The organism is Cognatishimia maritima (genome assembly GCF_900129685.1).
Lineage (GTDB): Bacteria > Pseudomonadota > Alphaproteobacteria > Rhodobacterales > Rhodobacteraceae > Cognatishimia > Cognatishimia maritima.
Genome location: NZ_FQWM01000003.1, coordinates 141,567 through 199,237, shown reverse-complemented (window position 1 = coordinate 199,237; position 57,671 = coordinate 141,567). Strand labels below are relative to the sequence as shown.

Sequence of the window (57,671 nt, the reverse complement as noted above, 5' to 3'; positions counted from 1 at the left end):
GCGGCCACTCCCCGCGCCTTCTCCCCCCTTTCCCAGCAATCTGGCCCGACAAGGCCAAATCCCCGAGGTGACTATGGAGCGTTCCGTAAAACTGGAGTGCCGAGGTGTTTGGAAGATCTACGGCCCACACCCCGAAGACTTCCTTAAGAAACACAATGACGCACCAACCTCAGAAGATTTTGAAGCCGCCCAAATGGTCGGTGCCGTGCGCGATGCCAATGTCCAAATATTTGAGGGCGAGATTTTCGTCATCATGGGGCTTTCCGGATCAGGAAAGTCCACGTTGGTGCGCTGCCTTTCGCGCCTCGTTGAGTCAACCGCGGGCGAAATCAACTTCGAAGGCCGCAATCTGCTGACCATGGGCGACTCTGAATTGATCGATGTGCGTCGCAAGAAAATGGGCATGGTCTTTCAGCATTTCGCACTGCTGCCGCATCTGACCGTTTTGCAAAACGCCGCTTTCCCGCTGGAAATTCAGGGCTTCCCCCTGAAAGACCGCGAAAACCGTGCCCGTCAGATGATCGAAACCGTCGGCTTGCAAGGGCGTGAAGACCATTATCCCCGGCAATTGTCCGGTGGCCAGCAACAGCGCGTTGGGATCGCGCGTTCGTTGGTGGCCGACCCTGATCTGTGGTTCCTTGATGAGCCGTTCTCGGCGCTTGATCCGCTGATCCGTCGGGAAATGCAGGACGAATTCCTGCGTCTGCAATCTATGCTGCACAAGACGATCGTGTTCATCACCCACGACTTTGACGAGGCTATCCGTCTGGCCGACCGCATCGCAGTGATGAAAGACGGTTGTATCGAACAGATCGACACGCCCGAAAACCTGGTGATGAAACCGGCTACGCCCTATGTCGAGGAGTTCACCCGCCACATTCCCCGTGCTAAAGTCATGCGGTTGAAATCCATCATGTCCGCCGGAGTCCCAGAAAACGACTATGCCGGAGACCTGCCCGGCCACCTTACAGTGGCCGACACCATCCTTCAGTTGGATGATTCTACTCTGCCATTCAGGGTTCTGGACGAAGACGGTCAGCCGGTTGGCACCATCGACTCGCGCGCAGCAATCGATATCATGGTTGGACGGAGCGCGGGATGACGAGGTTTCTCAAATCCCTGACCAATGGCTCGAGGCCGTTTTGGCTGGGCCTATTCTTGGTGACTTGGGCTCTGTCGAAGTGGTCGTTCAGCCTGTACCAGGCATTGGACGCGCGCTGGATCATCCGCTTTCCCAAGCAATACGAACTGCCGTTGGATGGCTGGATTTCGGACGCTATGTCCTGGCTTGTGGAAGATGCGCATTTTGGCCTGTTCTCATTCCGTGACCTCACCCGATTCATCGCGGGTGTGATCGAACTTCCCTATCAATTGGTTCGATCAATGCTGGTAGATGGTTTCTCGGTCGGCCAGGGGCAGCAGGCTATTGAATTAGCACCCTCGATCAGCTGGATCGCCATCATTGGCACCATGGCTGCGGTGGCAATCTACGCGAAAAACAAGTCTCTGGCCTTGCTGGCGGGTCTGTGTTTTGCCTATCTGGCTATCTTTGGCCAATGGGAAAGCGCCATGGTCACGCTGGCCTCGGTTTTGATCGCAGTGCCGATCGGTGTGGCGGGCGGTCTCATGCTTGGCATTCTGTCTTATCGCCACCCATGGGTCGAACGTGCACTGCGCCCGGTCCTCGACCTGATGCAGACCGTCCCGGTCTTTGCCTACCTCGTGCCGATCTTGTTCCTGTTCGGTTTTGGTCCGATCTCTGCCCTAGTCGCCACGGTGATCTACGCCATGCCGCCGATGGTACGGATCTCAACAGTGGCGTTGCAGTCTGTGCCGGAAGAGATAATCGAAGCCGGTCGAATGGTGGGCTGCAAACCCCGTCAGTTGATGTGGAAAGTGATGCTGCCTACCGCGCTTCCGTCACTGATGGTCGGGGTCAATCAGGTGATCATGCTGACCCTCAACATGGTAATTATCGCATCGATGATTGGTGCTGGCGGTCTCGGCTATGATGTTCTGACCTCACTGCGCCGGCTGGATATTGGAGGTGGCATCGAGGCCGGATTGGCCATCGTGGTGATGGCCATCGCTCTGGACCGTGTCAGTCAGGCCTTCGCCATCCGTCGCGTGCGTCCCCGCCCAGATCCGACACTCCCAGTATATCAGCGCCATCCGCTGATAAGCACGGTCCTTGCGCTGATTTTCGTGACCACTTTGACGAGCTTCTACCTGCCTGCATTCCGCGTGCTGCCTGAGGCCTTCACCATCACCACCGGTGCGTTCTGGACCGCGATGATGGAGTGGATCAACATCACCTTCTTTGACACGTTCGAAGCCATCAAGACGTTCTTCCTGACCACCCTTTTGCTGCCGGTAAAACGGTTTTTCGGTGGCATCCCTTGGGCTTGGGGCATCATCGCTGTTGGCATCGCAGCAGGGCGTCTGGGAGGTTGGAAACTTGGCCTTATTTCTGCTCTGATGACACTATTCATCGCGGCAAACGGGCTTTGGGCCAAGGCGATGGTCACCGTCTATCTGGTATCGGTCTCGGTTCTGATCGCCAGCGCCATCGGTATTCCTTTGGGCATTTGGGCTGGTCAAAGCGCCCGCGCCAACAGCGTGATCGGCTCATTAATCGATACGCTGCAAACCATGCCCAGCTTCGTGTACCTGATCCCGGTCGTGATGCTGTTCCGGGTGGGTGACTTCTCGGCCATGATCGCGGTGGTGCTTTATGCCCTGGCCCCAGCCGTGCGCTACGCCGCCCATGGCATCCGGTCGATCGACTCCGAATTGATCGAAGCTGGTAAGGTCTCAGGCTGTACCGAACGCCAACTTCTGTGGCGGATCAAACTACCGCTGGCCGCGCCCTCGCTACTGCTGGGTCTAAACCAGACCATCATGCTGGCCCTTTCTATGCTGGTCATTACCGCGCTCGTTGGCACCCGTGATCTTGGTCAGGAAGTCTATATCGCTCTGACTAAGGCCAATACCGGACAAGGTATCATCGCCGGGCTTGCGGTTGCCTTTATTGCCATCATTGCCGACCGGATTGTCACGGCCCTTTCAAAGAGCTCGCAGGAAAGGCTGGGTGTGAAATGACGATGGCTCTCGAACACGCATTCGCAACTGCCCGCGCTTTGCCCTGCTGGCAGGGCACGCCCGAAATCGAACAGCTGGGCGGCGGTATCACGAATGTTAACCTGCTTGTCACCGACAACACTGGAAAATATGTGGTGCGCTTCGGCGAGGATATTCCCGAGCATGGGGTGATGCGGTTCAATGAACAGGCGATCTCCTACGCTGCACAAGAAGCGGGAATTTCGCCTGCGATCAATCATACCGAACCGGGCGTTTTGGTTCTGGACTTCGTCGAGTCAACGCCGCTGAAGGCCGCTGACCTGCATGATGCAGAAACGCTGGTGAATACCGTACACCTGATCCGGTCTGTGCATGAAACCGTAACTAGCAAAGTGCGCGGGCCCATTCTGACCTTCTGGGTGTTTCACGTCCTTCGCAACTATGCCGCTTTCCTTTCTCGCAACGCTTCTACTCAAATGGACCGCCTTCCAGAGTTGATGCAAGAGGCTGCGGCGCTGGAGCAAGCGGTTGGCAAGGTTGATCTTGTTCTTAGTCACAACGACCTGCTTCCCGCCAATATCCTCCGCGGCCCAGACCGGCTTTGGCTGATCGACTGGGAATATGGCGGCTTCAATTCACCCTTGTTCGATCTCGGAGGTCTCGCCACCAATTGCGACCTGCCGCCGGAGGCCGAGATGGTGATACTGGAAACCTATTTCGGCACTCCGCCGGACGAGACCCTAATGAACAGCTATGGCGCGATGAAATGCGCCTCGCTGCTGCGCGAAACCATGTGGAGCATGGTCTCGGAAATCACCTCCGAGATCGACTTCGACTATGCCGCCTATACGGCTGACAACCTGGCCCGCTACCGGCTGGCCCTTTCCGAATATCAATCCCAAAGAGGATAAAAATGAGCGATTTTCCTAACACCGCACAGGCCGTCATCGTTGGCGGCGGGATCGTCGGATGCTCGACGGCGTATCATCTTGCCAAGATGGGCTGGGACGTGGTTCTGGTCGAGCGCAAGAAACTCACATCAGGGACAACCTTCCACGCTGCGGGTCTCGTCGGCCAATTGCGTTCAAACGCGAATATCACCCAGCTGCTGGGCTATTCGGTCGATCTTTATAATTCACTGGAACAGGAAACCGGGCTGGGCACGGGCTGGAAGATGAATGGCGGGTTACGGCTTGCCTGTAATCCGGAGCGATGGACCGAAGTGAAACGCCAGGCCACCACGGCACATTCCTTTGGGTTGGACATGCAGTTGCTGACTCCGAAAGAGGCGCAGGAATTGTGGCCGTTGATGACCATCGACGATGTCATTGGTGCGGCCTATCTGCCGACCGACGGTCAGGCCAACCCCTCTGACATCACCCAAGCGCTGGCCAAGGGCGCGCGCATGGCCGGGGCGCGGATATTCGAAGACACCAAAGTCACGTCAGTCGATATTGAAAAGGGTGTGATCAAGGCTGTCGAAACCGAAAAAGGCCGGATCGAGACCCCGATCGTGATTGCTTGCTGCGGCCAGTGGACCCGGACTTTCGCGAAATCCGTAGGTGTAAATGTGCCGCTGGTGCCGATGGAGCATCAATACATGGTGACCGAACGGATCGAAGGTGTGCCTGCCAACTTGCCCACGCTGCGCGACCCGGACCGTCTGACCTACTACAAGGAAGAGGTTGGCGGGCTGGTGATGGGCGGCTACGAGCCCAACCCGATCCCCTGGGCCACCAACGGTATTCCGCAAGGCTTTCACTACACGCTTCTGGACAGCAATTTCGACCATTTCGAACAGCTGATGGAACTGTCGCTGGGCCGGGTTCCGGCACTGGAAACCGCCGGGATCAAAGAGTTGGTGAACGGGCCAGAAAGCTTTACGCCGGATGGCAACTTCATCCTTGGGGAAGCGCCGGAACTGAAGAACTTTTTTGTTGGAGCCGGCTTCAACGCCTATGGCATTGCCGCTGGCGGTGGCGCGGGCATGGCGTTGGCGGAATGGGTTGCTAAGGGTGAGCCTCCGTTTGACTTGTGGCCTGTAGATATCCGCCGCTTTGGTCGCCCCCATTTCGACGACGACTGGATTCGCACCCGCACGATCGAGGCCTATGGCAAGCACTACACCATGGCCTGGCCCTCTGAAGAACATGACTCGGGCCGACCTTGCCGCAAGTCGCCGCTTTATGACACGCTGCGCGCCCAAGGCGCCGTGTTCGGCGAAAAACTCGGCTGGGAACGTCCCAACTGGTACGCTGACACGGCGGCAGGTGAAGATCAGCGCGACATTTACACGTTCGAGCGCCCGAACTGGCACACGCCAGTGGGACGAGAGCATAGCGCTTGCCGTGAATCGGCTGTCCTTTTCGACCAGACCTCATTTGCCAAATTCGCCCTGAAGGGCCCGGATGCAGAAGCGGCCCTCAGCTGGATCGCTGCCAATGACGTGGCCAAGCCGGTCGGCTCTCTGATCTATACCCAGATGCTGAATGATCGGGCTGGCATCGAATGTGACCTGACCTGTGTGCGTGTCGCCGAAGACGAATACTACATCGTCACAGGCACCGGCTATGCCACTCATGACTTCGACTGGATTTGCAAGAACATCCCCGACGGCATGAATGCGCAGCTGTTCGATGTCACGTCTTCATATGCGGTCTTGTCGTTGATGGGACCCAAGGCACGTACAATCCTTCAGTCGGTGACACGTGACGATGTTTCCAATGAAGGCTTCCCATTCGGCAAGGCAAAGACCATCGGCATCGCGGGATGCCCGGTCAACGCCTTGCGCGTCACTTATGTGGGCGAACTCGGCTGGGAACTTCATTTGCCAGTGGAATATGCCACCGCGGTCTATGACGCGCTGCACAAAGCCGGTGCCGAACACGGGCTGGTCGACGCAGGCTACCGGGCAATCGAAACACTGCGGCTTGAGAAGGGCTATCGTGCCTGGCCATCCGACATTGGCCCCGATCACACGCCTGACGAGGCTGGGCTGGGCTGGGCCGTGAAGATGAAGAAGGATATTCCGTTCAAGGGACGCGAGGCCGTTGCCGAACAACGAGGCGGCAAACTTAAGAAGATGCTGGCCACCTTCACCACTGATGGCGACGTCATTCTGTCCGGCCGGGAAACCATTTACCGCAACGGCGAGCGTGTCGGCTACATCAGTTCGGCCGGTTATGGCCACACGATCGGCAAATCCATAGCAATGGGCTACGTGCGTCATGACGGCGGGGTGGACCGCGACTTTATCAACAGCGGGACTTACGAGCTGGAAGTCGCCACCGTGCGGGTCCCTTGCGAGGTCACGCTGGCGCCGCTGTTTGATCCCAAAATGGAGCGGGTGAAAGTGTGATGGACGATACTTCCGTCATCGTCTTAAACGGTTCGGGCGCGTCGAACATTGTTCTGGTCTGTGAACATGCCTCGCAGCATATCCCGGCCCGCTACGGTGGGCTGGGGCTCAGCGAGGAGGCCGCGAACAGCCATGCTGCCTGGGACCCGGGCGCCTATGGCGTGGCCAGAGATTTGTCCGATATCCTAGATGCGCCGCTGGTCGCCTCGACTGTCTCAAGGCTCGTCTACGACTGTAACCGTCCGCCTGAATCCGACAGTGCCATCCGCGAAGTGTCGGAAATCCATGACATTCCCGGCAATCACAATCTGACACCGGAACAGCGGGCCGAACGGGTGGATAGCGTCTACCGGCCTTTTGAAACTGCCCTGTCCGACCTGATGGATCAGAGACAGACTGGCGTTCTGGTCACGGTGCACAGCTTTACCCCGGTATTTCACGGAAAGCCCCGCGAGGTTCAACTGGGCATCCTTCATGACGATGACACCAGCCTCGCTGACAAAATGCTGGTAAAGGCAGCGACACACACCGCACTGAAAACCGCACGCAATGAACCCTATGGCCCCGAGGATGGGGTCACGCACACCTTGAAACAACACGCGCTGCCGCGAGGATGGGCTAACGTTATGCTGGAATTTCGCAACGATATGATCGCAACGCCGCAGCAACAGCATTTGGTTGCAAATGACACCGCGGCACTAATTCTCGATGCGCTGGATGCGCTTGCTTTGACAAACAGAATGGAGACTGGCCAATGTCGGGTTTGATTTCCCTTGAAACCCTGAAATCGGAGGCAGAGGCCGGGATACTGGATACAGTGCTGGTCTGTCTCGTCGACATGCAGGGGCGGCTGATGGGTAAACGCTTTCACGTCTCGAATTTCCTGGAGAGCGGCTACAAGGAAACCCATTGCTGCAATTACTTGCTGGCCACGGATCTGGAAATGGCTACGCCGGAAGGCTACGCCGCCACAAGCTGGGAAGCGGGCTATGGCGACTATGTGATGAAGCCCGACCTTGGTACCTTGCGCCGCATTCCCTGGTTGGACGGCACAGTATTGGTCCTGTGCGACGTCATCGACCATCATACCCACGAACCGGTACCGCATTCGCCTCGTCAGATCCTGAAACGACAGGTCGCCCGGGCCGAGGCCATGGGCCTAACGCCCTATATGGCGACCGAACTGGAGTTTTTTCTGTTCGAGAAAAGCTATGACGAGATCCGCCGCGGCGGTTTTCGCGATATGGCGACGCTGGGCGGCTATAACGAGGACTACCACATTCTGCAGACCACCCGGGAAGAGCATGTCATGCGCCCGATTCGCAACCTGCTGGTCGAAGCCGGTGTGCCTGTGGAAAACACCAAAGGCGAAGCCGAGGCGGGTCAGGCCGAACTGAACATCCGCTATGCCGATGCCCTGTTGGCCGCCGATCAGCACACGGTCTCGAAACAGGCCATCAAAGAAATCGCCGATCAGAAAGGCCACGCTGCCAGCTTCCTGCCCAAGGTTCACCATGACAAGGTCGGCAGCGCTGCGCATATTCACCAATCGCTGTTCCGCGACGGAGACAACGTGTTCTTCGATCCCGAAAATCCGCGCAGCATGTCAAAACTGATGGGCAGCTATGTGGCGGGGCTGATCAAATACGCCGCCGACGGCATGGTCTTTCTCGCGCCTTATGTGAACAGCTACAAACGTTTCGTACCGGGAACTTTTGCCCCGACCAAAAGCGCGTGGTCGGTCGACAACCGCACCGCTGGCTTCCGTTTGGTCGGAGAAAATACGAAAGCCGTGCGGATCGAATGCCGTATCCCTGGATCCGACATCAATCCCTATCTTGCCTGTGCGGCTCAGCTGGCCGCAGGACTGGCGGGGATCGAGGAAGGGCTCGCCCTGCCGGAACCGGTGACAGGCGACCTATACGCGATGAAAGACATCGCCGAAGTGCCACATACGTTGCGCGCCGCGACCGAAGCCCTGCGGAATTCGGACATGTTGCGCAGCGCGATGGGCGATTGGGTTGTCGACCACTACACCCGCGCCGCCGAAGTAGAACTAGAAGAATTTGACCGCGTCGTGACCGATTGGGAAATCGCACGCGGATTTGAGAAAGCCTGACACTCATGACTCTGAAATGTATCTCTCCGATCGATGGATCTGTCTTTGCCGAACGCGAAACCCTGTCGCGTGAGTCAGCGTTTGAAGCCGCTGGTCGCGCCCGTAAGGCGCAAGCCGCATGGGCAACGCGCCCGTTGGCCGAACGCTCGGCCTTGGTGATGAAAGGTGTTGAAGCCGTGGGGGCGATGAATGACGACATCGTGCCCGAACTGGCGTGGCAAATGGGGCGCCCAATTCGCTATGGTGGCGAATTCGGGGGCTTCAATGAGCGTGCCAGCCATATGGCGGCCATTGCCGAAGACGCTCTGGCAGACATTAGCGTAGGCGAAGACGAAACCTTCAAACGCTATATCAAGCGTGTCCCGCACGGGGTCGTGTTCGTTGTGGCGCCATGGAATTACCCCTACATGACCGCGATCAACACGGTTGCTCCGGCCCTGATCGCGGGCAACACCGTGATCCTGAAACATGCTACTCAGACCCTTTTGGTGGGCGAGCGCATGGCGCAGGCTTTCCACGCGGCCGGTGTGCCAGAAGACGTGTTCCAGAACGTTTTCCTAAGTCACGATGTCACTAATGACCTAATCGCGGGCAATGCCTTTGATTTTGTAAACTTCACTGGCTCAGTCGGAGGTGGGCGCGCGATGGAGCGCGCGGCGGCGGGTACATTTACCGGTGTTGGAACCGAATTGGGCGGCAAAGACCCGGCCTATGTCATGGAAGATGCCGATCTTGGTGCAGCAGTTGACACGCTGGTCGACGGAGCGATGTTCAATTCTGGCCAGTGTTGCTGCGGAATTGAACGGATTTATGTGCACGAAAGCCTCTATGACTCTTTTGTTGAATTGGCGGTAGCCATCGTCAAAGGCTACAAGCTGGGCAATCCTCTGGACGCAGAAACCACCATCGGCCCTATGGCCAATGTGCGCTTTGCCGATGAGGTGCGTGCCCAAATCGCCGAAGCAGTTGAGGCCGGCGCCATCGCCCATATTGCCCCCTTTGCCGAAGACGATGGCGGCGCCTACCTGACCCCGCAAATCCTGACAAATGTCAACCATGACATGCGTGTGATGCGGGACGAAAGCTTTGGCCCTGTTGTCGGCATCATGAAAGTCGCCTCGGATGACGAGGCTATTCGCTTGATGAATGACAGTGAATTCGGCCTGACCGCATCGCTCTGGACACGGAATCTGGAACGGGCGGAACATGTGGGCGACCGGATCGAAACAGGCACTGTGTTCATGAACCGAGCCGACTATCTGGACCCGGGCCTATGCTGGACCGGTTGCAAGAACACCGGGCGCGGCGGGGGGTTGTCGCAAATCGGCTATCACAACTTGACCCGTCCCAAGAGCTACCATCTTAAGAAAATCACTGCCTGACACATCCCCTTTGTCGGAACAGCCGGAAAATTGAAGGAAATACCACATGTCTCTCGTTGGAAACTGGTCTTACCCCACCAACATCAAATTCGGCGCAGGCCGGATCAAGGAGCTGCCTGAAGCTTGTGCAGCCCTTGGCATGAAGAAGCCGTTGCTTGTCACGGATCGCGGATTGGCCGACCTTCCGATCACCAAGGAAACACTGAATATACTCGACGCTGCCGGCCTTGGTCGCGGATTGTTCTCCAATGTTGATCCGAACCCAAATGAAACCAATCTCGACGCCGGAGTCGCCGCCTATAAGGCTGGTGGTCATGACGGCGTGATCGCCTTTGGTGGCGGCTCGGGTTTGGATCTGGGCAAGATGGTGGCCTTTATGGCCGGTCAAACCCGCCCGGTCTGGGATTTCGAAGATATCGGCGACTGGTGGACACGCGCCGAAGCGGATGCAATCGCCCCCATCGTTGCCGTACCGACAACGGCCGGCACGGGTTCTGAAGTAGGCCGCGCCAGCGTCATCACCAACTCAGAAACCCACGCCAAGAAGATCATCTTTCATCCCAAGGTTCTGCCCGGCGTCGTCATCTGCGATCCCGAGCTGACCGTGGGCATGCCGCAGTTTATTACCGCAGGCACCGGTCTTGACGCCTTTGCCCATTGCGTCGAGGCCTTTTCGAGCCCGCATTACCATCCGATGTCTCAGGGCATTGCCCTGGAGGGCATGCGACTGGTCAAGGAGTACCTGCCCCGCGCCTATGCCGACGGGTCCGACATTGAAGCACGCGCCCAGATGATGAGCGCGGCCGCCATGGGTGCCACAGCCTTTATGAAGGGCCTCGGAGCGATCCATGCCATGAGCCATCCGATCGGCGCGGTATTCAACACCCATCATGGCACGACAAACGCTGTCTGCATGCCCGCCGTGCTCGAATTCAATGCGCCCGCAATCGCGGATCGGTTCAACAGCGCTGCAGCATATCTGGGCATTTCAGGCGGATTTGACGGTTTCCGCGCTTTTGTGCAGGACTTCAACGACTCGCTGGGCATCCCACGAAAGCTGGGCGATCTGGGTGTAACCCAAAACGCGATCCCCGAACTGGTCAAAGGCGCGATTATTGATCCATCCTGTGGTGGCAACCCGGTAAAGCTGACCGAAGATAATTTGAGCACCCTATTCCAAGCTGCTCTCTGAAACGGCTTAACGCCTCTACAGACAGGCAGGAAACACTGGCGCGGTGATCATTTGAAGGTGAATGGCCGCGCCTCTAATCCTCGCCTCAACGGATACGGATATGCTTCTTTTCGACTTTGACGGTGTACTGGCGGACTCGCTGCACATCTACACGGAAATCTGCACCCAAGCGGCCCAAAACCAAGGGTATCAAGCGGAACTGCCGCCCAATCCGTTTGCTGAGCTTGACAAAATCACCTTCGAAGCTTTGGCTTTGCAGCTTGGACTTTGTCCATCAACTTTCACAGCTGATGCCACACTTTTGCTCAAACAGCGCCGGGACATAGCCCCAACCTTTGTGGGCATGATCGAAACTCTGCGCCGCCTTTCGTCCGAAACGCCACTGGGTATCCTGTCGGCCTCCCCCAAGGCGTTCATCCAGCGCTTTATTGGGTACCATGAAATTTCCGAATTCTTCTCGGTTCTGCTTACGCGAGATGACCCCGGAACCAAGGCAGAAAAAATCATCGCAATACGTCAACAGGGCACCTATTCACCTTTGGCACTGGTCGGTGATGGTGTAAGCGACATCTCTGCCGCAGCATCCGCAGGCATTTCCTCGATTGGCGTTTCCTGGGGATGGCAAATGCCCGAAAAATTACAGAACGCCGGCGCCGATTTTATTGCCGAAACACCGGCGCAAATCCAAACTTTTCTGTCCTATCTTCAAACGTAAGTTGGCTTAGAAAACAGCGCGCTGCCCCCTAGCGGAACGCAGGTCTTTTTCGATGCGGAAGAGAACGTGGATCTGAACTAGGCATTCCTCTGCAATTTGCGCCACGTCAGATTGGGTGACATCATGCTATTTCGGGCCACGCCGCCCGGCCAAACGGAAACACAAGATCACGAAACACTATTTCAAATTGATTTACGAATATTCCGTATGTGGTGCGATTATTTTGAAGACCTTGGTGATAACAGGACGGACGTAAGAATCTTTACTAATTGGTCACTCCAAACAGGGATTCGGAAATCGGATCAAAAGCCCCTGGTTGAGTGGCATTTCGAGAGCCACAAACAGCGATATGGAGTTTGGTCACCCCTTAATAAGCCTACCGCCACCATCGCTTTCGAAAGAAACTAGGTTATTAAAATGCGGGTGAAATGGGACCCAACCCTGATCGTGAATTACGTGTTTTTGAATTAACGAAACACATCCCAACTTGATTATCGCGCCAAGCGACTGTTTCAATTGGAACTCTTCGGTGTCTATTTCGGAAAAAATCTCTTAGATATAAAATCTTAGTTCATCTCGTCGATCGCAGGTATCCCCCCAACTCTTGCAGGCACGGCATCAGATAAGAATGCCTTTGCTTGCACAGGTGGCGCAAATAAATGCGGTGCGATGCAGTTCACATTCCATCAACGAAGACTGCAATCATCCTTGGCATTTCTCGCCTCCTTTCTTGTTTCATTTGACAACGCATCATTAATATATCACAATATATCTATCGACAGTAGGAGGAGACTTGTTGATGAAACGCACTATTTTTGCGGCAGTTATTGCCGCGTTGCTTCCAAGCTTTGCATTCGCCGCTGACTGGCCTGAGCGCCCAGTCACAATCGTTGTTCCTGCAGGTGCAGGCGGCGGCACAGATGCCACCGCTCGTATGCTGGCTGATCGCCTGCGCGATAAGTTCGGTGTGCCCTTTAATGTTGTGAACCAAGGCCAGGGTGGCGGTGTTGTTGGCATCAACAACATCAAAACGGCCGATCCTGACGGCTACACGATCGGCGTGATCTATAACTTTGCGCATTACGCCCCGATGGGTCAGGCGGATTTCAACGCTTCGGATTTCACAGCTATTGCGCAGTACAACTTTGACCCTGCAGGTTTCAATGTGCGTGCAGAGAGCGAATGGAACACAATCGGGGACGCGCTTGACGCAATCAAAGCGGCTCCGGCTGACTATTCTATTGCCTGCGGCGGTGGGTGCGGTGGCTCTTGGCCAATTGCAGCTGCGACGCTGTTTAACGAATGGGGCGTCGATCTTTCACAGGTTCGAATGATTGCCGGCCAAGGTGCCGCGGGCGCGTTGCAGGACATGGTTGCCGGCGGCTTTGACGTTGTACCAACATCTGTTCCTGAAGCGGGTGCTTTGATCCAAGCGGGTCGCGTGAAATCTTTGGCCGTATTTGGGTCCGAACGTTTGGCGGCTTTCCCAGACATCCCTACCCTGTCTGAGCAGACTGATCTTGATCTGTCCCTCGGTGCATGGCGCGGTGTGGTGGCCCCAGTTGGGCTGGACGCCGAGATCGCTGCAGAGCTGGAACAAGCCATGAGCGAGATCGTCAACGACGAAGGCTGGCAGGCGCAGATGACAGAGCGCGGTTTTGGTATCCAATGGCGGGATTCTTCTACCTTTGCCGACTTCATGGCCTCTGAAGAAGGCACAGTGCGCGAGATCGTCGCGACGCTAGGCCTGTAAGAACGAGTGAACTATGCCGGAGCGGCCACGCTGCTCCGGCGTCTCTGCGTCACCCGAAAGGACTTTTGATGAAACTGGACGACCTCATCAATGGCGTTGTGTTTCTTGTTTTGGGGATCGGCATTGTCGCCTATGCCCAGTCGCTGCCCACAATGGCACAGATCGAATACGGTCCCGGATTTCTGCCCAGTATCGTGGGAACCGGTATGGCCTTGGCCGGTGCAGCATTGATTATTGCTCGGATCTGGAAAAACGTCGGGATTGTTGACGGATGGTTCGCCTTCAATGGCAATGGTTTGCGTGGGTTACTTGGCGTTGGCATATTTCTCGCCGCCATTGTCTTTTACATTCTGACGGCAGACACGTTTGGGTTCCTGATTGTCGCGCCGATACTGTTGTTTGTCATCGTTTATTGGTTTGAGCGCCGATGGAAGCTCGCCATCACAGTTAGCATCGTCGGCACCTTTTTACTGCATACATTCTTCTATCAGATCATGAAGGCACCGCTGCCTTGGGGCATTCTCATTGAATATTCCGGAGCCCTGACATGGTAGCCTATGACTCCCTGATGCTCTTGCTGGAGCCAACCACGCTGGCAGTCATACTTGGCTGCGCAGTATATGGCCTCGTTGTTGGTGCGATCCCTGGATTTACCGCTACGATGGCGGTCGCCCTTTTGGTTCCGATGACCTATTTTCTCGACCCGGTTCCAGCACTTGCAGGAATTGTCACCCTTGCCGCCATGGCGATTTTTGCAGGCGACATCCCCGGGGCTTTACTGCGCATGCCCGGCACACCTGCCTCAGCAGCTTACGCAAATGAATCCTATCTTATGGCGAAACGCGGTGAGGCTGAAACCGCCTTGGGCGTCGGGCTGGTCGCATCGGCACTGGGCGGGGTTTTTGGGGCACTCATGCTGATCTTCGCCGCGCCCATGCTTGCTGAAATTTCCCTGAACTTCTCAAGCTTTGAATACTTCTGGCTGGCTTGCTTGGGGCTGGTCGCAGCGATTGCTGCCTCCAATTCGACCCCGGCGAAAGGGGCAATATCGCTGTTTATTGGCCTGACAATTGGGATGGTTGGACTTGATCCGGTTATGGGCCAACAGCGGTTTACATTTGGCAACATCAACCTCATTGGCGGTCTTGCCTTTATTCCGGTGTTGATCGGGCTTTTTGCTGTATCAGAGGCGTTCCGCTTTGGTGCAAAACCTGTCGAACGCCCTGACATTTTACCTATGTCACCCAAATCCTTGTTTGTTGGGGTCTTCAGCCATGTGCGCCGCCTGAAATGGCCAGTCTTACGAGGCTCGGGCATTGGGGCGGTGGTTGGCGCCATCCCCGGCGCAGGAGCTGACATCGCAGCATATATTTCATATGCCGTTGCGCGCCGGTCGTCGCCTCGTAAGGCGGAATTCGGGACGGGCACTGTTGATGGCATTGCACCAGCCACAGCCGCAAATAATGCGGCCGTTGGAGGTGCATTAATACCAGCAACGGTTTTCGGCATCCCTGGCGACAGCTTGACGGCGGTGATCATCGGCGTGCTCTACATGAAGGGCCTTAACCCGGGACCAACCGTCTTTATCATGCAACCAACCCTGCTGTATGCCATTTTCATCGCGTTTTTGATTGCCAATATCGTGATGGTTCCCCTCGGCTTTGGCGCCATTGTTCTATTCCGCCGTATCCTGTCTGCCCCCCCCGGTGTTGTCATGGCTCTTGTCACACTGGCCTGTATTGTCGGGGCGTTCGCGGTGGAAAATACAACTTTTGCTATTCTGGTCATGCTGGCCGCAGGTCTTTTGGGATTTTACCTTGAAGAGAATGACTTCCCGCTGGCACCCGTGATTTTGGGCATTGTTCTTGGGCCAATACTTGAGTCGACCTTCCTTGCCTCCCTCGCAAAGTCGCAGGGATCCTTCATCGAATTCTTCTCGCGGCCCATCGCGGGCAGCCTCGGAGCAATTACCATTGCAATCATCGTCGTTCCCTTATTGTATTCAACGCTCAAACGAAGAAGGCGCAAAATATGAGTAGTGACCGTCCTGAAAGCCGATCAAAAGCGGTCTATAAGGATATCGAAGAGAAAATTGTGACGCTCGTCATTTCACCCGGACGGCTGGTGACAGAGCAAGATCTTTGTACCCTCAGCGGTTTTGGGCGCACACCCGTGCGCGAGGCGGTTCAAAAGCTTGAACGGGACATGTTGGTATCTGTTCTGCCTCGACGCGGCATTCTTATCGAACCAATTGATGCCCAGAAAGCGATCAAAACGCTCGACGTGCGGCGGCGGTTGGAGCCTTTCCTGACAGCCCGCGCGGCCAATTTTGCGGAAAGCACAGAACGGTGGCGTTTTGGACAACTGGCGGAGCGGATCGAGGAAACAGGACAGACCGGAGATACTCTGGCGTTTATGGCGTTGGACCGCGAGTTGAATGATCGCGTCGCCGAAGCCGCACGTCATGACATCGCCTGTAAGGTTGTTTTCCCGCTTCACGCAATTTCTCGACGTATTGGTTACCTGCTCGCGCGCGAAACGAATACAGGTCCGGGAAGCGCTGTGGATAACCACAGCCGCATGGCGCGCGCTCTTGCTGAAGGCAATGAAGCGGCTGCCCGCGACGCGCTGGAAGAAACGTTTGAAACATCAGAGGCAACGGCACTCAAGGTCGAAGCCATGATCGACCGAGGACAAATTAAGTTCCCCGCGGCCTAACCGGCCAAATCACATCTCACCCTTCCCAACGTTTGAAGCGATTTCAAACGGCGGAGACTCTTTGACTATCGAAAGGAAATCGAAATGTTGATGCCACGCAAAAAGACCCCTGACCTGTCGGTTCAGTTGGTCACCGGAGACCAGTTCACCCTATCGGAGGAAACAAATGAACGCGGAACCGTTGTGTGTTTCTATCGCGGTTTGCATTGCCCAATCTGCGCAAATTACCTGAAAGAACTCGAACGTCTTACACCAGAGTTCAACGAACGCGGTATCGGCACCGTTGCGGTGTCGACCGATGTTAAAGACCGCGCGCAGGCGATGGCGGAAAAGGTTGGTATGTCCAGCCTGCGTCTGGGCTATGGCGTGACGATCGAAGAAGCCATGGATTGGGGGCTTTATATCTCCACATCGCGCGGCAAGTCGTCCTTGGATATCATGGAACCGGATCTGTTTTCAGAACCAGGCATATTCCTCGTACAGCCTGATCGCGCGCTCTATTACGGCTCTGTTCAAACCATGCCATTTGTGCGTCCGCACTTTAAAGAGCTTCTGGCCGCCGTCGACGGCGCAATGGCTGCAAACTATCCAGCCCGTGGCGAATATCGCCCAGACTAGTGTTCTCCCAGACCCGTTTGGTATCCTTCCCAATCAAACGGTCATGTGAACCCGGGTGATGCCGGGTTCACACTTTTTAACTCATAGAATGAGGCTCCTGTGATCCACCTATATGCATGGCCCACACCAAACTGCCGGAAAGTGTCAATCCTTTTAGAGGAACTAAGCGTTCCCTATCAGGTGCATTCCATCGACATTGGCCAAGACCAACAGTTCGCCCCGCAGTTTTTGGACATCAGTCCAAACAATAAAGTGCCCGCGATTCACGACACAGAAACAGGTGTCAAACAGTTCGAATCCGGTGCAATCATGGTTTATCTGTCTGAAAAATATGGTAAATTTCTACCAACTGACGTGACGAACCGTGCTTCGGTCATGCAATGGCTGATGTGGCAGATGGGTGGACTTGGTCCAATGGCCGGTCAGGGGCACCACTTTATGAAGTTCAACCCGGGAGCGTCGGCCTATACTGAGGATCGATTGAAAACAGAAATCGCGCGCCTCTATCGGGTGCTCAATGATCAACTCGCTGACAAGGCCTATATCGCGGGCGACTACAGCATTGCCGACATGGCCATCTGGCCCTGGGTCTCGCGCTATGAATGGCATCAGGTCGATCTCGGTGCCTATCCAAATGTGCAGACCTGGTATCGAAATATCCTCAAAAGAGACGCAGTGCAGCGCGGATACCACATTCCGCATGATGCTGGTCCAATTCCACAGGGGTGATCTTATGATTCAGGTTCTAGGCCGCAACAATTCGATCAACGTCCAAAAGGTGATGTGGTGCGCCGCTGAATTGGGGCTCGATGTTGAACGCGTCGACATGGGCGGAGAATTTGGTGGCATCGAAACGCCAGAGTTCTTGTCGCTCAATCCAAACCGCCAAATCCCGGTGTTGATTGACGGCGATTTCACAATCTGGGAATCCAATGCCATCGTAAGGTATCTTTGCCTGCAATATGACACGGCTACTTGGGTGCCAAGCTGCGCGAAACAACAGGGCCTCGCCCATCAGTGGATGGACTGGTCCCTGACCAGTTTGCATGCTGCAGTGTCGACCGTCTTCCTGCAGCTGATCCGGACGCCCGTCGCAGAACGTGATCCGCAGCTATTGGCGGACGCACATGACCGATCAGTGAAGCTATTGTCGATGATAGATGCCCAACTTGAGGGAAAGAAATTCCTTCTGGGAGACCACATTTGCATGGCCGATATCCCTATTGGATGCGCGGCCTACCGTTGGCATGCGCTTGAGATTGATCGACCAGAACTTAAAAACCTTGAACGGTGGTACAAAAGGCTAAGCGAGAGGCCGGCCTTTCGCTCTCAAGTCATGCGTCCTCTGACATAAATCCATCCGGGCAAAATCTCTCGGAGGTCTAAGCCGGTAGCGCATTATGGCAAGTGTTCAAGGTCCACTTGCCGTTTTGCCTTGCCCAGACTTGGGTCGTGACCGCTTTGATGTCAAAGTCGGTATTCGTCTCCAGCGTTCTCGTTTGCTGGATTAAATCCCCAATCATCACGGCCGTGTCCCCAATCACACGGATTTGCAGATTGTCCCGCCGCACGGATAAAAACCGAAAGCGATCCCGGACACCGGCCAGATAGGCATCTTTGCCATCAACATTCCCGTTCAGGTGAACATGGGCCAGATCGTCAGCCAGCATCGCCGCTAGCCCGTCGACATCATTGTTCATCAGCGCATTGCAACGCGCATTTTCAGCAGCTTCAAGCTCTGCGATATCAGACATGACAGCTTCCTTCTTATGCAATTTGACCCAAGAAACTGCGCGTACGCTCGTGACGCGGCGCTTCAAAAAATTGTTCCGGGTCGTTTTCTTCAATGATTTCACCGTGATCCATAAAGATCACCCGATCCGCGACCTTCCTTGCAAACCCCATCTCATGGGTTACGCAAATCATTGTCATCCCGTCAGAGGCCAGATCGATCATCGTATCCAACACCTCGTTGACCATTTCAGGGTCCAAGGCCGAGGTGGGTTCGTCAAAAAGCATCACCTTAGGGCGCATGCAAAGTGCCCGCGCGATGGCAACGCGCTGTTGCTGACCGCCAGAAAGCTGTGCCGGATATTTGTTGGCCTGCTCGGGAATACGGACGCGCTTTAGATATTCGTGTGCGATCTCTTCGGCCTCAGCCCGTGGGACACCTGCCACTTTGATCGGGCCAAGAATACAGTTTTCAAGGATAGTCATATGTGGAAACAGATTAAACTGTTGAAACACCATGCCAATTTCGCGCCGGACCGCTCGAACGCTTTTGGGATCATTTGTCAGGGCCTTGCCATCAACACGAATGGTACCGCCTTGAATCTCCTCAAGCTGATTGATGCACCGGATCAGCGTCGATTTGCCTGATCCAGAGGGTCCGCAAATAACAATCTTTTCGCCAGATTGTACGGTCAAATCCACGTTCTTGAGTGCTTGAAAAGCGCCGTACCATTTCTCAAGACCTTGCAGTTCGATAGCAGGCAGTGTCTGAGCCTGCAAAGCAGGCTCAGGTTTTGTTGGGACCATGTTCATGGATGTGTCCTTTGCGCTCACTTGGTGACCACACCAGAGAAGTCAGGCAGGGATTCCTCAAACCACTTTTGGTAGGTGGCTTCCAACTGACCGCTGGCTTTGATCTCGCCCAGGAAAGTGTTCACATAGTCCATCATTGCATCATCATCCGGGTGCACACCAAGCGCCAGAATGAAGCGGTTCATCTCAAACTTCTCGTTGAATTTGCCTGGCGCAATCTGATGAATTTGCTTCATGCCGATGTTTGACACGCCAATCGCCTCAACTTGGCCACTCAGCAGCGCCTGCACTGCGCTGACATCATCGTCAAAGCGGCGAATGTTCGTGCCCTCTGGCGCGATCTTTGTCAGCGTCGCATCCTGACCACTTGCCCGAGTTACACCAATCACATGACCCGGCAGATCATCTGCATCTGAGATATCCAAATCAGTGGGGCCAAAGATGCCAATGCGCACGGCTGCATAGGGCTCGCTGAAATCGACTTTTTCTGCACGCTCGGGTGTGATTGCAAGCGACGAAATCAGCAAGTCAACCTGACCGCTCAACAGATAAGGGATGCGGTTCGGGCCTGTGACCGGCACGATTTCCACATCCACACCCAGTTTCTCACCCAGCATCGCCGAGATATCGGCATCATACCCATCTGGTTCATTGTCGGAATTCATGAACCCGACTGGCGGAAAGTCCACAAGCATGCCGACCTTCATCGAACCTGCGTTTTGAATGTCGGAAATGCTGTCGGCGGCGGCGTGCTGCGCACCGAGAACGCTCAACGCGAGCGCGGCTGATGCTGCGATCAGGCCCTTTGTTTTAGCTAGTACCATGTTTCTCCTCCTAAATGGTGTAGCGGTTGCATTTGGGCCGCGCGGTTAACGTGCGACGGCCCGGTCAAATCTGGATTCAAGGCGCTTTGCCGCCAAAGACAGCGGCCAGCACAGAATGAAGTAGAGAACAGCAACGAGGCTGATCACCACGAAAGGTTTGAAGGTCGCGTTGCTGATGACCTGCCCCGCCCGGGTTAGTTCTGTGAACCCAATAATGGATGCTAGGGAGGTGCTCTTAATGAGTTGCACCAGAAATCCCGTGGTCGGGGCAGCAGCAATCCGTGCCGCCTGAGGCAGGATCACGTCCTTCAAGCGTGTGACATAACCATAGGCCAAAGCATCAGCTGCCTCGGTCTGGCCACGCGGCACAGCTTGGATACATCCGCGCCAAATCTCGCCAAGAAAGGCGCTGGCATGCAAAGTCAGTGCTACAGCCGCAGCCAGCCATGCGCTGGTCGGAAGGCCAACGATATTAAGACCAAAATAAACGATGAAGAGCTGCATCAACAGCGGCGTGCCCTGAAACAAACGGATAAAGCCCGTCGCGGCCAACCTTGCCGATGTGTTGTCTGACACGCGAGCAAGGGCAACGGTCAGGCCTCCTAACGCACCGCCTAGGAATGCGATCAACGAAAGCGCAATCGTCCAGCGGATCGCGAGTACGATATAGATGACTTCGCCTGTTCCAAATTCACGGATCATCTTTGCCTCCTACCTGTTGACCGGATAGGCGAACCAAGAGCGCCCAATGAGAGAAAATGCGATCGAGAAGGCAATCGACATCACGAGGTAAATCGCAGTCGTCACCAGATAGACCTCGAAACTCGCAAATGTCAGTGAATTCAAATCGTTACTGGCAGCCGTCAGGTCAGTGGCAGAAATCGCGGATACCACACTTGAGCCAAGCATCAAAAAGATGAACTGGCTGGTCAAAGCTGGATAGACAGCGCGCAGAGCTGGCTTGATCACGACGTAGCGCAGGACTTGGAGCCACGAAAGGCCAATGGCCTGAGCGGCTTCGATCTGACCACGGTTAATGGAATTGATCCCGGCCCGAATGATCTCGGTTCCATAGGCGCCAAAATTCACGGTCAGGGCCAGCAATGCTGCTTGGTTGGGCGACATACGAATACCCAAGGCAGGCAAGCCAAAAAAGATGAAATAGATCTGCACGAGGAATGGCGTGTTGCGAATGATCTCGACATAGATGTCGACCACCAGATTCAGCAGACGGATGCCCGATGTTTTCCCAATTGCGCCAGCAACCGACACGGCGAGCCCCAATAGCATCGCCATACAAGACATCTGAATTGTAAACCAAGCCCCGAGCAAAAGCGTATCAAACGCCCCGAAAACCGGTTCGAAATTAAACTGATACAACCTGGCTCCTCCCGTCGTATCGCAAATTTTCCGAAGATGCAGAGGTCGGCTTCACTCCAGCGGTATTTGTATCGCAAAGTTCTATTGCAGACACAGTTCAGATCGACGTCATCACCTTCTTAATATATCACAGTATATTAATAGATATGAGTCAAGTGGATTTTTTGGGACTTAAGATTTGGTGGCCGCGTGATTTCAGAAATATCTTTGTGCACATAAGTCGGATCGCGATGCCGAAGCGGCGCGATCCTCCCTGAGCAGGCGCGACCGATGGAGATAGTGCCCGGCCGCATAAGACGCGGTCGGTACGTTCGTGTTCAGATATGAGAGATGATCAGACTTCGGTCAGGATCTCGTTAAATGGCAGTCGGGACTTTGGCAGCTTTGCGTTAAAGTCCGTATCGGAGTCGGAGTAGCCCAGAGTAACGATGAAAAGGCTGCTGTACCCCTTTTCACGCAAGCCGAATTCTGCATCCAACGCGCGCGTGTCGATGCTTTCCATCGGTGTAGCATTGATGCCCAGCGTCGAAACGCCCAAAAGTAATTCCCAGAGATTAAGGTACACCTGTTTGTTTCATTTGGTGAGCGTCTGGCGGCGCTAGAGGCACATTATGGGGTTACATTGCTCAATCGAACGACCCGCTCCTTTAGCCTAACGGAAGAAGGGCGCACGCTCTTGGAGGGCGCAAGGACGGTGCTGGACGAAGTCAAAGACTTGGATTCCCGCATTCGCTATGGCGCTGAAACCGTTTCTGGCCTGATCCGCATCAGTGCACCCAGCGACATGGGACGAAACACCATTTCTGAAGCGATTGCTGAATTTCTCGAACGCCACCCTCAAGCCATGATCGAGCAATCTTTGGCTGACGGTTATGTGAATATTGTGGGTGAAGGATTTGATCTCGCCATACGGTTTGGACATGTTTCAGACAGTTCGCTGCGGGTTCGCAGGATCGATGAAATGCGTCGCGTCGTTTGTGCATCGCCAAGCTATTTGAGTGCGCATGGAACGCCCGAGTCCCCTTCCGATCTAAAGGATCACAACCGCCTGATTATGCGTTTTGGCCGCGATCTTGACAATGTTTGGCAGTTTGGCACCGGACCAAATCGCCAAGAAATTCTTGTCAGAGGAAATCGCGTCGCCAATGACGGGGAATTGGTGAGGCAATGGGCGCTGAAAGGATATGGCATTATCTTAAAGTCCGAGCTCGACACGCGCGAGGACCTGCGTGCAGGTCGGCTGATCCCACTCCTAACAGATTTTTTGCCGCCGCCAATCCCACTCCAGATCATGTTTCCGCCGGGACGCACACTGCCAAGGCGTGTCCGAACCTTTGCGGACTTTCTAGTCGATTACATCAAACGAAAGTCATTCGAGTCAGTCGCCAAGCCTTGTTAAAGACTTGCGCTTTGAAAAAACTTCCGACCGTAAGGCGCGGGCGCTCAAATTGTTCAAGCGACCGCCTCTGACGCGCAAATTTTACCACCAGTCGCCCCAGACTAGCAGGCAGACGCACCACGTTCGATGATCACTTGCATCACCTCGTCAGCGTCACGTCTCCACCAGTTATCCGCCGAGAATATCTCCACTTCGACAAGGCCCGCAAACCCCTCTGCTTCGACATCAGAACGCAGGCCACGAATATCGATCACCCCATCGCCCATCATTCCGCGATCTGTCAGCAGGTCTTTGGTTTCAAGCAACCAGTCACATACATGAAAGGCCAGCAGGCGATCCTGTCCTGCGCGTTTGATCTGTTCCTGGATGTCTGGGTCCCACCAAACATGGTACACGTCCACTGCAGCACCGATACCTGCGCCGAGACGATCACAGATATCAAGTGTTTGACTCAAGGTATTCACACAAGCACGATCTGCGGCATACATGGGATGCAATGGCTCGATGGCGATCTTAACCCCGACAGAGCGGGCATAGTCCAGCGTTTGCGCCAACCCGTCTTCGACGATCGCGCGCGCGCCCTGAATATCCTTGCTCCCCTCGGCCAGCCCGCCAACTACCATCACAAGGCAGTCCGCTCCGATTTGAGCGGCCTCATCCACTGCGCGCCTGTTGTCGTCAAGCACCGCCTGAGTCAAAGCGCCTTCGGCCGTGTACCAACCGCCCCGGCAGAGGCCTGACACCTGTAGACCGGCATCTTTGATCTTTTTAGCTGCTTTTGAAACACCAAGGTCCTGAAGCACATCACGCCAAGGCGCAATGCCGCCTAGGCCGTGCCGAGCGCAGCCTTCGATACACTGCTCAAGGTTCCATTGTTGTTTGACCGTTGCCGTGTTCAAAGACAGGCGGTTTGCTGAAACGCCGGTCATTGGGTCACACCGTAAGTTGCAAATACGCTGGCGGCGCGCCGGGCGGTCATCTCTGGGTCGGGGAATAGTCCGGCATCGCTGCCCAGCCGGATCAGGTCTGCCAAGTGTAACATTGACCGCGCGGCCTGCTGCCCTCCGAGCATGGTAAAGTGGTCTTGATGACCATTCAGATAGGCCGAAAAGACCACGCCGGTCTTGTAAAAGCGTGTTGGCGCTTTGAAGATGTGGCGTGACAGGGCGACCGTCGGTTCCAGTTGAGCGAGGAAAGCCTGTGTATCGCCAGCGCTGAGCGCGTTTAAAGCGTTCGCAGCCATCGGTGCGATTGGGTCAAAGATCCCCAAAAGGGCGTGGCTGAAGCCTTGTTCGTCCCCGGCAATCAATTCGGGATAGTTAAAATCGTCACCCGTATACATGCGCACATTGGCCGGCAGGCGGTTGCGCATCGTGATTTCTTTCTCAGCGGAAAGCAGCGAAATTTTGATGCCGTCAATTTTCGAAGCACTTTCGGCAATAATGTCCAAACAGATGTCCATCGCGATATCGTGGTCATCTGATCCCCAATAGCCTTTCAAAGCTGGATCAAACATCTCGCCCAACCAATGCAAAATCGCCGGACGCTGCAGACCACCCAAGATGCGCGCGTAGACCTTGCGATAGTCATCGGGCGATTGCGCCACGGCTGCCAAGGCGCGGGATGCCATCATGATGACCTGCCCGCCTGCGGCTTCAACCGCCTCGCATTGCAATTCATAGGCTGCAATGACGTCATCCAAAGTGACATCCGGGCCGGGTTCAAGATGATCTGTCCCCGCGCCGCAAGCCACAAGATGGCCGCCAGATTTGGCCAGCGCGACACTTTTCTGAATAAGCTCAAGCGAGGTATTCCAGTCCATACCCATTCCGCGTTGCGCGGTGTCCATGGCTTCGGCGACGCCGAACCCTAGGTTCCACAGGTGCTCTCGGAAGGCGAGTGTGCGATCCCAATCAACGGCGCCTTCGATCATGGGCGCATTATCGGCAAACGGGTCTACTACAACATGCACCGCGGCATAGACCGTGCGCACATCGCGTTGAATCGGAGACACTGCGGCAGGATCAATCCCTGGCTTGATAGTAAAGGATTCAGTCCCGCCGCCTGCGGTCGGCAATATCAACTGTGCCATAAAACTCTCCTTAGATGTCCAGATCCGGCAGATCGACCCAACGACGGGTGCGGGCACTTTCGTAACCAGCTTCTGCCAATTGGACGCCTTTGGCACCCTCGACCAAGTCGTATTTCCATGGGGCATCTTCAACAACGTGACGCAGGAACTGCTCCCACTGCACTTTGAAGCCATTGTCCAAAGGAACGTTGTCCGGCACTTCTTCCCAACCCGCGTGGAAATCCATTTTGTTTGGCTCATCCGGGTTCCAGACCGGCTTGGGCGTATTGACGCGGTGCTGGCTATAGCAAGAGTGCAAGCCAGCCACAGCAGACCCGTGCGTGCCATCGATCTGGAAGGTCACCAGATCATCGCGTTTTACGCGGGTGCACCAGCTGGAATTGATATGGGCGACGATGTCGCCTTCCAGCATGAAGGTCGCATAAGCCGCGTCATCCGCTGTGCAGTCATATTCGCGCCCAGCTTCGTCAACCCGTTTTGGAATATGCGTCGCCGTCGTGCACGACACGGACTTGACCGGAGCGACCACGTTATCAAGCACATACCGCCAATGGCACAGCATGTCAGACACCATACCACCACCATCTTCAGCGCGGTAATTCCAGCTTGGCCGCTGTGCAGGCATCCAGTCGCCTTCAAAAACCCAATAGCCAAACTCGCCCTTCACCGACAGAATTTTGCCAAAGAAGCCGCTGTCACGCAGCCGTTTCAGTTTGACGAGCCCTGGCAGATCAAGTTTGTCGTGCACGATGCCGTTCTTCACATTCTTTTCACGCGCGTACTTCGCAATCTCAAGCGCTTCGGTTAGCCCCTCAGAGACAGGCTTTTCGCAGTAAACATGTTTACCGGCGTCGATAGCCTTGCGCAGCAACCCCGGGCGCAACTGCGTCGAGGCAGCATCAAAGAAAATTTCGTTATAAGGGTCTGCCAGTGCCGCATCCATATCGGTGGTGTAGCGTTCAACCGAATGACGCGCCGCCAAGGCCGCGATTTTGTCCGCGTTCCGCCCGACGATGATCGGATCAGGGATAAGCTGTTCGCCGTTATCTAGGGCAATCCCACCCTGATTGCGAATAGCCAGAACTGATCGGATCAAATGCTGATTCATACCCATACGGCCGGTCACGCCGTGCATAATGATGCCAATATTCCGAGTTTTTGTCATGTCATCCTCCAAAGTCTTGATATTACCTACTAGTCAGTAATATAAATGGCAAGTGGATTTTTCGCTGACGACGTGCAGTTAAAGACAAAGCGTTTCTCGTGTGGACCAACGACCATCAAGATGCCAAAAATCACATCGGTTCAAGCCGCGTATTGCTCAGATATGCAGGTCTACGGCGGCTTGTCATTGGAGTTGTGCGTGTTCGCAGGATTCACCACACTATGAATGGCTTACGAACTGCGCGTGCTCCTTACGTAAGCAAGCACCATTTGGGTAATTTCCTGCGTGTGCTTGTCGAGCCAATCGTCATCAATTTTTACCTCGAATACCGATTCCAAAGTGTGGCGATTGGAAATTGGGAAGTAGCACAAGGAAGCGATCTTAATATAGAGATCCACCGCTGAAATACCGGCCCCCATTAATCCCTCCTGAATGCCACGGCTGACGACTCTTTCGATCTGGTCCAGAAGCTTTGTCTGAATGCCGGCCGCATCTTCCAACGTTCTGATCGTATGCCCACCGCGTAGGTTTTCGGTGTTCAGCATCGAAATGAACCATGGGTTCTCTCGGAAATGTTTGACCGTGAACTTGACCAGCATCTCAATTGCCTCGATTGGGTCGAGTTCATCCAGATTTAGCTTCTCTTCCCCTGCCCTGATCCGAACATAGGCTTCACGCAGGGCAGCAGTGTAAACGGCATCCTTGTCGCCAAAATAGTCGTAGATGAGTGGTTTGCTAACGCCCGCTTGGCGCGCAATTTCGTCCACGCGCGCACCGGCATAGCCCTTTTCAGCAAATTCGATGAGAGCCGCGGTGAGGATCAATTCCTTTGACGCACTGGCGTCGCGAGGCCGCTTTTTGCCAAGTTTTCGACCCTTGGTCTTTAAAGAGTCGGTCACTGTAACATGCGGCTCACTCAATTGATTTACTCCTCTTGAAAGCGTTGCTTGCGACGGCGAAAGAGCCCTCCAAATACCACCAGTAAAACCAATACAACAAAAAAGGCCGAAATTGGTCGTGTAAAGAAAGGAAGGATATCTCCGTCGCTAATGATTAGGCCTCTTCTCAAGCTTTTATCAAGCAATGTGCCCAAGATAATGCCTAACACCAAGGGCGGCATGGGATATTTCATTTGGCGCAAGATGAACCCCAATATGCCAAATGCGACCATGACCCAGACGTCAAATAGACGTTGGCTAATGGCGTAAGGCCCAATCACGCAAAGCGTAAAGACGATTGGCATCAGATAATGGTTTGGAATCTTTAGGACCGATACAAAGACCGGGGTCAAGGTCACACCAAAGACTAAGATTGCCACCGTCGCCAACAGAAGCATGATCGCAACCGTGTAGATGAAACCGGGTTGGTCGATCATGATCATCGGTCCAGGACGAACACCGTGAATAAACAGCGCAGCGATCAACACCGCTGACGCGGCAGACCCGGGAACGGCAAGCGTGATTGCGGGAATTAAAGAGCCCGGAACGACGGCGCTATTACCGGTTTCAGCAGCGATCAAGCCTTCTTCTGAACCCTTGCCAAACAATTCGCGCTCTTTGCTGCGCGCCCGTGCCGCTGCGTAGGACGCCCAAGCACCGATATCTTCACCCACACCGGGCAAAATCCCAACAACGGTCCCGATCACTCCGGATCGGAAAATTGTATAGCGGTAGGATAACAGCTTAAAAACGTTCGAGGGGCCTTTGCGCGCCTTCTCGGTCGTTTCCGTAATGACGCCTGCACGAGACGCTATCGTTGTCAGCACCTCAGCAAACCCGAACACACCAACCATGGCAGGTATCAACCCAATCCCACCCGAGAGAGGCTGGAACCCAAAATCGAAACGAACATGCGCGTGAATGCCTTCCGAACCAATCATCGCAACTGCAAGGCCAAGAAACCCCGCGATGTGCCCCTTGAGCGCATTGCCGTTGGATGTGAGCTGGCCTGAGATAATGATGCCAAACACAGCAAGCCAAAAGAATTCCTGAGCACCGAATTTCAAAGCAAACGCAGCGAGCGGCGGAGCGATCAGCACCAACAAAACGATGCCCACAATCGTCCCGAGCGCCGATCCAAGGGTCGCCAAAGTCATCGCTTGTTTCGCTTTGCCCGCCATAGCCAGTGGATATCCATCTAGCGAGGTCGCAGCGCTTGCAGGTGTGCCCGGAATGTTTAGCAAAATCGCACTGCGTGATCCGCCGTAGATTGCGCCGACGTACATGCAGATCAGCACCAATATGGCTGCATCGCGCTCTAGCCCGTAGGTCAATGTCGTCAGCAAGGCGACGCCCATCGTTGCTGTCAAACCCGGTAGGCTACCGACAAAAATACCCAGAACCGTCGCCCAAACGACGTGGAACAACATCATTGGCTGGGTCAATTCAAAGAGGGCGACAGAGAGGTAATCAAAGGTGCTTGTCATGGCAGACGCACCAAGAAAGCATATCTAAAGAGAGCTGATATTGCAGCCGACATGACCAATCCAAAGAGCACCGCTTTGATCATTAGGGGGCCCCTGCTGGTCTCAGTTTCCGCCGCATCGGACCCCAAACGAAATGTCGCGATCGCGATAAAAATGGACGTCGCCCAGAAAAAGGGAATTCGCCCCAACATCACAAGCGCATAAAATAGACAGATAACGAGCATCTGAAAAAGAAGGCCGGGCTTCTGCACACTTATGATCTCGGATGCCCGAACCTTCATGTTTGTTGCAACCAAAAGCACCCCGCTCAGGGCAATCAGTAGTCCCAAGCCCATCGGTACAAGACCCGGAATGCTGGCAGGATGGATGCGTCGAACTTCAAGCCGATCCATTGTGAAACCGCCCCAAGTCAAGGCACAGCCGAGCATGACAAGTATCAGCCCGAACACCAGATCAGCCGTCTTCATGTTTAACATTCGTACCGCTCTCTTAGATACAAGAACACCGTGCGGCCATTATAGACGCACGGTGTAAAAAAGGTTTGCTGTTACTCGCAGGAAATGCCGATTTCAGACGGATCAAGGACAGCCTCGCCCCGATGCACTCGTGCGCAGGCTTCTGCAATAACGACAGGCATCGCTCGCTTGATCGCTTCCTCGCCATAGCTTGGCGCAAAAACCGCGCCTCGGCTTGATGCATATTCTTGCAATTCAGGCGACGTCATTATCCGACGCTCCCAAATCTCGTTAACAGTCTGATAGACCTCTTCCGGAGCACCCTTTGGAATAAAGACACCGAAGTAATCTGGCGCGATTTCCATATTAGGCAGCCAGTTGGTGATTGGTGGCACCGGGTCCAAACCTTCGACGACAAGATTGGTGTCTGACAACACGGCCAATGGACGCAAATTGCCTGCCTTTGCCATCTCTGTCTGCTCTACGGCGAGCTGGGTCGTTGCCACGACTTCGCCCGATACCGCCGCAATCACCGCAGGATTTCCGCCGTCATAGCTTACCATCCGAGCGCCAAACTCTCCGCCAGCAGCTTCTTGAATCGCTGCGAGAGCCATTCCACCTGAGGAGTTCACACCCGCCGTTCCGACCGTGACGTCTTGACCACGCATGGCTTCCAGCAATGCACCAAAGTCATCGTAGCCCGATCCTGGGTTGACGCTTACCAGAGGAACGTTCGCGACATGAAGGTAGACCTCATAGTCGTCAATCGAGGTGTTTTCGAGCATCCCAGTGACAGCATAGGTCGCGTTATTTGCGATTGCATTCGCCGTCCAGGTGTAACCGTCACGCGGAGCGTCCAGCGCTGATTTGGTCCCCAGCGACCCAGATGCTCCGGGTTGGTTCACCACAACAACAGAAACGCCCAGTTCTTCGGCAAGGATCGGTGCAACCACTCGTGTGACCTGATCTGTCGATCCCCCTGCTGACCAAGGCACAATGATGTTAATCGGTCGATCCGGTTTCCAGCCATCTGCCATTAGGGCCGAAGCGGAAAGCCCCAACACCACAGATGCGCGCAAAATATCCCTTATCATAGCCAACCTCCCTTATTACTGACTAGTAGGTAATTAAGGAGTTAGATGTCTTTTTGTCAACTTCATTCTAAAAGTGGCATTGGCAGTACGGCGCCCTAACTCAGAGTCTTCGCCACTCTCAGCTTTCGAATACGCGCAAAATCGCAATCGTAGAAGCACGTATTTATAGAACGTTCACAGTATCTTAGGTGACACCAATGGTCACTCTCAATGCACATCCCAACGATGTATTCCACAAAGCTTAAACGACAAGGCATCGGCACATCCGATATGCGTGCCAGCCAGTGCTGCGATTGAAAGCCACATTTCTGTCCCCTGAAGGCTTGGCGACTCTGTCGGTGAAAACGCAAATCCACGCTCGCGCTGCCAAGCGCGTTCAATTCCGATCAAGCTTTGCGCGATACAGCTGGTGATATCATCGGCGCGGTGGTCTGTTTGCCTTGCCGCCAGCATCAAGGGATGCACGATATCAAGAACGTTGCATGCAGTACGATCTGCCCCTGAAAAGTACCGGCGTTTTCTAGCATAAGCGAGGACTGCATCAATAACAGCCTCTGAATAGGGCAATGGCTGGGCGAACTGCGCGTAGGTTCCTCGGGTCAGACGATAAAAGCCATTGACGGCCTGAAGCATATCGCTATCGGTTTCGGGCGACCACAGGCCCGTTTGCGCCCTGCAAGCGAGCGCAAGCCAACCAAACAGGCGCGACAAATGCGGTTGGCCACCGAAATAGCGGTTGTTGACATAAGCCGCCGTCCCAATGGCATCAACAATCCCCCCGCACTTCCAGCCACGGTCCTCCCATGGAAGTGCCGCCAGATGTGCCTCGATTTCCAACATGATCTGATCTGCCCAGACCACTCTGTGACGCGGTTTTGATCCAAGGCATTCCAGCGCATAAGTCACGCACAGTATGTCGTAGCCGTGCACACCATCGGGCGTCAGGGTGTTAAGATTGGAAATCTTAGCTCCTGGCTCAATTGAAAAAAGCCCCGTTGCCGCGTCTTGGCGGCTTGCGAAATGTTCGATCCACTCAGATCGCAATTGTCCGTCTGCTTGCGCGTCAAACATCGCGGCAATCTGTACCGCATCACAATCTGGCCGGATCGGGTTGACGGCATCGTTGCGCGGATCGCTGTAGACATAACCAGCGCGCGCATCGCTGCGGTGACGGGCAAGGATCGTTGTCCAGTCCGACGCTGCCAGATCGGAAAGGCGGAGAAGACTGTCTTGCAATGCATCTGATGCTTTCTTTGCAGGCTTGGTCCGGCGGTCTCGGATAATCCGGGCCGGATTGCCACCGACAAGGGCGTAATCGGGGACGTCCGAAGTGACCACAGCGCCCGCTGCGACGATCACATGGTTACCGATATGTACACCATCGGTAATCGTCGCATTTGCACCAATCCAAACATCGCTCCCGATCATGATGCCTTTGCTGACAACGCCTTGGGATGAAATCGGTTGGTCTGGGTCATCGTGGATGTGGTCGAACCCCCATAGCCCGGCACCCGCCGCGATGCGAACATCATCGCCCATGCGCACAGTGCCTACGACGCTGACATGGAGGTTAAACGAACAACGCGCCCCGGCGACTAACGCGCCATCAATCCGCACGCCGGCGGCAACGATACAGTCGTCGCCAAACGTGCCCGACTTTGCAGTCCAATAGGCGTTGGGTGACACGAAGCCCCCCTTGCCAAAGGAAAAGCGGCCAGTGTCCAGCAATATGCGTCGAAATGCGTTCTGTTCGGCGCGCTCCTCATCGCTGGCCTCATGACTGAACCTCCAAGGAGAGGCGTCATAAGGAGACAGCGATCTCATTTTACATCCCAAACCGGGATCACCCGTAGATTTTCACGGTCTTGCATGAGTTCTTCATAACTCGGCAGCGACGGCGGTGGGCCGGGATCACGATCTGCACCCATCCCGGCATAGATTGCAGCGGCATGCCAATGCTCCCCTGGAGACAGGTCGGCCGTCAACTGAGGGGCCCAACTGCGGGGATAGATGACATTGGTGTTTGGATCAGCATGGTGAACACGCCCCCATCGTTTGACACCAGCCTCGACCCAAGGCAGATCAAGGTCGATGATCTCTGATCTGTCGGTCTTGGTCGTCACGCGCGCAAAGCGATATTGCAGTTCTTTGGGTTTGTCGGGTTCAGTCCGATGTGCAACGGCAGGTTCGGCGGAAAGCGGAAGCCATCCTTCGCGTTCCACGGCAAAGCCGCCCTCACGGCTCATCACGGTTCGATTGGTGGTAATGCGATGGATGCGGATGTGCCAAGGTGGCCTTGCAACAACCCAACTTTCCACGTCCACGCCCGGCATGGGCGACCAAGCGGAATACAGGCGGTCCGCCCCGATCCTCGCCATCTTTTCATTGCGCCGCACGTGGTAATGCGCGCCGTCCTCCGAGAAGGCGATCATATTGTCAAATACGCCCGAAGCAAAGCAGCGTGGGTCGCTTTCGACCGAAAATCCATAGCGCGTCGAATAGGCGAATTTGTTATACTTTTCGGGACCTTGACGCATCGCAAAGGCCTCTTGTCCTCCGGTCAGCAACACGGCATTTCCGGGTTCCTCCCAGTGAATCATACCGGGTTGATCAAGACAGGTTACGCCCTCGCTGGGCGCGACATACGGGGCTTCGCCTTCGCTCCAGAATGGGTGATCTTCGCCAAGCGCCAAAGGCGCGAAAGCCTTAAACGCCCAGTAGGGTGAGCCGGGAGAATTGTAGCTCTCACTCATCAAAAGGTTTGGGTACCCATAGCCGACTGGCAGAACGCCGTCGCGATCTGCGATGGGCAACTTTGCCCAATAACGCATATTCCGCGCCCAATATCCGCGAAGTTCACCCCAAGGCAGCGCCTCAACATCTGCCAGAGCCAAGGCACCCCAAATACCTGCTTGGGCAAAACGGTAGGTCAGTGACCGTCCATAGGCCAGACCCGCGCCATTGCTGTCGTACCAGTGTCGGATTTGGGGGACAAAAACCCGCGCGCGTTGCCGGAATCGTTCGGCGCGCGCTTCATCACCGAGCCCATGGTCTTTGCTCAGAGCCGCATGAATGAGGCCATAAAAGTGCATGGCAAAGGGGATATAATGCTCTGCTCGGGGTTGGTGACCATCACGGTACCACCCCTTCTCCATCTCACATGTTTCGAGAAAGTCGAGGTCATCTTCGACACTTGAGCGGTCATAGGGCACGCCCACGCGATCAAGTCCAAGCGAAACCAAAACGTGAAAGAAGTGCCAGTTGTTGGGCGCAGGAATGCACGTCAGAGAAGTGACCAACCAATTTGACAGATTGTCTTGCTGCGCCTTTGTGAGCGGGTCCCAGAATACATTGGGCGCAAGTGCCAAGGCATATCCGATGGCTGCACTTTCCACGATTTTTTGGTCAAAATCTTGCGGCGGGCCCCAATAGTCACCATGCGATGGATCGGTGCCGTTGATTAGCCCCTCGACGAACAGCTCGATCCCTTCGAAAGTCCCGCCTCCGGCCATCAGTGGCGCAAACCCCCATAACGGGCGCGACAACCCTTCAAGGTCAGCGGCTTCCTCAGGAAAATGTGCGCCTGCAGATCCCAGACGCAGGCGACCACGGCTGTTAGAAAACTGTCCCATCAACGGCTTGCTTAGGGCGACGAGGGCGTCAACCGCATCCGCCCGCGTGGCAAACGGGTTTCCATACATCGGGTTAAATTGAAACTGTGTTTCGGTCATTGGGATGCTCTTAATTGGAAAACGCTATTCAGCGACGGAAAGGGGAGGCATGATCTTGCGGTTGCGTGGATCGGGGCTTGGCACTGCAGAAAGCAACGCCTTTGTATAGTCTTCACGCGGGGCATCGCAGATTTGGTGCGCAGTGCCGGTCTCGACGATCTGCCCCTTATGCATGACCACGACCCGGTCACAGAAGTACCGCACAACGCCGATGTCGTGGGCAATGAAAAGGATCGCCATGCCCAGTTCATCACGCAACTTCAGCAGAAGATCGAGAACCTGCGCGCGGATCGAACCATCAAGGGCCGAGGTTGCCTCGTCAGCAATAATGATCCGCGGTTCAAGCGCAATCGCCCGAGCGATGCCAATCCTTTGGCGCTGGCCACCTGAAAACGCATGTGGATACCGTTCCATCATAGCGGGGCTGAGGCCGACAATCTCGAGCAATTCAGCGACCCGGTCTCGCATCGCCGCCCCTTTTGCGATGTTGTTTACCCACAGAGGCTCGGCAATGATCTGTTCAACCGTCATGCGCGGATTGAGCGAAGAATATGGGTCTTGGAAAATCATTCTGATTTCACGGTAGACCTGCTTGTCTCTGAAGCTGTTCCTGTCAGCCAGATCTCGCACATCGCCGGAACCAGTTCGATAGAGCGCCTCCCCGGCTTCGGGTTGGTATTTTCCCATGAGCACCCGGCCCAGCGTTGTCTTGCCTGATCCACTTTCTCCGACAACACCAAGTATTTCTCCGGGCCACAGATCGAACGAGACATCTTTGAGGGTTTGAACACCCGGATCTGGTTTTCCCAACAACTTGCGCTGACCGGGGAAAAACAAACTTAGATCACGCGCCGAGATCAGCGGGGTTCCCTCGGTCGGAGGGGCGGGCCGAGCCTCTGCATTATTAAGCCCAAGCGACGCTCCGATCAGGGCCCGTGAGTAGGAATGTTTGGGTTCGTGGAAAATCTGCTCAACCGCGCCATGTTCAACAACGTCGCCGCGAAGCATCACAACAACATCATCTGCGATCTCTGCAACGACGCCCATGTCATGGGTAATGAACATCACCGCCATACCATGGCTGACCTGCAGTTCACGGATAAGCTTCAATATGCCAGCCTGAGTCGTGACATCTAATGCGGTTGTTGGTTCGTCGGCGATCAAAACATCCGGTTCGCATGCCAGCGCCATGGCGATCATGGCCCGCTGGCGCATGCCGCCGGAATATTCAAACGGATAGCGATCCACCGCCCTCTCCGGATCATGAATATGAACGTCGCGAAGCGCCTCAATCGCGCGTTTGCGTGCCTCGTGTTTGTCCACATCCTGATGCAGCATAATGGCTTCGATGATCTGTGCCCCAATCGTGTGAACCGGCGAGAGGGACGACATCGGCTCCTGAAAAATCATTGCGATACGCGCACCACGTACTGCTCTGATTTCGGCACCGTCGGGATCAAGGCTGGCGAGTTCAAGCACCTCCCCTTCCTTCAGATCAAATAACGTGACGGCGCCACTGGAAATGACCGCTGGTTCGACGATGTTCATGATTGCACGCGCGGTCACCGATTTGCCGGAACCACTTTCCCCGACAAGGCAAGTGGTTCTCCCAAGACGCAAGTCAAAGCTGACATCGCGCGCTGCTTTTAGGTTCATCTTGCCAAAGGTAAAATCGACGTTGAGCCGGTCGACGCGCAAGATGACGTCATCGTTTGGTTGGGTCATGGTGCCCTCAATGTGTATAGGGATCGGCAGCGTCGCGCAGACCGTCTCCGATAAAGTTCATCGCAAGCACTGCGACGATGATTGCCAGCCCAGGCGCAAGCAGCCAAGGTGCTGTCGCCAAGACACGAATGTTCTGGGCCTCTTGCAGCAACACGCCCCAAGAAATAACCGGCGCTTGCAACCCGAGACCGAGAAACGACAGCGCGGTTTCGGCCAAAATCATGCCCGGAATTGCCAGGCTTGCGGCGGTGATGATGTGACTGGTAAATGCGGGCACCATATGGCGGAGGACCACACGCACGTGGCTTGCTCCATCGTAAAGCGCCGCAGAGACGTAATCCTCGCTTTTCAGGGCCAGGAACCTGCCTCGGACCACCCTGGCTAGTTCGGTCCAGCCTAAAAGCGAAAGGATAAGGGTGATCGCAAAATATATCTGGAGAGGCGACCAATCTCTGGGCATCGCCGCTGAAAGCCCCATCCAAAGTGGGATCGTTGGAAGGGACCGCAAAAACTCGATCACCCTTTGTGTCGCGGCGTCAAAAAGTCCGCCGTAAAAACCTGCCAGACCGCCGATCAAGACCCCCAGAAACAGTGACATGGAAACACCGATAAGCCCCACTGAAAGCGATATCCGCGTGCCATAGATTAGGCGGCTTAACATATCGCGTCCCAGCCGATCAGAGCCGATCAGGAACAGGGGTTTTCGCTTTTTCTCAGGGCCGATCAGATGGCGATTCATAGGGATGAGACCAAAGAGTTTGTATTCAAACCCCTCCGCAAAGAAGCGCACATATATTTTTTTGGTTTCGTCGATACGGAATACGCGTCGCAGGGACTCTGCTTCGACTTCTACTTTGTAATCATATACATAGGGCTTGATCCGCCAGCCATCCGCGTCGCGATCAATGAAATGAAGCGCTTGAGGCGGGGCATAAGTGTAGCGCGCCTGAACGTCGTGCGGATCCTTCGGAGCGAGGAATTCAGCAAAGATGGCGACGATGGCAAAAACGGCCATGATCCACAGCGAAACGCGCGCCAACCGATGACGACGAAACCGTGCGCGGATAAGCTGCCACTGGCTCTCTGTACCACCGTATTGCAATCCGGGTTTCACCGCATCAAGCTGCGCGTCCTCGGTTGTCGCCACGATGTCTTTATCAGCTTCAGCTGCGCTAAGGTTTTCGGTTGTCATAGTCATAGTGTCCCTCACCTTGCACCAATCATGCCCATCCGGATCCGCGGATCGATCCAAGCGAGTAGGATGTCGGAAAGAAGTGTTCCAATCATCGTCAAGAAGCCCATGAAAAGGATTAGCGCACCGGCCAAATACATATCCTGGCTAAGCAGGGCTCGTAGTAGAATTGGTGAAAGCGTCGGCATGTTAAGCACAATGGCCGTAACAAAGCTGGACGAGATCACCGTCGGCAATACCCACCCCACAACCGAGATCAGCGGATTCATCGCGACCCGAACCGGATAGCGCATGATAACCTTGTGTCGCTTTAGGCCTTTGGCGCGGGCGGTTAGCACATAGGGTTTCTTGAGTTCATCAAGAAGATTGGCGCGCAGCACCCGGATCAGGGTCGCCGCCCCACCCGTTGCGATGACAAGCACCGGCGCCCAAACATGAGAGGCAAAGTCTAGAAGTTTAGCGAGGCTCCAACGTTCGTTGGCAAAATCAGGCGAATTCAGACCCGTTATCGTGACGCCAAACCAGACATAGCAGACATACATGAGGATAAGAGCAAATAGAAAATTCGGCACAGCAATTCCGAGAAATCCGACGATTGTCGCCACGTAGTCACCAACCGAATATTGATAGACCGCAGAGTAGATGCCAATCGGGATCGCAATGCCCCACATCACGACAATCGCAAGAATTTCGACGGTCAGCGAAATGCCAATCCGCTGTGAAAATATCTCTGCGACTGGGCGCTTCATTTCGAACGAAAATCCGAAATTGCCGGTAAACATACCTTCCAGCCATGCCCAGTACTGAACAAATAAGGGGTCATCGAGTTTGTATTGCGCACGAATGGCCTCGACAACGTTTTCATCTGGCACCTCACCCATACTGGAAAGGCGTGCGATATAGGATGTCACAAAATCTCCGGGCGGGAGTTGAATGACAACGAACACAACCATCGACAAGATCAGCAGCGTCAGGATCATGGCAATCAGCCTTCGGGCCAAATATGCGATCACGTGGTGTTCCTTTCTAGTAGTTTCACCCGCGCGCAGGAGGCACGCGCGGGTGAGATGTCAATATCCGTCGCTTTAGTTCTTATAATAGAGTTGCGACGTACCCATTGGACCGGGCTGTGGATATTGCCAGGCAAACGGTTGCACTTCAGGAACATTCCCAAGCCGTTTATTGGCGACGACATAACCTTCTGGCGGCAGAGAAATTCCGATTGCCCAGAATTCATCCTGCGCGATATCAAGGATTTCTCCAAACAGCCGGGCCTGCTCTTCGCTAGAACCGCTTGTTTCAAGCTGCCTGTAAAGGTCCATTTGCGCTTTCGCGGCTTCGCTTGGCATTTCTGCGCCAGCGCCGTCTGGATTCATGAACCACTGAGCCCATTTATAGGCAAAAGCAGATTCTCCGTTGAACGGCAGGTAGTAGCGCGGATCAAGGATCGCATCGCCAAGACCGCCATCACCCCACCACATGTGCATGTCATGCTGGTTAGAGCGGAAGTGCTCATAGGCAAAGCTGCGTTCCACATTTCGCTGATCAAGCGCAATCCCGATATCGGCCCAGTATTCCACCAAAAGCTGTGAAATATCGTTGAACTCGATGAAATCGGAAGCCGTCAACAATGAGATGGTGATCGGATTGCCCTGGCTATCAAGACGAATACCCTCATCGTTGCGCTCTGTCAGGCCCAAACCGTCCAAAAGCTCGTTCGCGAGATCGGGATCAAACTCCGTGTATTGCGTTGCCAACTCTTCGTTGTAGAAGGCCGACTCAGGACGCGGCGCGGCCTGATGCGGTGTACCTTGGCCCGCAAACATTACTTCGATGATCTCTTGCCGGTCGATAGCGTGGCTTAGCGCGACGCGGAAATCTTTGTTCTGATAAAGTTCCCGCTTTGCTGGATCTTCGTGGTTCAGGTTAAGCTGGATGACAGCAGAGTTCATCCGCGCATCGATTGTTTTTGTGAGGCGGTACCCACCCTTTTCCTGGCCGTCAAATACAACTGGTTTGTTTGTCACAGTTGCAAAGTGGCGGTTGGAGAAGTCGATCTCACCGTTGATAACTTTCAACAGGATATCTTCGGTGTTTTCCGTCTGCACATACTGAATGTCGTCGATGTAGGGCAGCTGATTGCCTGCAGGGTCAACTTTGAAGAAATACGGGTTTCTTTCAAAATCAATAACTTGATTGATCCCGTCATAGTTCGTCACCTGGCGCCAAGCATTCAGCGTTGGACGCTCTGCTGTGGTGAAGTTGAAGTAGCAGATCTGCTCAAAGGCCTGAGACCAGCTATCATAACCGCGTTCTTTTGCGACTTCAGCGGCGTTCTCGTTGTGATCTGGCACAAACTGCGAGCAGAAGTGTTTCGGTGCATTCACAATGAACGGTCCGTCCACAGCGGCCAGTCTTTGCATGAGCGTACCGTTTGGCTCAGCCAGCGTGATTTTCACTGTCACGTCATCAATCGCTTCAGCCTTGATTGTCCCCCAATCGATGAACCCCGGACGGTGCGCTGCATAGTCCTCGTGGCTAAGAGTCTCGATCGCAAAAACCAGGTCCGCGGACGTGAAAGGCGCACCGTCGGACCACTTATGCCCTTTGCGAGTCTTAAACGTGAATTCTGTTGCATCCGCATTGGCTTCAAAGCTCTCTGCGATGTTTGGAATGACTTTCTGCCACTTCAGATCGAAAGCGACAAGCGGTTGGTATGCGACTGTCCTACGAATCCAGCCGTTGTCAAAAGTTCCCTTAAGGGCCGAGCGCCAAACGCCACCATACTCACCGATACCTTCGATGGGTTCTAATACAAGCGGGTTCTCCGGTAGGCGTTCTTCGACGGGTGGAAGCGTTCCTGCCGCCACCTGTTCTGCAAGTTCTGGGGCTTCAGAATAGTCAGCGGCCCATACAGAACTCGCCAATATCCCAAGCATGCCGGTTAGCATGCCTCGTTCAATTAGTCTCATCTTAACCTCCCTGGTTGGTTTGGGGTGATTACCCAGTTTTCAGTCCTCTTAAGTTCGCGCCGAACACAGGCTGTTCAGCACCTTCATGTCGTCGACAAAGTTCTCCTCCCTGTCATCTGCGACAAACTCTAGAAATGCGATTTTGGCACCGTCCCAACGCGGGGATTGCTCCCAATGCGCGAACAGCGTTTGCCAATCGGCCTCGCCTTCGCGCAATGGCCGCCGTTGGTCGCGCGGCGTATCGGGTTGCCAATGAAAAACATGCAAATGGCTAAGCCATGGCTCCAAAAGCGAGAGCTCGGTCAACCAGTCGGCCGGTGCACGGTCCGGAACCGGCTGCCAAAGTGAATAAAGGTTTGAATGATCCGCCATCGTCAAAAGCTTGATGGTGTCAGAAGCGGTTTCAGTCAGCGTGCCACGGTGATATTCGACGCTGACAGCAATTCCGTGACCTGCGGCAGCATCCGCAACCGCGATGAGATCTCGTGCAGCATCACCCCAAAGTTTGTCACTGGCGGTCGCGCCAGACGTATCACCTGCCCAAACCCGTAGATGGGATGCACCAAGCGCCGCAGCGGTTTCGATTAGGGGCGCAATCTCTGCCTCTGCGTCTGACACGCCTGCACGGAAGTAACTACCATATGAGCGTTCCTGAATTCCAAGTTGCGCGGATCGGTCTGAAATCTCTTGCGCACGCCCCAAAGCCCCGGGCGGGAGGTGCACATCGGCACCCCACTCGATTGCTTTGACTCCATTTCCAGCCGCAATGTCCAAAATGGCTTCAGCGCTCTGGTTCCGAAAGGTCACCGAGCATAGTCCAGGTATGGGGGCCTCTGCGATCATGCCACCCGATCCCACTCATCCGGCGAAATGGCATACCTTAGTTGCTCTCCGCGAGAAAAGCGTGCGATCTCCTCCAGCACCATTTCGGTCATATCAAGAACTTCATGCCCTAATGACCCAGCGATATGTGGTGTGAGCATCACATTTGGCAAATCCCAATAAGGAGACTCGTCCGGAAGCGGCTCTGGGTCGGTCACGTCGAGAATGGCGTTGAGGCGGCCAGACTGAAGATGAGGCAAGAACGCATCATGGTCGATAATTGCGCCTCTGGCCGTGTTTATCAGAAGCGCCCCTTCTCGCATTTGGGCGAACTGCGCTTCGGAGAAAGACTTTCGAGTCGTTGCCAGTAGGGGTTGATGGAGCGACACAACATCGCTGCGCGATAGCAACTCATCCTGTGACACAAGATCAGCGCCGAGCGCCTTCGCCTCGGCCGTCGTCAGGAACGGATCTTGCAACAACACGGTCAAACGGTGCTGTCGAAGCAACCGCAATACCTGGCGGCCAACGCGTGACGCGCCGATGACACCAACAACCTTGTCACGGTTGCCAACACCCGCATAAAGCGCCTCGCGCCGAACGGACATTGCACTGCGCTTCTCACGATAGAGTTTTTCCCATGTGAGAACGGACTTATTATGCCAGAGGATCGCACCAAGGGTGAATTCAGCAACAGGTAGCGCGTTCGCTTCCGCAGCTTGCGTGACAACAAATCCCCGCGCCATTTGCTCTTGGGTCAACAGGTTCTTAACCGTACCGGCAAGATGCGCCACTAGCCGTAGCTTAGGCATCTGCGAAAGCAACTCATCGGTAAGCCTTTCAGACCCCCAGCCCGTCACGAGAACTTCTACTTCCGATAGTACCGAAGCACATACTGGATCGGTCAGCGTTGATACCGGCGCGGCATGCAAAAGATTTGCGGATTTCTGTAAATTTGCAAAGGAATTGCCAGGAAAATGGACACCAAAAACTGAACTATTTACCTGAACGAGAGTTTTTAACATCTTGCCTGCTTCCTTTTGCGCCAAGAATCGCGCCACGGATGCAGTATGCATTGTTTTTCATTCTATGCAAATATTTTAGATATTTCACATATTGTGCAATTTTTTGCATATAGTTTTTCGTAACTTCCCACCAAGACATGCGTTTCCATCACACAGAAAATTCGCGCGATTTGCTGAAAGCCTCTGCCACAAAGGGTCTTTGACGACCTGAAGATTTATTTGAAATGACAGAGAAGTTTTGGCCTTAACGGGATGGCATCGCCACGCTCTGGCGTCTCACGAGGTGACCGCCGATTTGAACCTGCGCAACTGGTGCATCATTTGCACTGCTGCGCGCAAGCACCAGTCGGATCGCTTCTTTACCGATTGCAGTCCAATCAACACGGATGGTGGTCAGGCCAGGCTCGGACATCTGCGCAACGGGCAAATCGTCGTACCCCAAAACGGAAACATCTTCCGGCACACGAATGCCGTGGCTTGTAAGCGCCTGAATCGCGGCCACAGCAACCAGATCATTGCCGCAAAACACTGCCGTCGAAGGACAGCGTCCCTTTGGAAGCCACATTTCTTCGGCCTCAAAAACGGCTTGCCCACTAAGGCTGTCAATATGGAACTCGCGAAGGGTCACGTCTTTTTCGCCAGCAAACTCTTTGATCCCCGAAAGAAAACCCTCGATGCGTCGCCTCAGCGTCCAACGACCGGTGTTCTGCAAAATCGTCAGATCCGTGTGCCCCATTTCGAGCAAATGCTTGGCCGCAAGGCGCCCGCCGAAGTAGTTTGCCGGCGAAACGGAGTCGGCAATGAGGTCAGCATCGAGACCATTCACAAGAACAACCGGAATTTCGCGCTGCCTTAGGTCGCTTAGGATTTCATGCGGGGGATCAATCCCTAGAAAAAGCAGCCCTGTGCGTTCGCGTAGCGCCGTCTTTGGCAGTCGACCGCCCCCTTCCAGCAGCGCAAATTGAACAGAAAGCCCCGAAGCCTCGGCCGCAAAACGAATGCCATCTATGACTTGACTGTAAACCGCGCTTACGTCGGTCACCGCTTGTGCCTGCCCAACAAATAAAACAGCGCGATCAATCTTTGCTTCCAGAGGATCTGTGCCTCGGCGAAATACATAGCCAAGATCCCGCGCGGCCGACAAAACCTTATTGCGAACTGGGTCCGAAATGCCCGGTGCTTGCGAAAGAACACGTGACACCGTTGATATAGAAACGCCAGAAACCCGCGCGACTTCGGCCTGATTGACTCGCTTCAAGATCGTCTGGCTCCCTGAAAATTCACCTGTCGCAATTTTTTGCATAAACCGCTTTGCAACTCAAGCGGCCAAATGCCACAAAGCTTGAGGGTATGCCAAGTGCGCCACACTTTGATTGCCCCCTTCGACCGCCTCTGAAACTCAGATGCTGGTCAGAAGTAGGTATGATTTTCCGCTATAGTTTGCGCTGCGAAGGTGTCGCCACGTGGTCAACAACGAAGGGTCAGCAACAGCCCGCACCTGGGTCAGATACCCTGAATGCGGAACCGCCAATGCCCCACGAACTTGGCAAAGATCTTGTGTACTTATTCCATAAAAAACATTTGACTTCGCCCGAAAATGTTTTTTATACAATATATACCGTTTGCGGCCAGGCCATGAGTCGGCGCAATCACTGGGGGAGAATAAGAATGAATGGCACTCAAACCATTCTAAGTGCGCGTGGGCTCAGCAAACACTATGGAGGCGTTGTCGCTCTTGACGCCGTTGATCTGGAATTGCGTCAGGGTGAAGTTTTGGCTGTTGTCGGCGACAATGGCGCAGGAAAATCCACGTTGATCAAGGCTCTGACCGGTGCGATTTCCAAAACCGCGGGCCGGGTCGAGATGGACGGCGAAGAGGTCGTGATCAACTCTCCCAGCGACGCCAAACGCGCCGGGATCGAAACGGTCTATCAGGACCTTGCGCTGGTCAACGAGCTGTCGATCACAAAGAACATGTTTCTGGGGCGTGAAATTCGCCGAAATGACGTGTTCGGCCGCCTGTTCGGCGCATTGGATTTTGCCAAGATGGACTCTGAAATCCGCGCGCTGTTTCAGAAGCTCGATATTCGTATTGCGGACATCTATCGCGAGGCAGAGGCCTTTTCCGGTGGGCAAAGGCAGGCCGTCGCACTGGCAAAAACCGTCATGTTCGGCAAGCGGATTGCGATTTTGGATGAGCCGACGGCGGCGCTTGGCGTGCGTGAGAGCAAGATGGCGATGGACCTTGTGCGCTCTCTGAAAGACCACGGTCTGTCGGTCATCATGATCACCCACAATATGCAGCATGTGATGAACTATTGCGACCGCGTGATGGTGTTGCGGCTGGGGCGACTGGCCGCTGTGCGCGATGTCAAAGATGTGGACGGAGACACGCTGGTGGGGTTGATCACCGGCGCGACCGAGGGAAGGGCCGCGTAAGATGACCCACACAGGCGATAATTCATCGACACAAATCTCTACGCCAACTGCAACAAGTTCCGGCTTTGACGTTTTGCGCCACCAGTTCCAGCAAATCTGGCAGGTGCTGGCCGCACTGGTACTGATCTACTTGGTGTTCTTTGTTCTATCCGAGCCATTCCGCAGCTTGGACACACTTCTTTCGATCTTTGGGCAGGCTTCAATTCTTGCGATATTAGCCTGCGGCACAACGGTAGTGCTGATCTCTGGCGGGCTGGACCTGTCGGTCGGGTCGATCTTTGCCGTGGTGGGCGTCGTGGTTGGCATTATGTTGGCAGAATACCAACTTCCTGTACCGCTCGCTGTCGTTATCGGCCTTCTGGCCGGCGCAGGTATGGGCGCGCTGAATGGGACCATTCAAGTCCTGACGAAAGTCCCCGCCTTTATCGTCACCCTCGGCGGGCTGACGGCCTATAAAGGCATCGCCGAAATCCTTGCAAGCGGCCGCGATCTGTCACGCTTTCCTGATAGTTTTCAGATGCTTGGCTCTGGCTATATGGTCCCCATGGGGATCATGTTTGCGGTGGCGCTTGTCACCGGGCTGTTCCTTGCCAAAACCCAGTTGGGCAATCATGCCTACGCCATTGGGGGCAATGAAGAAGTCGCGCGGCTTTCAGGCGTCAATGTGCGAAAAAGCCGGATCTATTACTACATGATCGGCGGCGCGCTGGCGGCCACCGCGGCGATCCTTGAGGTCTCTAAACTGAATTTCGCCATGCCCGCCCGCGGCCAAAGCTACGAACTTTTCGCCATTGCAGCGGTCGTCATCGGTGGCACCAGCCTGTTTGGCGGTCGCGGCGGCGTCGGCAAAACGTTGATCGGCATGCTGATCATGCAGACCATCATTGTCGGCCTGTCCTATCTGGGCGTTGGCACCTCGGTGCAGCGCATCGCCATCGGCATCATCATCATTCTCGCAGTCTATTGGGACGTCTGGAAGCGCCCGGCCCGTTGACGAGAACACCAACTCGAGGCGGGGGAGGAGGAGACCCCGCTGCTAAGACCACCCACTTTTAAGGGCACAATATATCAACTTGGAGGAAGAAACATGAAACTGAAACATCTAAAAGGCATGGTTGCCACACTTGCTGTCACCACTGTCATGGCAGGCGCGGCCCTCGCCGAAGACCTGCGGATCGCCTATACCGGATATTCGACGGACAACACATTCTGGATCGGCGTTGCCAAAGCGGCCGCCGCCAAGGCAGACGAAATGGGGATCGAATTGATCGACCTCACCGCGTCCTCACCAGACGCAGCGGCCCAAAAAGACGCCGTGGATCGGGCAATCAATATGGGCGTCGATGGCATCATCATTGGCTCTGTCGACAACCGCGCCTTTGACGCGTCTTTGGACAATGCCAAACGCAAGGGCATTCCAGTCGTTGCTGTGGACACCGGCATTGATCACGAACATGTCGCAAGCCTTGTACAGACTGACAACCTTGCGGCGGCTGGCATTGCGGGCGACTACATCGTGGATCAGATCGAAGGCGGTACCGTCCTGATCCTTGGTGGCTCGGCCGGTCACCAAACAGGCAACGCGCGCCGCGATGGTGTGAAAACCGCAGCCGAGGCTGCAGGCCATGAGGTGATCTTCCAAATCTGTGATTGGCAAGACGCCTGCGCCTATGAAACCACAGTGAACTTCCTGCAGTCCAACTCTGACATCACCGCGATTTTCTCTGCTTGGGACCCGGGTGCATTGGCGGCCGTCTCTGCTGCGACCGAACTCGGCAAGCTGGATGATCTGGTGATCGTCGGTTTTGACGGCAACCCGGCCAACCTTGTGTCGATCGAAGCAGGTGAACAATCTGCAACAATCAAGCAGGACAACACCCGTATGGGGGCCGAAGCGGTGACCAATCTGGTCGGCTTGATCAAAGGCGAGTCTGTGCCAGCCTTCACTCCGATTGATGGCATTCTGATCACATCAGACAACGTCGCGGACTTCAAATAAGTCTCCCTGAAGTCGCGGGGCGCGTGCAATGCGTGCCTCGCGACCGATCTACTCACAAACGGAATAATTCATTTCATGCAAGCTCTCGTTATCACATCCGTCGGAGAAACCGCGTTCAAGACGGTTGCAGAGCCAGAGGTTCGACCTCAGGACGTTCTGTTGGATATTTCCTACGTCGGGCTTTGCGGAAGTGATCTGAATACATTCAATGGGTTGAACCCCCTGACCACCCTGCCCCGCATTCCCGGACATGAAATTGGGGGTCGCATTATTGGTACCGGGTCCAGCGTGCCACCCGAATTTCAGAATGGGCGCGCGGCCATCGTCATCCCCTACACCACGTGCGGCACATGCTCTGCCTGCCGGTCTGGCCGCGCAAACGCCTGCCGCCACAACGAAACGCTGGGCGTACAGCGCGAGGGTGGGATGTCAGCCCAAATCGCGGTTCCACATGAGCGGCTGATCCTGAACGATACCCTGTCTGACCGCGCGCTGGCGCTGGTCGAGCCGCTTTCGGTCGGCTTTCACGCCGTGGCACGCGGGCGCGTTTCCCAAAAGGACACGGTGCTTGTTCTTGGCGCGGGCATGATCGGCGTTGGCGCGATCCTTGGGGCGCTGGCGCAAGGCGCAACCGTCATTGTGTCAGAGGTAAGCGAGACAAAACGCGATGCCCTGCAGGCACTTGGCGTCGCACGCGTCATCAACCCACATACGGAAGACCTTGGTGCCGTCATTGACGCAATGACCGAAGGCCATGGCTGTGACGTGGTGATTGAGGCGGTCGGCATGCCAGAAACCTTCCGCAGTGCTATTGATCTGGCATGTTTTGGCGGGCGCGTGGTTTACGTGGGCTACGCCAAGTCAGAAGTTGCCTACAACACCTCTCTGTTTAATCTGAAAGAGCTGGACATCCTCGGGTCGCGCAACGCAACGCGCTCCGATTTCGAGGCTGTGATTACCTGTCTAGAAGCAAATCCAGACCTAGAGGACCGCTTGATTTCGCGCGTGTTCCCTTGGGCAGAGGCAGACAAAGCCTTCCCCTATTGGCAGGCCAACCGCCAAGAAACATTCAAAGTATTGATCGACATGAAGGCAAACCAAGATGGCTGATCCCACAGTTCTTAACAACCAATACGGACTAAGTGGCAAGACCGCTTTGGTCACCGGCGGAGGCACGGGCCTTGGTAAGGCGATTGCGACCGCTCTTGCCCAAAGCGGAGCGCGCGTCGTGATTGCGGGACGGCGACAGGAGGTGCTTGAGGCAGCTTGTGCCGAGATCGGCCATGGAGCCGAATTTATGGCGCTGGACCTGACCGACATCGCCGCGATCCCAAGCGCGGCGTCGGCGCTACATGAAAAATTCGGCACGTTTGATATCCTGATCAATAATGCCGGAAATACGCTGAAAAAACCCTTTGTAGAGTCAACGTTACAGGAATTTGACGGCGTTTTTGACGTGCATGTACGGGGCGCACTGGAACTCAGCCGCGCCATCGTCGCACGGATGCTGAGCGAAGGTCGCCAAGGCAGTGTGCAGTTTATCTCTTCGATGACAGCCTACATCGGGCAGCCGAATGTTTCGGGCTACACAATCTCTAAAACCGCAATCAATGGCGTGATCCGCGCCCTTTCTGCCGAATTTGCAGAACATGGCATTCGCGTGAATGGCGTTGCGCCGGGTTGGATTGACACGGATGTCTTCCGCACCGCGACGAAAGGCGACCCAGAACGCAAAGCCAAGATCATGGGCCGCATACCAATGGGCAAGCTGGGTACGCCAGAAGACATCGGTTGGGCCTGCGCCTTTCTTGCGTCACCTGCTGCCAAATACGTCACCGGCCAAGTTCTGCTTGTGGATGGTGGCGGGGCGACCGGGTTTTAGGAGCGCGACATGACCGACGCGGAACTGTTTGAGTTGATCAAAACACAACTGTTCACCGCCGTTGTCGGCGATGTTCTGGATGCGCTCGGATACCGCAATCAGTTTCTGCCCCAACCTATCAAACCCCTGGTGCCCGGTATAAAGCTGGTCGGGCGCGCAATGACTGTTCTTGAAGCGGATTACTTAGAAGGCGACGGCAATGGCCCGCTTTCTGACCAACCCTTTGGCTTAATGTTCGCGGCTTTGGATGACTTGAAAGAGAACGAGATTTACGTCGCAACCGGTGCATCGCTGACCTATGCGCTTTGGGGCGGGCTGATGTCGACGCGTGCGCAGCACCTGAAGGCGGCAGGGGCCATTCTCGACGGCTACATCCGCGACACAGATGAAATCCGGCGGCTGGGCTTCGCAACCTTCTCGCGCGGGTCTTATGCGCAGGATCAAGGCGTGCGCGGCAAGGTTTTGGACTACCGAGTTCCAATTTCCATCGGCGGCGTCACGATCCACTCCGGCGATCTGATTTTTGCCGATGACGAAGGCGTCTTGGTGATCCCAAAAGAGGTCGAAGCGCAAGCCATCCAAGACGCGCTTGAGAAAGCCTCGACAGAAAGCGAAGTCGCCCGCGCCATCAAAGCCGGGATGTCAACGCAAGAGGCCTTTGCAACCTTCGGCGTTATGTAAGAAATTCAAAAAATAGGAGCAGCTTGAGGACCACACATGTCACGCGACAATTCGACATACAAAGACTCGTTGAACCGCAGTTTGGATTATGTGGCGACCCTCGGCACAGAGGCCGCCCTGCCGTCCGAAGTCGAATTGACGCGCCAGCTTGGGATCAGCCGCACCACCGTGCGCGCCGTGCTGTCGCATCTGGATGAGATTGGCGTCATCGCATGGTCAGGCCGCAGCAAAACAGTGCTGCGCAAACCGCGCTCCAAAGATTACTTCGCCAAAGAAGAGACGCTGTCGACGCATGAACAGGTCGAAACCAAGTTCATGGAATACATCCTCGGCGGCGATTTGAAACCGGGCACCATCCTGCACGAAAGTGACCTCGTGAAAGAGTTTGGGGCCAGCACCTCGGTCCTGCGTGAATTTCTGATCAAGTTTTCTCGCTTTGGACTGATCGAAAAAGAACCCAACCGGCATTGGGTGTTGCGCGGCTTTACAAAGAACTTCGCCATCGAACTGTTCGACGTGCGGGAAATGTTTGAACAACGCGCCTTTCAAAGGCTGCTGGCGGGCGACCCAGAGGCTCCCGCCTATCAAAAACTGATCAATCTGGAAGACGCCCACGACAATATCGTCGCGCATATTGATGACGAATACCTGAATTTCCCGCGGCTGGATGAAGCCTTTCACAGCATCCTGATCGGCGATCTGAACAACCGGTTTATCAAGGATTTCTTTGAACTGGTTTCGGTGATCTTTCACTACCACTACCGCTGGAACAAACAGGACGAACACGAACGCAACCTGGCCGCCGCCAAGCAGCATTTGGCGGTGATCCACGCGCTAAAGGCCAATCAACCGGATCAAGCCACCACACATTTCCAAGCCCACTTGAACGCCGCGCGCGACACTTTGCTGCAATCTGTTCAATGGGACAGCGCCGCCGAGGCCACAGAAGACGAAAGCACAGCATGACACATGACCCACGCCTATTGGTGCTGTCGGAAAACGACAATGTCGGCATCCTGACATCAACCGTAAAAGCAGGTGAAACCATTCAGGTCGCGGGCGAAAACGTCACCCTGCCCGATACACTTGGCCTTGGGCACAAACTTGCCTTGCGCAATATCGCGAAGGGCGAGGATATCCTGAAGTACAGCTTTCCCATCGGCTTCGCTGGCACCGATATCCCGCTTGGCACCCATGTCCACGTGCACAATCTGACTAGCCGCTACACAACCGTCGAGATCATGGAGTAACCAATGTCCGAAATGATGGCATGGCCGCGCAACGACGGCCGCAAGGGAATTCGAAACGTGGTGCTTGTCGCCTATCTGGTCGAATGCGCGCATCACGTGTGTAAACAAATCGCTCGCCCCTTTGATGAGGCCGATGTGCAAGTGATCGGGTTTTCGGGCTGTTTCCCATCTGACTACGGCCAGGACATGATGGAGGCACTGTGTACCCACCCAAACGTGGGGGCCGTTCAACTGGTATCTTTGGGGTGCGAGAACTTTAAGAAACAGCAACTTGCATTGGCCATTCGCGCCTCAGGTCGTCCCGTCAATGTGACCACTATCCAAGACACCGGCGGCACCCGTGCAGCCGTGGATCAAGGTCGTACTTGGGTTGCTGAAACAAAAGCCCAACTCGCCGACGCACCGAAAGTACCGATGGCTGTCTCAGAACTGGTGATCGGCACCATCTGCGGCGGCTCGGATGCCACAAGCGGCCTCACCGGTAACCCGGCTGCTGGTGTCGCCTTTGACATGCTGGTCGCCGAGGGCGCGACCTGTATCTTTGAGGAAACCGGAGAATTGATAGGCTGCGAGCACGTGATGGCAGCCCGCGCGGCGACAGACGATTTACGCCCACAAATCATCGCCACCGTCGACAAAGCCGCGACGTATTACGCGGCCATGGGCTATGGCTCCTTCTCCAATGGCAATGCGACAGGCGGCCTATCGACCATCGAAGAGAAATCCCTTGGGGCCTATGCAAAATCCGGGCAAAGCCAGATCAACGGTCTGCTTCGCCCTGCCGAAAGGGCAAAAACCGGCGGGCTTTACTTGCTAGATGTCGTGCCTGACGGCGCACCGAAATATGGCTACCCAAACATCAACGACAACGCCGAGATCATCGAATTGATTTCCTGCGGCGCGCATGCGGTGATCTTTGTAACGGGTCGCGGCTCGGTTGTTGGCTCTGCCATTTCGCCGGTTCTGAAAGTCTGTGCGAACCCCGAAACCTATGACCGCATGTCAGACGATATGGACGTCAACGCAGGGCGCATTTTGACAGGGGGCGCAACGCTCCAAGATGTCGGTCGCGAAATTCACGACAAGCTGATCGGTCTCGCCAGCGGTGCGCGCACCGCATCCGAGGACCTCGGCCATGTCGAATTTGTTCTAACCTACAAAACCCCAACGCCGCCGGAACCAAGCTGCCATGTCTAAGGAATCCAAACGATGCTGAACGCCGCGCACCGTCTTTCATTTGGCACATCAGGCTTAGGCGGGCTTTACAAACCGCTCGCCCCCGGCGAAGCAGAGGCGGTTTTGACCGCCGCGTGGGACAGCGGCACCCGTTACTTTGACACTGCCCCACACTATGGCAACGGGGCTGCCGAGGGGCTGCTGGGGAATTTCCTGCGGGATCGTGAGGGGTGGGTTCTGTCCACCAAAGTGGGGCGCGTCCTGACACCGGACCCTAACCCGCCTGCCGTCATCAACGGCTTTCACAGCAGTTGGCCGTTCAAACAAGAATTTGACTTCAGCTATGACGGGATCATGCGTTCTGTCGAGGACAGCTTTCAGCGGCTGGGCCTAAACCGAATTGATATCCTCTATGTGCACGACATCGGCGAACCGGCGGCGGGCACCGACACACCTGAACACCGTGCGGCTTTGCTGGACAGTGGCCAGAAAGCGCTTGAACAGTTGAAAGCCGACGGCACCGTTGCTGCCGTTGGACTGGGCGTCAATCGCGTTGAAACCTGCAATGATCTGATCGGGCAAATGCACATCGACCTGATCCTTTTGGCCGGGCGCTATACGCTACTGGACGGGTCTGCACGGGAGGGGCTGCTTAACAAGCTTGCTGCCCATGACATCCGCCTGGTGATCGGCGGCGTCTTTAATTCCGGCATTCTGGCGACCGGACCTGTTGATGGGGCGCATTTCAATTACGCCCCGGCCTCGCCCGAAATCCTAGAGCGGACAAGCGCGATCAAGGCGATCTGCGACAGCCACGATGTGCCGCTTGCGGCGGCAGCCCTGCAGTATCCAGACCGCCATCCTCTGGTAGCCTCGACCCTGATTGGCACGTCAAAAGCCGCCTCGTGGCTGCGCAATGTCGACCAGTTCAACCGCGCGATCCCCGAGGCCCTTTGGGCAGATCTTGCCAGCGCAGGCTTCATTGAACCCCAGCCATGATCATCGACGCTCATCAACATTTCTGGTCACTCCGTCGCGGCGACTACCCGTGGCCCAACGACACGGTCGCCCCAATCTTTCGCGATTTTGGGCCAGGTGATCTTGCGCCGCTGTTGGCCGAGGCAGGCGTAGATCAGACCGTTGTGGTGCAGGCAACGGATACGGTGGCAGAGACCGAATTCCTACTGAATCTCGCCCAGCAAACGCCCTTTGTTGCTGGCGTCGTGGGCTGGGTCGATCTGGCGGACCCTGATGCCGTGACAACAATAGAGCGGCTTCGCGCAAACCCTTTGCTTAAGGGACTGCGTCCCATGCTGCAGAACATCGCAGATACCCAGTGGATCCTTGATCCGGCGCTGACCCCTGCCCTGGCCCATATGGCGGAAACCGGCCTTCGGTTTGACGCCTTGATTCAGCCCCGCCACCTGCCCGCGATCTTGCAGCTCGCGGAACGTCACCCGGACTTACAAATCGTCATTGACCACGTGGCCAAACCGGCAATGGGCAAAGGACAAGTGCCCGACACAGATTGGATGGCTGGGTTTGCGGCTCTCGCGCAATGCGACACCGTATGGTGTAAATTGTCAGGCATGGTCACCGAAGTTGGTCCGGGCTGGACACGCGCTGACATCACACCATTTGCGGAACACGTGCTGGACAGTTTCGGACCACGGAAAACAATTTTTGGCAGTGATTGGCCGGTGGTTAACCTCGCCAGCGATTACAAATCCTGGATCGAAACGGTGCGCCGCCTGATCAAAGATTTCAGCGAGGACGACCAACAACGGATCATGGGTTCAAACGCCCGGCAATTCTATCAACTCTGACACACAGTCTCCCGGAGGACTTCATGGTGCAACGCATGGGCATGGTGATCGGCATCAACGCCGACGACATCCAAGAGTACAAACGGCTGCATGCAGACGTGTGGCCCACTGTCCTGAAACGACTGAAGCAGTCCAATATTTCGAACTATTCGATCTTTCTGCGTGAGCCGGAAAACCTGATGTTCAGCTATTGGGAATATACCGGATCAGATTTTGAGGCCGACATGGCCGAGGTCGCCAAGGACCCGACAACGCAGGACTGGTGGAAGGTCTGCGGTCCCATGCAGCGCCCTCTGGACAGCCGTTCAGAAAACGAATGGTGGGCCAGCATGGAGCATGTATTCTATCTGGAATAGAAACCGTTCTGGCTATTTCTGCGGAAACTCAAACTCTGGCAGTTGGCGGAAGGCTACACGCAAGGCATCGCTCCAACCTTCTGAAATCTCTCGGAAATAGCGGTCATCATAGTTGACGCGAAAGGTTCGTCCTGTTGAAAGGCTGTCCTTGTCATAGACTTTGACGTCAATCGGAACGTCTACCGAAAGGTTGGCTTTTATCGTACTGTCAAAAGACACCAAAAGCAGTTTGATCGCCTGTTCAAAGCTCATGTCCGGCTCATAAAGCCGCACAAGGATCGGGCGCCCGTATTTGGTTTCGCCAATCTGGAAAAACGGCGTGTCGTAACTGGCTTCGATGAAGTTGCCTTCTGGGTAAATCAGAAACAGACGTGGCTCTCCATCACCGATCTGTCCGCCCACAATCATCGTCGCGTGAAAAGAACTGTCCGCCTCTTGCCCGGCTTTGGCATGGTTTGCGATGACCTCTCGCAGGGTATCGCCGATCAGCTGCGCGACCTGGAACATGGTATCAGCTCGCAGGATCGAGGGATCACGTTCGGAGGCGGATTTGGAGCGTTCTTCCAATAGGCTGACAACCGTTTGCGTCGTCGCAAGGTTGCCTGCGGTCATCAAAGTGATCGACCGTTCGCCGGGTTCCTCCCAAAAGAACATCTTACGAAAGGTCGAAATATTGTCGACGCCAGCATTGGTGCGGGTGTCCGACATGAACACCAGCCCCTTATTCAGCATCATTCCCACGCAATATGTCATGCGCACCTCAAAAGTCGTTTGTGCGCATTAATCAAGTCATTGCTGAACTTGCAAGCGCACCTGTAATTTTTCTTCGCCCGCACCCTGACGAATGCCCAGAATGGGCGCCGCATCGCGATAATCTCGCCCCGTTGCAATGCGCACATTGTGATGGTCAGGTGAGATCCCATTGCTGACGTCAAAGCCAACCCACCCCAATTCGGGGACATGCACTTCGCACCAAGCATGAGTGGCCTCTTGTTCAATGCGATCCGTCATCAGCAAATAGCCCGATACATAGCGCGCCGGGAAGCCCAGCTCGCGCGCAATCGAAATCATAATATGGGCGTGATCCTGACAGACCCCTTCCCCCGACGCCAAGGCATCTTCTGCCGATGTCGTAGTGTTCGTGACACCAAGGACATAAGCGACCCGCTTGCGAATTTCAGCCGACAACGCATGCAAAAGCGCAATATTATCTACATCTTTTTGGTATTCTTTCATCGTCTTGGCGAGGTCACGCAACTCTGGTCCAAGCATTGTGTTCTCGGTTTGCGCCTCAAACAACCAAAGCGGCGCATAGCCACGATGCGGCCCAACGACTCCGGCAGTGTCCTCGACCTCAACAAGACCTTCGCTGACAATCTTGATCTGGGTTGCGCCATGATCGACCTTGAACAGCTCTGTTGCGTTTAGAAAATGGTCCAGAAAAGCGACCTGTGCGGTCGCCCCTTCCAGCGTCAAAGACCAATCTTTGACAGCCTGACCTTTGCCATCCCGCGGTTTCAGACGCAGTTGCTGCAAGGCATAATGCACCGGAACGTCATAGTCGTAGGTGGTGACATGCCGAATTTTCAGCTGGGTCGTCTTAGCCATAGAATCGGAAGTCCTTTTCGATCTGTCCGGCGAGTTTCGCAGTATCTGAGATGAAAGAGGACAAGAATTCGTGCAGTCCTTCATCAAAGACCGACTCAATCGACCGTTTCTCGACCTTTCGGCAGAGTGTCTCTGCCATAGCATGGCAGTCATGGCGGACGCCATAGTCCTCTTCCAGGTCGCGCAGATAGGTTCCGATCCTTTTAGTACCAAAGGCCAAAGATCGCGGCATCCTTGCATCCAAAAGCACAAAGTTCGCAATGCTCGCGGCAGAGGTCTCTGCACCGTGCAGCCAACTGTAGGACCGTTCGGCAGAAACACTGCGCAGGATGATTTCCCACTGCGTGTTGTCGATCGACGTCCCAACGTAAGCCGCCGAGGGGAGCAGAACGTAGTATTTCACATCCAGAATCCGCGCCGTGTTGTCCACACGCTCGATCATTGTGCCAAGGCGGGAGAAGGCAAAAATATCATTGCGCAGCATCGTTCCGTGCAGCGCGCCGCGCACGACAGATGTGCGAAAGCGGATTTGTGTCAGAATGTCATGCATCGACCGCTCAGTGACCGGTCGCGCAAGCGTGTCCTTCATTTCCATCCAACACTCGTTGACCGCTTCCCAGACTTCCGAGCTAAGAGAAGTTCGGACTGTCCGCGCATTGTTCCGCGCGGTTGTAATTGCAGACATCACCGATGACGGGTTTTCTCTGTCCCGCAGCATGAAATTGATGACGTTCTGCGCCGTGACTTCGTCAAACTTTTCCTGGTAGGCAACGTTCATACCAGCCGTGGTCAGGATGGATTCCCATTCATTCGATCCATCGCTGCCGCGTGTCAAAGCGATGTGCCACCCGGCCTCCAAAAGACGGGCGATGTTTTCGGCGCGTTCGATATAGCGGAACATCCAGAACAATCCGCCCGCAGTTTTTCCAAGCATCATGTCTTAGTCCCCCAGTACCCAAGTGTCTTTCGTGCCGCCCCCCTGTGATGAGTTCACCACAAGCGATCCCTTCTTCAGCGCGACGCGGGTCAAGCCGCCCGGCGTGATGTCGACCCGCTTAGGCGAGACCAATACGAAAGGCCGCAAATCCACATGTCGCGGGGCGAGGCCTGCTTTTGTCAGGATCGGCACGGTCGACAGCGACAGCGTTGGCTGAGCAATGTAGTTGCTGGGCTTTGCGCGCAGTTTCTTCTCGAAGGCCGCGATCTCTTTCTTGGACGCGGCCGGACCAACCAGCATGCCGTAACCGCCTGACCCATGCACTTCTTTCACAACAAGCTCCGGAAGGTGTTCCAGCACGTATTTCAGGCTATCCGCTTCGGAACAACGCCATGTTGGCACGTTCTTTAAGATGGCTTTCTCGCCGGTGTAGAATTCGACGATGTCGGGCATGTAGGAATAGAGCGCCTTATCGTCGGCAATCCCGGTGCCCGGCGCGTTGGCGATGGTGATATTGCCCGCGCGGTAGACGTCCATAATACCCGCCACACCGAGCATGCTTTCAGGATTGAAAACCAGCGGATCAAGAAAGGCGTCATCGACCCTGCGATAAAGGACGTCAATTGGCGTGAAACCCTGCGTCGTGCGCATAACGACACGCCCATCTTCCACAGAGAGATCACCAGATTCCACCAGTTCCGCGCCCATCTGATCGGCAAGGAAAGAGTGTTCAAAGTAAGCCGAGTTGTGAATCCCCGGTGTCAGCACCGCCACAACGGGTTTTGGGTTCGGTGAATTCTGTGGTGCACTTTCCGCCAGCGCGCGGTGCAGCAACGTCGGATAGGCCGAGACCGGACGCACGTTCAACTTGGTGAACAGTTCTGGGAACATCTGCAACATCGTCTCGCGGTTTTCCAGCATATAGCTGACACCGGATGGGGTGCGCGCGTTGTCCTCTAGCACATAAAATTCATCTGGTCCGGTCCGCACCAGATCGGTGCCCACAATGTGGGTGTAAACCCCGCCCGGAGGGTTAACGCCCACCATTTCGGGCAGGAAGGCTTCATTGCCGGCGATGATCTCTTTGGGAATCCGACCGGCGCGGATGATTTCTTGGCGGTGATAGATGTCATGTAGGAAGGCGTTGATCGCGCGCACGCGCTGTTCAATGCCTTTCTCAAGTTTTCGCCATTCGTTGGCCGCAATGATCCTTGGGACAATGTCGAAGGGGATCAAACGTTCGTCCGCCTCCGCCTGTCCGTAGACATTGAATGTGATCCCGATGCGCCTGAAGAAACTTTCTGCTTCTGTGGATTTTTTGCGCAGAAGCTTTAAGTCCTCTTGGCTGAACCAATCGAAATAATCTGCATAGGGCTGGCGGGGCTGATCAGCGGCCGCTAGCATCTCATCAAACATCGCTTTTTCCGTATTCATGGATCAAGCGTGGCATTTTTTTCGGGGAGTGCAAGCAAGTAACCCGCTTCAATTCACGAAATGATCAAAAATATCTGCTTGCAAATTTGAAATTTTTGAAAACATGCCTAAAATTTAGGCGGCCGTCTTTTCGGACGTTTTGGCAGTTTGAGACCTCCCGCACCGCTCGGCGCAGGCATGGTGAATCAGCAGGTGCAATCCCTGCACACGAAGCTAAACGCCGACGTTGCAGACGCGGGCCAAGGTGCCTTTGTCAGCCACAATTTCGGTGCCGGTCAGTGCGGCAGAGGCATCAGACAGCA

The 57,671-nt window shown here is 55.0% G+C and carries 56 protein-coding genes (1 of these 56 only partly in view); 29 read left to right on the top strand and 27 right to left on the bottom strand.

Features of this window, described 5'->3' with window-relative positions; translation table 11 throughout:
• Positions 1 to 73: 73 nt before the first annotated feature.
• The 16 genes from BUA39_RS09485 to BUA39_RS09410 all read left to right on the top strand — a co-directional run bounded on the left by BUA39_RS09485 (position 74) and on the right by BUA39_RS09410 (position 18,290).
• A complete protein-coding gene (locus BUA39_RS09485; RefSeq protein ID WP_072792968.1) occupies positions 74 to 1,102 on the top strand; it encodes a quaternary amine ABC transporter ATP-binding protein in 1,029 nt (342 codons plus the stop codon).
• 281 nt (positions 1,103 to 1,383) lie between these two features.
• The gene (locus BUA39_RS09480) at positions 1,384 to 3,102 is read left to right on the top strand and encodes an ABC transporter permease (RefSeq protein WP_423219938.1); all 1,719 of its coding nucleotides are present in this window, start codon (positions 1,384 to 1,386) and stop codon (positions 3,100 to 3,102) included.
• Positions 3,099 to 3,992: a phosphotransferase gene (locus BUA39_RS09475; RefSeq protein ID WP_072792966.1), complete on the top strand. Its 894-nt coding sequence runs from the start codon at positions 3,099 to 3,101 to the stop codon at positions 3,990 to 3,992. The genes BUA39_RS09480 and BUA39_RS09475 overlap by 4 nt, the downstream gene beginning before the upstream one ends.
• A 2-nt stretch (positions 3,993 to 3,994) precedes the next feature.
• Positions 3,995 to 6,439, top strand: coding sequence for a GcvT family protein (locus tag BUA39_RS09470; protein ID WP_072792965.1), 2,445 nt, complete (start codon positions 3,995 to 3,997; stop codon positions 6,437 to 6,439).
• Complete coding sequence (locus tag BUA39_RS09465; RefSeq protein WP_072792964.1) at positions 6,439 to 7,206, top strand: N-formylglutamate amidohydrolase; 768 nt, start codon at positions 6,439 to 6,441, stop codon at positions 7,204 to 7,206. The genes BUA39_RS09470 and BUA39_RS09465 overlap by 1 nt, the downstream gene beginning before the upstream one ends.
• Positions 7,194 to 8,558, top strand: coding sequence for a glutamine synthetase family protein (locus BUA39_RS09460; RefSeq protein WP_072792963.1), 1,365 nt, complete (start codon positions 7,194 to 7,196; stop codon positions 8,556 to 8,558). The genes BUA39_RS09465 and BUA39_RS09460 overlap by 13 nt, the downstream gene beginning before the upstream one ends.
• A 5-nt stretch (positions 8,559 to 8,563) precedes the next feature.
• On the top strand, positions 8,564 to 9,940 hold the full coding sequence (locus tag BUA39_RS09455; protein WP_072792962.1) for an aldehyde dehydrogenase family protein: 1,377 nt from the start codon (positions 8,564 to 8,566) through the stop codon (positions 9,938 to 9,940).
• Between the two features lie 46 nt (positions 9,941 to 9,986).
• On the top strand, positions 9,987 to 11,132 hold the full coding sequence (locus BUA39_RS09450) for an iron-containing alcohol dehydrogenase (RefSeq protein WP_072792961.1): 1,146 nt from the start codon (positions 9,987 to 9,989) through the stop codon (positions 11,130 to 11,132).
• Positions 11,133 to 11,232: 100 nt separating this feature from the next.
• Positions 11,233 to 11,847 (top strand): HAD family hydrolase, encoded by a 615-nt coding sequence (locus BUA39_RS09445; protein ID WP_165610513.1) that lies wholly within the window; start codon positions 11,233 to 11,235, stop codon positions 11,845 to 11,847.
• A 799-nt stretch (positions 11,848 to 12,646) separates the two neighbouring features.
• The gene (locus BUA39_RS09440; protein WP_072792959.1) at positions 12,647 to 13,600 is read left to right on the top strand and encodes a Bug family tripartite tricarboxylate transporter substrate binding protein; all 954 of its coding nucleotides are present in this window, start codon (positions 12,647 to 12,649) and stop codon (positions 13,598 to 13,600) included.
• 68 nt (positions 13,601 to 13,668) lie between these two features.
• Positions 13,669 to 14,154, top strand: coding sequence for a tripartite tricarboxylate transporter TctB family protein (locus tag BUA39_RS09435; protein ID WP_072792958.1), 486 nt, complete (start codon positions 13,669 to 13,671; stop codon positions 14,152 to 14,154).
• On the top strand, positions 14,148 to 15,635 hold the full coding sequence (locus BUA39_RS09430) for a tripartite tricarboxylate transporter permease (RefSeq protein WP_072792957.1): 1,488 nt from the start codon (positions 14,148 to 14,150) through the stop codon (positions 15,633 to 15,635). Before BUA39_RS09435 ends, BUA39_RS09430 begins: the two co-directional genes overlap by 7 nt.
• A complete protein-coding gene (locus BUA39_RS09425) occupies positions 15,632 to 16,318 on the top strand; it encodes a GntR family transcriptional regulator (RefSeq protein ID WP_072792956.1) in 687 nt (228 codons plus the stop codon). Before BUA39_RS09430 ends, BUA39_RS09425 begins: the two co-directional genes overlap by 4 nt.
• Before the next feature lie 84 nt (positions 16,319 to 16,402).
• Positions 16,403 to 16,936, top strand: a complete 534-nt coding sequence (locus tag BUA39_RS09420; protein ID WP_072792955.1) for a peroxiredoxin-like family protein — start codon at positions 16,403 to 16,405, stop codon at positions 16,934 to 16,936.
• A gap of 99 nt (positions 16,937 to 17,035) precedes the next feature.
• On the top strand, positions 17,036 to 17,665 hold the full coding sequence (locus BUA39_RS09415) for a glutathione S-transferase family protein (protein WP_072792954.1): 630 nt from the start codon (positions 17,036 to 17,038) through the stop codon (positions 17,663 to 17,665).
• A 4-nt stretch (positions 17,666 to 17,669) separates the two neighbouring features.
• Entirely contained in the window at positions 17,670 to 18,290 is a 621-nt protein-coding gene (locus BUA39_RS09410) for a glutathione S-transferase family protein (protein WP_072793043.1), read from the top strand.
• A gap of 28 nt (positions 18,291 to 18,318) precedes the next feature.
• Here the strand turns inward: BUA39_RS09410 and BUA39_RS09405 are convergent, their stop codons facing one another.
• From BUA39_RS09405 to BUA39_RS09380, 6 genes are all read right to left on the bottom strand, one after another.
• Positions 18,319 to 18,690 carry a nuclear transport factor 2 family protein gene (locus BUA39_RS09405; RefSeq protein ID WP_084604876.1) on the bottom strand — a complete coding sequence of 124 codons (372 nt, stop codon included), beginning with the start codon at positions 18,688 to 18,690 and terminating at the stop codon, positions 18,319 to 18,321.
• Between the two features lie 13 nt (positions 18,691 to 18,703).
• Entirely contained in the window at positions 18,704 to 19,480 is a 777-nt protein-coding gene (locus tag BUA39_RS09400) for an amino acid ABC transporter ATP-binding protein (RefSeq protein WP_278246307.1), read from the bottom strand.
• Between the two features lie 17 nt (positions 19,481 to 19,497).
• The gene (locus tag BUA39_RS09395) at positions 19,498 to 20,304 is read right to left on the bottom strand and encodes a transporter substrate-binding domain-containing protein (protein ID WP_072792952.1); all 807 of its coding nucleotides are present in this window, start codon (positions 20,302 to 20,304) and stop codon (positions 19,498 to 19,500) included.
• A gap of 45 nt (positions 20,305 to 20,349) precedes the next feature.
• Complete coding sequence (locus BUA39_RS09390; RefSeq protein WP_084604874.1) at positions 20,350 to 21,006, bottom strand: amino acid ABC transporter permease; 657 nt, start codon at positions 21,004 to 21,006, stop codon at positions 20,350 to 20,352.
• A 9-nt stretch (positions 21,007 to 21,015) separates the two neighbouring features.
• The gene (locus BUA39_RS09385; RefSeq protein ID WP_072792951.1) at positions 21,016 to 21,684 is read right to left on the bottom strand and encodes an amino acid ABC transporter permease; all 669 of its coding nucleotides are present in this window, start codon (positions 21,682 to 21,684) and stop codon (positions 21,016 to 21,018) included.
• A gap of 334 nt (positions 21,685 to 22,018) precedes the next feature.
• Positions 22,019 to 22,249 carry a nitroreductase family protein gene (locus BUA39_RS09380; protein ID WP_131814592.1) on the bottom strand — a complete coding sequence of 77 codons (231 nt, stop codon included), beginning with the start codon at positions 22,247 to 22,249 and terminating at the stop codon, positions 22,019 to 22,021.
• On the opposite strand from BUA39_RS09380, the gene BUA39_RS09375 reads away from it, so the two are divergent.
• Entirely contained in the window at positions 22,238 to 23,083 is an 846-nt protein-coding gene (locus tag BUA39_RS09375) for a LysR family transcriptional regulator (protein WP_084604872.1), read from the top strand. The genes BUA39_RS09380 and BUA39_RS09375 overlap by 12 nt on opposite strands.
• 101 nt (positions 23,084 to 23,184) lie before the next feature.
• Here BUA39_RS09375 and BUA39_RS09370 read toward each other — a convergent pair whose 3' ends face one another.
• The 16 genes from BUA39_RS09370 to BUA39_RS09295 all read right to left on the bottom strand — a co-directional run bounded on the left by BUA39_RS09370 (position 23,185) and on the right by BUA39_RS09295 (position 43,039).
• Positions 23,185 to 24,012, bottom strand: coding sequence for a sugar phosphate isomerase/epimerase family protein (locus tag BUA39_RS09370; RefSeq protein WP_072792948.1), 828 nt, complete (start codon positions 24,010 to 24,012; stop codon positions 23,185 to 23,187).
• Positions 24,009 to 25,175, bottom strand: a complete 1,167-nt coding sequence (locus BUA39_RS09365) for a dihydrodipicolinate synthase family protein (protein WP_072792947.1) — start codon at positions 25,173 to 25,175, stop codon at positions 24,009 to 24,011. The genes BUA39_RS09370 and BUA39_RS09365 overlap by 4 nt, the downstream gene beginning before the upstream one ends.
• Positions 25,176 to 25,185: 10 nt before the next feature.
• Positions 25,186 to 26,340 (bottom strand): Gfo/Idh/MocA family protein, encoded by a 1,155-nt coding sequence (locus BUA39_RS09360; RefSeq protein WP_072792946.1) that lies wholly within the window; start codon positions 26,338 to 26,340, stop codon positions 25,186 to 25,188.
• Between the two features lie 230 nt (positions 26,341 to 26,570).
• Entirely contained in the window at positions 26,571 to 27,260 is a 690-nt protein-coding gene (locus tag BUA39_RS09355; RefSeq protein ID WP_207546213.1) for a TetR/AcrR family transcriptional regulator, read from the bottom strand.
• 5 nt (positions 27,261 to 27,265) lie between these two features.
• Positions 27,266 to 28,765: a tripartite tricarboxylate transporter permease gene (locus tag BUA39_RS09350; RefSeq protein ID WP_072792944.1), complete on the bottom strand. Its 1,500-nt coding sequence runs from the start codon at positions 28,763 to 28,765 to the stop codon at positions 27,266 to 27,268.
• Positions 28,762 to 29,241, bottom strand: a complete 480-nt coding sequence (locus BUA39_RS09345) for a tripartite tricarboxylate transporter TctB family protein (protein WP_072792943.1) — start codon at positions 29,239 to 29,241, stop codon at positions 28,762 to 28,764. The genes BUA39_RS09350 and BUA39_RS09345 overlap by 4 nt, the downstream gene beginning before the upstream one ends.
• 71 nt (positions 29,242 to 29,312) lie before the next feature.
• Complete coding sequence (locus tag BUA39_RS09340; RefSeq protein WP_072792942.1) at positions 29,313 to 30,314, bottom strand: Bug family tripartite tricarboxylate transporter substrate binding protein; 1,002 nt, start codon at positions 30,312 to 30,314, stop codon at positions 29,313 to 29,315.
• A gap of 207 nt (positions 30,315 to 30,521) precedes the next feature.
• On the bottom strand, positions 30,522 to 32,138 hold the full coding sequence (locus BUA39_RS09335; protein WP_072792941.1) for an acyltransferase: 1,617 nt from the start codon (positions 32,136 to 32,138) through the stop codon (positions 30,522 to 30,524).
• Complete coding sequence (locus BUA39_RS09330; RefSeq protein WP_072792940.1) at positions 32,135 to 34,045, bottom strand: DUF2264 domain-containing protein; 1,911 nt, start codon at positions 34,043 to 34,045, stop codon at positions 32,135 to 32,137. Before BUA39_RS09330 ends, BUA39_RS09335 begins: the two co-directional genes overlap by 4 nt.
• Positions 34,046 to 34,069: 24 nt before the next feature.
• The gene (locus BUA39_RS09325) at positions 34,070 to 35,770 is read right to left on the bottom strand and encodes an ABC transporter ATP-binding protein (RefSeq protein WP_072792939.1); all 1,701 of its coding nucleotides are present in this window, start codon (positions 35,768 to 35,770) and stop codon (positions 34,070 to 34,072) included.
• 7 nt (positions 35,771 to 35,777) lie between these two features.
• On the bottom strand, positions 35,778 to 36,968 hold the full coding sequence (locus BUA39_RS09320; RefSeq protein WP_242648571.1) for an ABC transporter permease: 1,191 nt from the start codon (positions 36,966 to 36,968) through the stop codon (positions 35,778 to 35,780).
• Positions 36,969 to 36,976: 8 nt separating this feature from the next.
• Positions 36,977 to 37,975 (bottom strand): ABC transporter permease, encoded by a 999-nt coding sequence (locus tag BUA39_RS09315; protein ID WP_110721835.1) that lies wholly within the window; start codon positions 37,973 to 37,975, stop codon positions 36,977 to 36,979.
• Positions 37,976 to 38,047: 72 nt separating this feature from the next.
• Positions 38,048 to 39,934 carry an ABC transporter substrate-binding protein gene (locus tag BUA39_RS09310; RefSeq protein WP_072792938.1) on the bottom strand — a complete coding sequence of 629 codons (1,887 nt, stop codon included), beginning with the start codon at positions 39,932 to 39,934 and terminating at the stop codon, positions 38,048 to 38,050.
• Positions 39,935 to 39,982: 48 nt separating this feature from the next.
• Positions 39,983 to 40,741 carry a sugar phosphate isomerase/epimerase family protein gene (locus BUA39_RS09305; RefSeq protein WP_072792937.1) on the bottom strand — a complete coding sequence of 253 codons (759 nt, stop codon included), beginning with the start codon at positions 40,739 to 40,741 and terminating at the stop codon, positions 39,983 to 39,985.
• 32 nt (positions 40,742 to 40,773) lie between these two features.
• Positions 40,774 to 41,805: a hydroxyacid dehydrogenase gene (locus BUA39_RS09300; protein ID WP_207546212.1), complete on the bottom strand. Its 1,032-nt coding sequence runs from the start codon at positions 41,803 to 41,805 to the stop codon at positions 40,774 to 40,776.
• A gap of 220 nt (positions 41,806 to 42,025) precedes the next feature.
• Positions 42,026 to 43,039: a LacI family DNA-binding transcriptional regulator gene (locus BUA39_RS09295; protein WP_165610511.1), complete on the bottom strand. Its 1,014-nt coding sequence runs from the start codon at positions 43,037 to 43,039 to the stop codon at positions 42,026 to 42,028.
• Positions 43,040 to 43,449: 410 nt separating this feature from the next.
• On the opposite strand from BUA39_RS09295, the gene BUA39_RS09290 reads away from it, so the two are divergent.
• The 12 genes from BUA39_RS09290 (at position 43,450) to BUA39_RS09235 (ending at position 53,390) form a co-directional block, all read left to right on the top strand.
• A complete protein-coding gene (locus tag BUA39_RS09290) occupies positions 43,450 to 44,220 on the top strand; it encodes an ATP-binding cassette domain-containing protein (RefSeq protein WP_072792934.1) in 771 nt (256 codons plus the stop codon).
• 1 nt (position 44,221) lies between these two features.
• Entirely contained in the window at positions 44,222 to 45,214 is a 993-nt protein-coding gene (locus BUA39_RS09285; protein ID WP_084604868.1) for an ABC transporter permease, read from the top strand.
• Positions 45,215 to 45,307: 93 nt separating this feature from the next.
• A complete protein-coding gene (locus BUA39_RS09280; RefSeq protein ID WP_072792933.1) occupies positions 45,308 to 46,219 on the top strand; it encodes a sugar ABC transporter substrate-binding protein in 912 nt (303 codons plus the stop codon).
• A 75-nt stretch (positions 46,220 to 46,294) separates the two neighbouring features.
• Positions 46,295 to 47,329, top strand: a complete 1,035-nt coding sequence (locus BUA39_RS09275) for a zinc-binding alcohol dehydrogenase family protein (protein ID WP_072792932.1) — start codon at positions 46,295 to 46,297, stop codon at positions 47,327 to 47,329.
• On the top strand, positions 47,322 to 48,101 hold the full coding sequence (locus BUA39_RS09270) for an SDR family NAD(P)-dependent oxidoreductase (protein WP_072792931.1): 780 nt from the start codon (positions 47,322 to 47,324) through the stop codon (positions 48,099 to 48,101). The genes BUA39_RS09275 and BUA39_RS09270 overlap by 8 nt, the downstream gene beginning before the upstream one ends.
• 9 nt (positions 48,102 to 48,110) lie before the next feature.
• Complete coding sequence (locus BUA39_RS09265) at positions 48,111 to 48,782, top strand: RraA family protein (protein WP_072792930.1); 672 nt, start codon at positions 48,111 to 48,113, stop codon at positions 48,780 to 48,782.
• A 36-nt stretch (positions 48,783 to 48,818) separates the two neighbouring features.
• On the top strand, positions 48,819 to 49,748 hold the full coding sequence (locus BUA39_RS09260; protein ID WP_072792929.1) for a GntR family transcriptional regulator: 930 nt from the start codon (positions 48,819 to 48,821) through the stop codon (positions 49,746 to 49,748).
• Positions 49,745 to 50,032 carry a UxaA family hydrolase gene (locus BUA39_RS09255; RefSeq protein ID WP_072792928.1) on the top strand — a complete coding sequence of 96 codons (288 nt, stop codon included), beginning with the start codon at positions 49,745 to 49,747 and terminating at the stop codon, positions 50,030 to 50,032. The genes BUA39_RS09260 and BUA39_RS09255 overlap by 4 nt, the downstream gene beginning before the upstream one ends.
• A 3-nt stretch (positions 50,033 to 50,035) precedes the next feature.
• The gene (locus BUA39_RS09250) at positions 50,036 to 51,229 is read left to right on the top strand and encodes a UxaA family hydrolase (protein WP_072792927.1); all 1,194 of its coding nucleotides are present in this window, start codon (positions 50,036 to 50,038) and stop codon (positions 51,227 to 51,229) included.
• Positions 51,230 to 51,241: 12 nt separating this feature from the next.
• The gene (locus BUA39_RS09245) at positions 51,242 to 52,207 is read left to right on the top strand and encodes an aldo/keto reductase (RefSeq protein WP_072792926.1); all 966 of its coding nucleotides are present in this window, start codon (positions 51,242 to 51,244) and stop codon (positions 52,205 to 52,207) included.
• Positions 52,204 to 53,034 (top strand): amidohydrolase family protein, encoded by an 831-nt coding sequence (locus BUA39_RS09240; protein ID WP_072792925.1) that lies wholly within the window; start codon positions 52,204 to 52,206, stop codon positions 53,032 to 53,034. Before BUA39_RS09245 ends, BUA39_RS09240 begins: the two co-directional genes overlap by 4 nt.
• A 23-nt stretch (positions 53,035 to 53,057) precedes the next feature.
• Positions 53,058 to 53,390: an L-rhamnose mutarotase gene (locus tag BUA39_RS09235; protein ID WP_242648570.1), complete on the top strand. Its 333-nt coding sequence runs from the start codon at positions 53,058 to 53,060 to the stop codon at positions 53,388 to 53,390.
• A 12-nt stretch (positions 53,391 to 53,402) separates the two neighbouring features.
• Here BUA39_RS09235 and BUA39_RS09230 read toward each other — a convergent pair whose 3' ends face one another.
• The 5 genes from BUA39_RS09230 to BUA39_RS09210 form a co-directional block, all read right to left on the bottom strand.
• The gene (locus BUA39_RS09230; RefSeq protein ID WP_072792924.1) at positions 53,403 to 54,143 is read right to left on the bottom strand and encodes a proteasome-type protease; all 741 of its coding nucleotides are present in this window, start codon (positions 54,141 to 54,143) and stop codon (positions 53,403 to 53,405) included.
• A 36-nt stretch (positions 54,144 to 54,179) separates the two neighbouring features.
• A complete protein-coding gene (locus BUA39_RS09225) occupies positions 54,180 to 54,998 on the bottom strand; it encodes a transglutaminase family protein (RefSeq protein WP_072792923.1) in 819 nt (272 codons plus the stop codon).
• A complete protein-coding gene (locus tag BUA39_RS09220; protein ID WP_072792922.1) occupies positions 54,991 to 55,935 on the bottom strand; it encodes an alpha-E domain-containing protein in 945 nt (314 codons plus the stop codon). Before BUA39_RS09220 ends, BUA39_RS09225 begins: the two co-directional genes overlap by 8 nt.
• 3 nt (positions 55,936 to 55,938) lie before the next feature.
• Complete coding sequence (locus tag BUA39_RS09215; RefSeq protein WP_423219937.1) at positions 55,939 to 57,351, bottom strand: circularly permuted type 2 ATP-grasp protein; 1,413 nt, start codon at positions 57,349 to 57,351, stop codon at positions 55,939 to 55,941.
• A 231-nt stretch (positions 57,352 to 57,582) separates the two neighbouring features.
• On the bottom strand, positions 57,583 to 57,671 hold the 3' portion of the coding sequence (locus BUA39_RS09210) for an SDR family NAD(P)-dependent oxidoreductase (RefSeq protein WP_072792920.1). The gene runs 670 nt beyond the window's last position; only the last 89 of its 759 coding nucleotides appear in the window; the start codon falls outside the window, past its right edge; its stop codon occupies positions 57,583 to 57,585.

Bases quoted from the DNA above. Each gene is read 5' to 3' on its own strand.
- BUA39_RS09405 (WP_084604876.1), bottom strand. From the start codon at position 18,690: ATGTCTGATATCGCAGAGCTTGAAGCTGCTGAAAATGCGCGTTGCAAT.
- BUA39_RS09245 (WP_072792926.1), top strand. From the start codon at position 51,242: ATGCTGAACGCCGCGCACCGTCTTTCATTTGGCACATCAGGCTTAGGC.
- BUA39_RS09425 (WP_072792956.1), top strand. From the start codon at position 15,632: ATGAGTAGTGACCGTCCTGAAAGCCGATCAAAAGCGGTCTATAAGGAT.
- BUA39_RS09395 (WP_072792952.1), bottom strand. From the start codon at position 20,304: ATGGTACTAGCTAAAACAAAGGGCCTGATCGCAGCATCAGCCGCGCTC.
- BUA39_RS09335 (WP_072792941.1), bottom strand. From the start codon at position 32,138: ATGAGATCGCTGTCTCCTTATGACGCCTCTCCTTGGAGGTTCAGTCAT.
- BUA39_RS09215 (WP_423219937.1), bottom strand. From the start codon at position 57,351: ATGTTTGATGAGATGCTAGCGGCCGCTGATCAGCCCCGCCAGCCCTAT.
- BUA39_RS09475 (WP_072792966.1), top strand. From the start codon at position 3,099: ATGACGATGGCTCTCGAACACGCATTCGCAACTGCCCGCGCTTTGCCC.
- BUA39_RS09265 (WP_072792930.1), top strand. From the start codon at position 48,111: ATGACCGACGCGGAACTGTTTGAGTTGATCAAAACACAACTGTTCACC.
- BUA39_RS09435 (WP_072792958.1), top strand. From the start codon at position 13,669: ATGAAACTGGACGACCTCATCAATGGCGTTGTGTTTCTTGTTTTGGGG.
- BUA39_RS09345 (WP_072792943.1), bottom strand. From the start codon at position 29,241: ATGTTAAACATGAAGACGGCTGATCTGGTGTTCGGGCTGATACTTGTC.
- BUA39_RS09440 (WP_072792959.1), top strand. From the start codon at position 12,647: ATGAAACGCACTATTTTTGCGGCAGTTATTGCCGCGTTGCTTCCAAGC.
- BUA39_RS09320 (WP_242648571.1), bottom strand. From the start codon at position 36,968: ATGACTATGACAACCGAAAACCTTAGCGCAGCTGAAGCTGATAAAGAC.
- BUA39_RS09485 (WP_072792968.1), top strand. From the start codon at position 74: ATGGAGCGTTCCGTAAAACTGGAGTGCCGAGGTGTTTGGAAGATCTAC.
- BUA39_RS09400 (WP_278246307.1), bottom strand. From the start codon at position 19,480: ATGAACATGGTCCCAACAAAACCTGAGCCTGCTTTGCAGGCTCAGACA.
- BUA39_RS09450 (WP_072792961.1), top strand. From the start codon at position 9,987: ATGTCTCTCGTTGGAAACTGGTCTTACCCCACCAACATCAAATTCGGC.
- BUA39_RS09410 (WP_072793043.1), top strand. From the start codon at position 17,670: ATGATTCAGGTTCTAGGCCGCAACAATTCGATCAACGTCCAAAAGGTG.
- BUA39_RS09325 (WP_072792939.1), bottom strand. From the start codon at position 35,770: ATGACCCAACCAAACGATGACGTCATCTTGCGCGTCGACCGGCTCAAC.
- BUA39_RS09260 (WP_072792929.1), top strand. From the start codon at position 48,819: ATGTCACGCGACAATTCGACATACAAAGACTCGTTGAACCGCAGTTTG.
- BUA39_RS09340 (WP_072792942.1), bottom strand. From the start codon at position 30,314: ATGATAAGGGATATTTTGCGCGCATCTGTGGTGTTGGGGCTTTCCGCT.
- BUA39_RS09275 (WP_072792932.1), top strand. From the start codon at position 46,295: ATGCAAGCTCTCGTTATCACATCCGTCGGAGAAACCGCGTTCAAGACG.
- BUA39_RS09390 (WP_084604874.1), bottom strand. From the start codon at position 21,006: ATGATCCGTGAATTTGGAACAGGCGAAGTCATCTATATCGTACTCGCG.
- BUA39_RS09365 (WP_072792947.1), bottom strand. From the start codon at position 25,175: ATGGCACAGTTGATATTGCCGACCGCAGGCGGCGGGACTGAATCCTTT.
- BUA39_RS09255 (WP_072792928.1), top strand. From the start codon at position 49,745: ATGACACATGACCCACGCCTATTGGTGCTGTCGGAAAACGACAATGTC.
- BUA39_RS09285 (WP_084604868.1), top strand. From the start codon at position 44,222: ATGACCCACACAGGCGATAATTCATCGACACAAATCTCTACGCCAACT.
- BUA39_RS09350 (WP_072792944.1), bottom strand. From the start codon at position 28,765: ATGACAAGCACCTTTGATTACCTCTCTGTCGCCCTCTTTGAATTGACC.
- BUA39_RS09235 (WP_242648570.1), top strand. From the start codon at position 53,058: ATGGTGCAACGCATGGGCATGGTGATCGGCATCAACGCCGACGACATC.
- BUA39_RS09480 (WP_423219938.1), top strand. From the start codon at position 1,384: ATGCTGGTAGATGGTTTCTCGGTCGGCCAGGGGCAGCAGGCTATTGAA.
- BUA39_RS09470 (WP_072792965.1), top strand. From the start codon at position 3,995: ATGAGCGATTTTCCTAACACCGCACAGGCCGTCATCGTTGGCGGCGGG.
- BUA39_RS09225 (WP_072792923.1), bottom strand. From the start codon at position 54,998: ATGGCTAAGACGACCCAGCTGAAAATTCGGCATGTCACCACCTACGAC.
- BUA39_RS09455 (WP_072792962.1), top strand. From the start codon at position 8,564: ATGACTCTGAAATGTATCTCTCCGATCGATGGATCTGTCTTTGCCGAA.
- BUA39_RS09460 (WP_072792963.1), top strand. From the start codon at position 7,194: ATGTCGGGTTTGATTTCCCTTGAAACCCTGAAATCGGAGGCAGAGGCC.
- BUA39_RS09360 (WP_072792946.1), bottom strand. From the start codon at position 26,340: ATGACAAAAACTCGGAATATTGGCATCATTATGCACGGCGTGACCGGC.
- BUA39_RS09310 (WP_072792938.1), bottom strand. From the start codon at position 39,934: ATGAGACTAATTGAACGAGGCATGCTAACCGGCATGCTTGGGATATTG.
- BUA39_RS09240 (WP_072792925.1), top strand. From the start codon at position 52,204: ATGATCATCGACGCTCATCAACATTTCTGGTCACTCCGTCGCGGCGAC.
- BUA39_RS09420 (WP_072792955.1), top strand. From the start codon at position 16,403: ATGTTGATGCCACGCAAAAAGACCCCTGACCTGTCGGTTCAGTTGGTC.
- BUA39_RS09290 (WP_072792934.1), top strand. From the start codon at position 43,450: ATGAATGGCACTCAAACCATTCTAAGTGCGCGTGGGCTCAGCAAACAC.
- BUA39_RS09330 (WP_072792940.1), bottom strand. From the start codon at position 34,045: ATGACCGAAACACAGTTTCAATTTAACCCGATGTATGGAAACCCGTTT.
- BUA39_RS09250 (WP_072792927.1), top strand. From the start codon at position 50,036: ATGTCCGAAATGATGGCATGGCCGCGCAACGACGGCCGCAAGGGAATT.
- BUA39_RS09280 (WP_072792933.1), top strand. From the start codon at position 45,308: ATGAAACTGAAACATCTAAAAGGCATGGTTGCCACACTTGCTGTCACC.
- BUA39_RS09430 (WP_072792957.1), top strand. From the start codon at position 14,148: ATGGTAGCCTATGACTCCCTGATGCTCTTGCTGGAGCCAACCACGCTG.
- BUA39_RS09270 (WP_072792931.1), top strand. From the start codon at position 47,322: ATGGCTGATCCCACAGTTCTTAACAACCAATACGGACTAAGTGGCAAG.
- BUA39_RS09445 (WP_165610513.1), top strand. From the start codon at position 11,233: ATGCTTCTTTTCGACTTTGACGGTGTACTGGCGGACTCGCTGCACATC.
- BUA39_RS09465 (WP_072792964.1), top strand. From the start codon at position 6,439: ATGGACGATACTTCCGTCATCGTCTTAAACGGTTCGGGCGCGTCGAAC.
- BUA39_RS09230 (WP_072792924.1), bottom strand. From the start codon at position 54,143: ATGACATATTGCGTGGGAATGATGCTGAATAAGGGGCTGGTGTTCATG.
- BUA39_RS09220 (WP_072792922.1), bottom strand. From the start codon at position 55,935: ATGATGCTTGGAAAAACTGCGGGCGGATTGTTCTGGATGTTCCGCTAT.
- BUA39_RS09370 (WP_072792948.1), bottom strand. From the start codon at position 24,012: ATGACCGGCGTTTCAGCAAACCGCCTGTCTTTGAACACGGCAACGGTC.